Genomic DNA, 56,932 nt, shown 5'->3' on the forward strand with positions numbered 1-56,932 from the left:
CCAGGACTCGGGCTACTTCTTCCTCCAGCCCACCGTCGACGCCCTCACCTACGCGGGGAACGTCGGCGTCGACGTGGTCAACATGAGCTACTACGTCGACCCGTGGCTGTTCAACTGCGCGGACAACCCGGCCGACAGCCCCGAGGAGCAGGCCCAGCAGCGGCTGTACGTCGCCGCCACCCAGCGGGCGATCGACTACGCCCACGCACGCGGCGTGACGGTCGTCAGCGCGGCCGGCAACGAGGCGATCGACTACACGAAGACGAACGTCGACAGCGGCAGCCCCGACTTCGCCGGTTTCCCCGGCCAGGCCCCCAGGTCCCGGACCGTCCCCGCGGCCTGCGTTTCACTCCCGAGTGAGGCCGAGCACGTGATCTCGGTCTCCGCCACCGGCGTCAGCAAGCGCAAGGCGTACTACTCCAGCTACGGCAACGGCTACGTCGACGTGGCCTCGCCCGGCGGCGACGTCTACGACACTCCCGGCAACACCAGGGACGTCACCAAGGCCACGCTCTCGGCCTACCCCAAGGCGCTCGCCGTCGCCAACGGCGAGATCGACGCGAACGGCGACCCGACCGTCGACTACGTCGTGAAGGACTGCAAGGGCTCCGTCTGCGGCTACTACCAGTACCTGCAGGGCACCTCGATGGCCTCGCCCCGTGCCGCCGGGGTCGCGGCGCTGATCGTCAGCAAGTACGGCAAGCGCGACCGCGCCCACGGCGGCCTGACCCTGGACCCCGACAAGGTGGAGGCAGTCCTCAAGGGCACGGCCGCCAGGACGGCGTGCCCGAACCCGCCCACGTTCACCTACACCCGCAACCTGCCGACCGGTTCCACCGTGACCGCGACGCACACCTGTGAGGGCGGCCCGTCGGACAACGGCTTCTACGGCAGCGGCATCGTCGACGCCCTGCGCGCCGTCGGCCACTGAGTCGAGCTGACCGCAGGCGCACCCGTGCGCTTGCCCCCTTCTCAATCAGCGCAGGCTCAATCAGCGCAGGCCGGTGGCGCACTCCCGTGCGGCGGTGCGCCACCGGCCCACCCGGCTGCGGCGAACCGCCGACGGCAGGACGTACGTGGTGACCGCGCTCACGAGCGACCCGAGCAACGCGCTGGACGAGGCCGCGCCCGAACTGCCGGCCCTCGTCCGGGGCTCGTTCGCGATGCCGGCCCGCGTCCGATTCCCCGGGCCGCGTCAGGAGCTGAAGTCGCCCGCGGCGACGCGCAGGGTCCTGAGCAGGCCGAACATCTCGTCCAGCTCGGCGTCGTCGTACATGCCCATGCAGAAACCCGCGTTCATCAGGTCGGCCGTGGCCCGCCGCACGATGTCCCGGCCTTCGCCGGTGATCTCGGCGAGCACGCCGCGGCCGTCCCGCGGGTTGCGCATGCGGCGGACCAGGCCGGCCCGTTCGAGGCGGTCCACGGTGTTGGTCACGCTCGTCGGGTGCACCATCAGCCGCTCACCGATCTTCGACAGCGGCAGCGACCCGGCCCGGCTGAACGTGAGCAGCACGAGCGCCTCATAACGGGCGAAGGTCAGGTCGTACGGCTTGAGCAGCGTGTCCAGTTGCGCCAGCAGGATCTGATGGGCTCTCATGATCGAAGTGACGGCCGCCATGGCGGACGACGGCCCGAACGTCGAACGCCACGTCTCGGCCGCCCGCTCGATCGGGTCGAACGGGAGCTTGAGCGGCCGGGGGCCACCCGTGGGCGAGGGCTCTGAGCTGGGCGGAACGGACACAGCGTTATACGGTAGCGCGACGCCGGCCAAGATCGACCAGTGCACCGAGCGTAACCGGATTCATTCCTTGACCCCAGAACTCCCCCCGTACGGGTCACGCTCCGTTATGGTTGCCACGTCGAAAGGTGAGGCGGCGGCAAACCCGGCGGCACGGGGAACCCCGTCTGCTAGAGGACGTCTCGCGGACGGGGGTCCGCGGGGAGACGCGTCCGACGGCGGGCGAGGCGAGGCCGGCCGAACGAACCAGCGCCACGGGGAACGGCGTGGGTTCGCGCGCACCGCTCACACAGACACGGGGGAGATTCTCAATGGACAGCATCGCTGTCCCGGCGCCGCATGCGCGCCGGACTTCTGCGGCGTGGCCAGGGGCCGCGCCCTGCTGTGGGTGAGCATAGGGGCGGTTCACGCGGAGAGCTGAGACACGGCGCGCTGGTCGCGGCGACCGTGCTGTTCGTGCTCGCGCTCGTCGCCGCGTGGAGCGTCCTCATTCCCGGTTTCATGGACTGGGACGACATAGTGGCGGCCGTCATCGGCTCGCTGCGCCTGACGGGGCCGCTCGGAGCCGCGTTCGCGGCCTGGGTCGCGTTCCGCAGGCGCCGCGCGGAGAAGGGCCGTGTCCTGACGCCGTGGCGGGCCGCCAGGGCGCCGCTGTCGATCATCGCGGTCGTCACCGGCTCCTTCGGGGCCACCGTGCTGCTGCTCGGGCTGCGCGCCGCGCTCACCGGGCAGGGCGGGCCGCCGCTGCCCGGCGGTCTCGCGATGTCCGTCGCCGGTCTGGGACTGTACGTCGTGATCGGCTGGATCCTCGGCTGGCTCGTGCCGGTCGTCGTTGTCCCGCTGATCGCGGGAGCCGGCACGTTCGGGCTGTTCACGTGGCTGGCCACCGGGCCCAACTGGGCCGACCGGCTCACGCCCGCCACCAGGGAGCCGTACGACCTGCTCTCCGGCGTCAGCGAGACCGCCTACGCGGACCAGACGCTCTGGCTGCTGGGACTCAGCACCGCGCTGTTCCTCGGATGGGTGGCCCTGGTGACCCGGCGGACGCTGGCGCTGGCCGCCGCGGTGATCGCCGTGCTGGCCGCCGGGACCGGCGCCGCCCGGCTCGTCACCGTGCCGCAGACGATGACGGTGAGCGAACGCCTCGTCTGCCAGGAATGGCCGATCAGCGTCTGCGTGCATCCGTCGCTGCGCGGTGGCCTGGCCGAGCTCGCCACCGTGTTCACCACGCTCGCGATAAAGCTGGACGGCACGCCGGCCGCCTTCAAGCGGGTCGAGCAACGGGAGTACGGCGAGGACGACTCCGCGGGGCCGGGAGTGGTCGTCGTGCACATCGACGGCCTCGGGTCCGGGTACGCCCAGCGGGCGGCCGCCGAGTTCCTCGACCGTCTGGCCCACCCGTGCCCGGGAACCCTGGCCGCGGGCTACCGGGCCATCGTCATCGCCTGGCTGCGGGACGTCTCGCTGCCCGGGGGACCCTTGCGCGAGCACCGCGAGGCGGCCCTCTGGTTCTCCGAGCTGAGCAACGCCCAGCGGCACGACTGGCTGCGCATGTTCTACTCCGACTTCGTCTCCTGCGGCCTGCAGGCGAAGCACTTCGGCGGCGGCACCCATCCCGCCGTCCCCGTCGCGTCGGGTTATCCGGTGAACCCCACCCCCGGGTACGCGCCGGGCTATCCGGTGGAGCCGTCTCCTTCGGGTATGGCCATCGCCACCGGCATGCCGACCGGCCCCGGCACCGGCTGGGAGCCGGGCTCGGACCCGCGCGGCGGCGAGATCGGTCCGGGGTGGATCAGCCCGAGTCCGGCCGCCCCCGTGTGGCCGTCTCCCGCCACGAGTCCCGCGGGCCAGGGCACCGTTGGTCAAGGCCCGGCCGGGCAGGGCCCGACGGGTCAGGGCCCGACGGGTCAGAGTCCGACGGGTCAGAGTCCGACGGGTCAGGGTCCGACGGGTCAGGGCCCGATGGGCCGCCCGGGTTATCCGGGTCGGTGGGACATGCCGAACCGCGAAGGCTCCCGGAGAGGCCGTCCCTGGGCCCCGGTCCCCGGGCGGTCGCCGCACCCCTGGCGGCCGGGAAGGGCCGGCAGGCCCGGTGACCCCGCATTCCCTGACCGGCCGGGCACGCAGGAAAGGCCCGGTGCCGGCGCTCCCGGTGCTTCCGGTGCTTCCGGTGCTTCCGGTGCTTCCGGTGCTTCCGGTGCGCAGGCACGCCCGGGCGGCGTCGGCGCGAGCCCTTCACCCGCCCAGGACCGCGCCGGCCGCTCGGGTCCCGGCACGCAGGCACGGCCCGGCGCGAGCCCCTCGGCCGTCCAGGACCACCGGCCAGGCCGCCGTCGGTCCGGCGGCACGGTTCCCGGCCGGGACGGGCACGACGGGCGCTCCGGACGCACCGCGCAATCTGGGGGGCCTGACAGCGGTCGAGCCGGCGGTCACGCGGACTCTGCCCCGCCTGCCACTGGCGACGGCGACGCCCGCGACGCGAGCTCCGAGGACGACCCCGGCGTTATGGGCGTACCCGGCACGCTCCTGGCGCCCGCCGCATAGTGCCCGCACCTGGAGAGCGAGGACGAGCAGCCGCCCCGCCCGCATGGTCCCGCCCCCCCCCCCGCGCGGGGCCAGAACCGGGCCGGCGCGACAGGCCGCAGGACCTGCGGGCGATCCCGCGCCCGGGCACCGGGCCGGGCGTGCGTGTGGCGGCGGAAATCCGCTGGCGCGGCTTAAGCGGGGCGGCGTGAACGCGAGGCGGCGTGAACGTGGAGCGGGCGCTCGCTCGGACACCGCCGCGGGCGTGAACGTGGGACGGCGTGAATGTGGGGCGGGCGCCCGCTCGGGCACCGGGGCGGGCGTGCGTGTGGCGGCGGAAACCCGGCCGTCACCAATCGGGGCGTGAGCGCTGCGGCGGAGGCCCGTCCGGCCATCGGTCCGTATAAAAGGCAGGTTTGGGATGTCCGAAGCATGCTCTGCGGACAGAAATGATCTTGTCGTGCGTGAGATCCCGGGAATACCGGGAAGATTCCCCCCGTGGACCGTCAGACCCGTCCCTCGTTCGCGCCGGCCGACTCCGGCGCCGCCGCCACCGACGCCACGGCGAGCGCCGGGGCCCCCGCCCCCCGCTCCCGGCGCGGGTGGCGGGTGCTCGCCGGCCTGCTGTTCGTGGTCCTGCTGCTCGTGGTCGGCGCCCGGCTGACCTTGTCCTGGCTCAATCCGCTGGGCGAGCAGACCATCGACCGCAGCGGGCCCGCACTGCTCCGTTCGGTGCAGAACCTGAGCCGCTTCGAGGCCGCGACAGGCGACTTCCAGGTCATCGTCGACCTGGAGAAGGACGCCAAGTTCCTCCCGGACGCGATCAAGGGCTCCCGCACGCTCTTCGTGGGCGCCGGCACCGTGGACGCCTACGTGGACTTCTCCACGCTGCCCAAGGACGCCTTCACGGTCTCCCCCGACCGCACGGCGGTGACGGTGCGGCTGCCGCACGCCGAGCTGGAGAAACCCAACCTCGACAACAAGCGGTCGTACGTCTTCGCCCAGGAGCGGGGCATCTTCGACCGGATCTCCGATTTCCTGTCGTCGTCTCCCCAGAACCAGCAGGAGCTCTACGTGCTGGCCGAACGCAAGATCGCCGATGCGGCCGCCGCCAGCGACCTGCGTTCCCGGGCCGACCAGAACTCCAAGGCCATGCTGGAGGGCATGCTGAAGTCCCTCGGCTTCACGAGGGTCACGGTCGAATACACCGGTGAGCCCTGACCCGTCGGCCGCCGCGACGCGAGAGCCGTACGGGCCGGGCTCGGCCCGGCACCGTAGCGGCCCGACGCCTCAGCGCAGACCGGCGCCTCTGCACGGCCCGGTGCCTCAGCGCAGGGTCGCAACTCAGCGCAGGGCGGCAACTCAGCGCAGGGCGGCGATGAGGTCGTCGGCGGCGGCGTAGGGGTCGGTCTCCGCGCCGAGCAGCCGCTCGGCGAGCGCGTCGAGGCGGTCACCGTGGAGCACGGCGAAGCGCGACCGGAGCTGGGCCAGCGCGATGGCCTCGATCTCGTCGCGTGCCCTGGCCAGCCGCCGCCTGCGGGCCTCGCCGGACTCCTCCAGGTATGCCTGGTGCTTGTCCAGCGCGGCCAGCAGGTGGTCCGCGCCCTCGCCCTTGGAGGCGACGGTCGTGACGATCGGGGGCCGCCAGGGCGCCTCCACGAGGCCCGTCATGTTCCGCAGCTCCCGCACGGTCGTCTGGACGCCGTCGCGGTCGGCCTTGTTCACCACCAGGACGTCGGCGACCTCGAGGATGCCCGCCTTGGCGGCCTGCACGCCGTCGCCCATGCCCGGCGCGAGGATGACGACGGTCGTGTCGGCCAGGCGGGCGATCTCCACCTCGGCCTGCCCGACGCCGACCGTCTCGACGAGGATCACGTCGCACCCGGCGGCCTCCAGCACGCGCAGCGCCTGCGGCGTGGCCCACGCGAGCCCGCCCAGGTGTCCCCGGCTCGACATGCTGCGAATGAAGACGCCGGGGTCGGTCGCGTGGTCCTGCATGCGTACGCGGTCGCCGAGCAGGGCGCCGCCGGTGAACGGGCTGGACGGATCGACCGCCAGCACCCCCACCGTGCTGCCGCGCCTGCGGAACGCCCGGATGAGCATGCCGGTCGAGGTCGACTTGCCGACGCCGGGAGAGCCGGTCAGGCCGATGACCCTGGCGGGGCGCGGCCGGGCGCCGCCGGTGGCGAGCTCGGCCATCGCCTCGCGCAGCGCACGGCTCGCCGCCGCCGACGCCGCCCGGTCTCCCCCGGCGGAAACACCGGCCTGCCCGGCCTGCGCGGTCTGCGCGGCGTTTTCGGCGTTTTCAACGGCGTTCTCCACCAGCGAGATCAGCCGCGCCACCGCGCGCGGCCGACCCTGCCGCGCCTGGCCGACAAGCTCACGGACGTCCACCTGCGGCTCCGATCAAACGCCGGACGCGGGAACCCGGATGATCAGCGCGTCGCCCTGGCCGCCGCCGCCGCACAGGCCGGCCGCACCGAGGCCGCCGCCGCGCCTCTTCAGCTCGTGAGCCAGCGTCAGCACGATCCGGGCGCCGGACGCGCCGATCGGGTGACCGAGCGCGATGCCGCCGCCGTTGACGTTGACCTTGTCGAGCGGAACGCCGAGCTCCTTCACCGACTGCAGCACGACCTGGGCGAACGCCTCGTTGATCTCCAGCAGGTCCAGCTCGCCGGCGGTCAGCCCCTGCTTGGCCAGCGCCTGCTTGATGGCGTTGGCGGGCTGGGACTGCAGCGAGTTGTCGGGCCCGGCCACGTTGCCGTGCGCGCCGATCTCGGCCAGCCATTCGAGGCCCAGCTCCTCGGCCTTGGCCTTCGACATCACGACCACGGCGACGGCGCCGTCGGAGATCTGGGAGGCCGACCCGGCCGTGATGGTGCCGTCCTTGGTGAACGCCGGCCGCAGCTTCGCCAGGGCCTCGGCCGTTGTGTCCTTGCGGATGCCCTCGTCGGCGGAGAACAGCACGGGATCACCCTTGCGCTGCGGCAGCGGCACCGGGACGATCTCGTCGTCGAACAGGCCCTTCTCCGTCGCCTCGGCGGCGCGCTGGTGCGACCGCGCGGAGAACTCGTCCTGCTCCTCCCGGGTCAGGCCGAGCCTGGCGTTGTGCCGCTCGGTCGACTCCCCCATCGCGATCTGGTCGAACGCGTCGGTGAGCCCGTCGTAGGCCATCGCGTCCAGGATCCCGGCGCTGCCGTACTTCACGCCCTTGCGCAGACCGGGCAGCAGGTGCGGCGCGTTGGTCATCGACTCCATGCCGCCCGCGACGACGACGTCGAACTCCCCCGCCCGGATGAGCTGGTCGGCCAGCGCGATCGCGTCGAGGCCCGACAGGCAGACCTTGTTGATGGTGAGGGAGGGCACGGTCATGGGGATGCCGGCCTTGACCGCCGCCTGGCGCGAGGGGATCTGGCCGGCCCCGGCCTGGAGCACCTGTCCCATGATCACGTACTGGACCTGGTCGGGGGAGACACCCGCGCGCTCCAGCGCCGCCTTGATCGCGATCCCACCCAGTTCGGCGGCGGACAAGTCGGAGAGCGAGCCGAGGAGCCGTCCGATCGGTGTGCGTGCTCCGGCGACGATGACGGAACCAGACATTGAGACCCTCCACTACGAGATCGGGGCGACGGTGTCACCATACCCATGAGTAGGACGGCCGCCCGGGAGCGGGCGGCGGCACGCTGACGGCGAAGGGAGACGGCGATGCTGCTGCGGATCGATCACGTGGGCGTGGCCTGCCACAACCTGGAAGAAAAGATCGAGTTCTACGAGTCCGTCTTCGGCCTGACCGTCGTCAGCCGGGAGGTGAACGAGGAACAGGGCGTCCGCGAGGCCATGCTGCACGTCGCCGACGGCGACCAGGGCGCGTCGTATGTCCAGCTTCTCGAACCCCTGCACCCCGACACAGCGGTGGGCAAGTTCCTCGCCAAGCGGGGCGAGGGCGTGCATCATATCGGGTACGGCGTGGCGGACGTCACCAAGGCCTTGGAGGAGATCGGGGCGAAGGGCGTGCGCCTGATCGACGAGCGGCCCAGGCACGGGTCGATGGGAGCCTCGATCGCGTTCCTGCATCCTAAGGACGTGGGAGGGGTTCTCACCGAGCTCGTCGAGACGTCCAGGCGCTAGGCAAACGCAAGAAACGTTCATACGTAACAAGTCGCGCAGAAAGTCGGAGGGGGCCTCCAAGGCGGCAGTACCGGAGTACGCTGGCGTACCACCGGACGTGGACGCCAAACCGGCTTCCCCGCCTCGGAACCGACCCCCCGTCCGGCCCCTGTAGCCGTCTCGACAACCAGGATCGAGCCTCATGCAGTCCGACATCGACGCCCAGCTCAACAACTTCTTCGAGGACGCCCCATCTCGCGAATTCGACGTGGTGCTCCGGGGTTATGACCGGCACCAGGTCCACGACCACCTGAAGACCCTCGACACCGAACTGCGTCAGGCCAAGGAACAGGTCGGCGCCCTTCAGCGGGAGCTGTCCGACTCGCAGCGCCAGCTCCAGGAGCAGGAGCGGCCGACGTACTCGGGTCTGGGCGCGCGCATCGAGCAGTTGCTCAGGCTCGCGGAGGAGCAGGCCACCGAGCTCGTCCAGGCGGCCCGGTCGGAGGCGAACGAGATTCGCGCCGCCGCCAAGGTGGACGCCGCCGACCTGCGGGCGGCTGCGGAGAACGAGGCGGCGGAGAAGCGGGCGCTGGCGGCGCGCGAGGCCGAGGAGATGCGCAGCACCGCCGAGCGCGACGCCGAGGAGATCCGGTCGACGGCCAGGCGTGAGTCCGACGAGCTGACCGCCACCACCGAGCGCGAGGTCGCCAAGATCCGCGCCACCGCCGACCACGAGGTCGCGGAGAAGCGGGCCGACGCCGAGCGCGAGATCGCCAAGCTGCGCACCACGACCGAGCGCGAGGTGGCCCAGCTGCGGGCCTCCACCAAGCGCGAGCGCGACGAGGTGCTCACGACCGCCAAGCGTCAGGCGGACGAGATGCGGGCTCAGGCACAGCGGATCCTGGAGGAGTCGGAGGCCAAGCGCGCCCAGGACGAGGCGGAGTTCGAGATCCAGCTCGCCGCCCGCCGCGAGGACGCCGAGCGCCAGGAGGCCGAGCGGCACGCCACCGCCCAGGCCAACACCCAGAAGCTGGTCGCCGAGGCCGAGCAGCGCGCCGCCACCGCCGAGCAGCGGGCCGCCAAGGCCACGCAGCAGGCCGAGCAGACCCGCCGCGAGGCCGACACCCACGCCAAGCAGCTGCTGGCCAACGCCCGCAAGAACGCCGACCAGCTTGTGGCCGACGCCAAGACCAGCGCCGACACGATCGTGACCGAGGCCAAGAACGAGGCCGAGCGCACCCGTACGTCGATGCAGCGCCAGGTGGACGAGCTCACCCGCCAGCGCGACAGCATCACGAGCCACCTCGCCCAGCTCCGCCAGCTGCTCGGCGGCGCCCCGCTGCCGGGCATGGACCCGGAGCCGGCGCCCGTCACCGCGGCCCCGCCGAAGCCGGCCCTGTCGGCTCCGCCGGTCGTGGAGAAGCCGTCCGTGCCCGCCACCCCGGCCGTCGAGCCGATCAGCTCCACCAAGAGCGACGACGACGCGGAGTGGTGGCAGGAGTAGTCACTGGCGCAATCGGGGAGTCTGACGGCTGAACGAACGGGGCCCGGCACCGCCGGGCCCCGTTCTCATGTCCGCACTCCGCCCCCGGCTCGACCGGGGACCTCCAGCTAGTCGAGGGACTTGACGAACTCAGCGACGACGCGGTTGAACGACTCGGGCTGCTCGATGGCGGACAGGTGACCCGCCTTCTCGATGACGGCGAGCCGCGCCTGCGGGATGGCCTCCGCCATGGCCTGGGCGTCCGGCAGCGGCGACAGCTCGTCCTCGTCGCCCACCACGACCAGCGCCGGCACGGCCAGGGACCGCAACGTGCCGAACGCGTCGGGCCGCGCGGCCATCGCCCGCTGGGCCCACGCGACGGCCGCGGGCGGCGCCGCCTGGACGAGCCCGCGGACGCGCCCGAGCACCATCCCCCTGCGCTCCTTGGTGGTCGCGCCGAGCATCGGGGGCAGCGACTCGGTCACGAGGACGCCCGTGCCGCTCTCCAGGACCGCCGCGGCGATCCGCTCCCTGTTCGCCCTGGCCGGCTCGGGGTCGGCCTGGGCCTTGGTGTCGGCGAGGATCAGGCCGCGTACGCGGTCCGGGTGGCGGCGGCACAGCGCCATCGCCACATAGCCGCCCATGGACAGGCCGCCGACCACGGCACGGTCGACACCTTCCTGGTCGAGCAGGTGCGCCACGTCGTCGGCCATGAGGTCGACCGAGGGCTCGTCGTCACCGAGCATCGTGCCACCGAAGCCGCGCAGGTCCGGGGTGATCACCCGGCAGACCGGCGCGAGGCCCTCGCGCTGGGCGAGCCACATCGCGGAGGACAGGGGGAACGCGTGGAGCAGGACGACTGGCAGGCCGCTCCCGGCGGAACGCGAGTAGAGCTGCATCAGGTCACGGTAACGCGCCGCGCGCCCGCCGCCGCCGTTCGTCACCGATTCGCGACCCCAGCGGCCCGCCCGTCGCGCTCAGACCGTGGTCGGCAGCGGCGCGGCGGGCGGGTTCACGCGCTTGACGATCTCGTTCAGCACGATCCGCACGTACGGCTCGCCGACCCACAGGTGCTTGGCCCCCTCCACGCCGACGACCTCCGCCTGCGGCGCCGCCGCGAACCGGCGTGCGGCCTCCTCCGGCTGCAGGTAGTCGTCGTGCTCCGGCACCAGGGCCACCAGAGGGCGGCCGAACTCACCCCAGGCGACGAGGTCCTTCTCACCGGCCCGCTTCAGCGGCGGCGACAGCAGGATCGCGCCCCGCACGATCGGGTCGCGGCCCCACTTCAGCGCCAGCTCCGTGCCGAACGACCAGCCGACGAGCCAGGGATTCGGCAGATCGTGGAAGTCGGCGTACTCCAGGGCGGCGGCGACGTCCCACCGCTCCGCCTCGCCGCCGTCGAAGGACCCCTGGGAGGTGCCCCGGTCGGAGGTCGTGCCGCGGGTGTTGAAGCGCAGCACCGCGATGTCGGCGAGCGCGGGCAGCCGGTAGGAGGCCTTGCGCAGCACGTGGCTGTCCATCATCCCGCCGTGGGTGGGCAGGGGATGCAGGCAGACCAGCGTCGCCACCGGTGGCCGGCTCTCCGGCACGGCCACCTCTCCGACGAGGGTCAGCCCGTCGGCCGTCTGCAGCTCGATGTCCTCGCGCCGGGCAGGCAGCACCGTGGACGCCCTGATGTCCATTCCCACTCCGAAAGCTCGTGTCAGTAACGGCTGCGGCCCGGACCACGGTTGGCCCGGTTGCGCCAGCACGTGGTGTGCCAGTGCCGCCGCTCGTCCTCTCCCCCGGACCAGGCCGGCCAACTCACCACGTGCGGCAGCCCGGGCCTGATCTCCTGCTCGCACCCCGGGCACCGGTACGCCTTGCCCTGGGCGGCCCCGGAGACGTTGCGGACGACCCACTCGCCGTCGTGCGCGCTCTCCACGCGGTCCACCCCGGCCACCTGGGGGCCCACCGGCCGTACGGCACTGCCGTCCGGACGTTCGAACGGGCCGCGGCGGCGGGCACGGCGGGGACTCACGGCAGGCATCCTTCCGGGGGGTTCATGTCAGGCAGAACGGGAGATGACGGCCCATTCTTCCAGCACCGGCTCGGGCGGCGTACGCGCGGATGCCCCGGCACGCGGGCCGTGACGAGCCCCCGGGCCCGGCGGCTCCGAGCGCCTTCGACGTCCGCGCCATGCCGGACAGTGTCCCAGAACGCCGCCGGACCTCCGTAACCCCGGTAGGGTTGGCGCACATGCGGCTGGTCATCGCGCGGTGCAGCGTGGATTATGTGGGACGGCTCACCGCCCATCTCCCCATGGCCCCCCGGCTCATCCTGATGAAGGCGGACGGCTCGGTCTCCATTCATGCGGACGACCGGGCGTTCAAACCCCTGAACTGGATGAACCCTCCCTGCAAGGTCCGCGAGGAGACGATCGACGGCGTGCTCACCTGGTCGGTCGTGCACGGCAAGACCGGTGAGAAGCTCGTGCTGACGATCGAGGAGGTCCTGCACGACTCCAGCCACGAGCTGGGCGTCGATCCGGGCCTGCGCAAGGACGGCGTCGAGGCGCACCTGCAGGAGCTGCTCGCCGAGCACATCACCACGCTCGGGGACGGCTGGACGCTGGTGCGCAGGGAGTACATGACCGCCATCGGCCCCGTGGACATCCTCTGCCGCGACCACCTGGGCAGCGCGGTCGCCGTGGAGATCAAGCGGCGCGGCGACATCGACGGCGTGGAGCAGCTCACCCGCTACCTCGAACTGCTCAACCGCGACCCGCGCCTGGCCCCGGTCAAGGGGATATTCGCGGCGCAGGAGATCAAGCCGCAGGCCCGCGTGCTCGCCGCCGACCGCGGCATCGACTGCGTGACGCTCGACTACGACGCCCTGCGCGGCATCGAGCCGGAGAACCCGACCCTGTTCTGATCCCGGCCCGTGCCCCCCGCCGGTTGTCCTCCGAAAGGAGGACAACCGGGTCCACCGGCCGTTGGTGTTCCACGAGCCATACGGACGCGAATCTTGAGTCATGACGACAGCGGTGAGAGTGCGCGGGCTGGCCAAGCGCTACGGCGACGTGCAGGCGGTCGGCGGCATCGACCTCGACATCCGGGCGGGCGAGGTGTTCGCGATCCTCGGCCCCAACGGAGCCGGGAAGTCCACCACGGTGGAGATCCTGGAGGGCTACCGGCGCCGGGACGCCGGTGAGGTGAGCGTTCTGGGCACCGACCCGGGCCGGCCGACGCGCGAGTGGCGGTCCCGGATCGGCGTGGTGCTCCAGACGGCCAACGACGTGGCCGAGGCGACCGTGCGGGAGACGATCCGGCACTTCGCGGGCTACTACCCGAACCCGGCGGACCCGGACGAGGTGATCGAGCGGGTCGGCCTGACCGACAAAGCGGGCAAGCGGATCAGGCAGTTGTCCGGCGGCCAGCGGCGCCGGATGGACGTGGCTCTGGGCGTGATCGGCAACCCGGAGCTGTTGTTCCTGGACGAGCCGACCACAGGCTTCGACCCGGAGGCGCGCCGACGGTTCTGGGAGCTGATCCAGGACCTGGCCCACCAGGGGACCACGATCGTGCTGACCACCCACTACCTGGACGAGGCCGAGGCGCTGGCCAACCGGGTGGCGGTGGTGGCCCGCGGCCGGATCGTCGCAGAAGGCACGCCCGCGACCCTGGGCGGACGGGCCACCGCCAAGGCCACGGTCCACTGGGCCGGCGGTTCGGAGGAGACCGACACTCCGACGAAGACCGTGCTGGAGCTGAGCCGCCGCTTCGACGGCGAGATCCCCGAGCTGGCCGTGATCCGGCCCTCTCTGGAGGACATCTACCTCCGCCTCATCGAGGGCTGAGTCGCCGCCGGGCACAGCCGCCCGCCCGGCGGCGACTCCTCCCGGCTCACCCGAGGTATGCGTACTCCCGCGTAGGACGGGCCCCTTCTTCCCTCCTGCCGGTGGTGAACCCCCACCGGCCACCCCATACACCGAGGACTGCTGACTGCCATGACCGAAATCGCCGCACCGAGGGCCGCGACGGCCGCCCCCGCCCGAATGCCTTCCACTCTCCGCGTGGGGCTGTCCCGGGCGGCCCTGGAGACGAGGATGTTCTTCCGGGAGAAGGACGCGGTCCTGTTCACCTTCTCGTTCCCGATCATCCTGCTGGTGATCTTCGGGTCGATCTTCTCCGACCAGATGGAGGGAACCGGGCTGAGCGTCTCCCAGCTCTACGTGGCCGGACTCATCGGCTCGGCCACCATGACCGGTTTCCAGAACCTCGGCATCGGCATCGCCATGGACCGGGAGGACGGCACGCTCAAGCGGCTGGCCGGGACGCCGATGCCGCCCGCGGCGTACTTCATCGGAAAGGCGCTGAACACGCTGCTCGTGTCCTTCCTCCAGGTGGCCATCCTGCTGGCCATAGGGGTGGCGATGTTCGACCTGGAGCTGCCCTCCGCCGCATCGAGCTGGCTGACCTTCGCCTGGGTGTTCGTGCTCGGAGTGCTGGGGTCGTCGCTGCTCGGCGTCGCGGTCAGCAGCCTGCCCAGATCCGGCAAGAGCGCGGCCGCGGTGATCACGATGCCGTTCGTGGTGCTGCAGTTCATCTCAGGGGTGTTCATCCCGCTCAGCCAGCTTCCCGACACGCTGGCGCGGATCGCCTCGTTTTTCCCGCTCAAGTGGATGTGCCAGGGTTTCCGATCGGTCTTCCTCGGTGACGCCGGTGCCACACTGGAGCTCGCCAAATCGTACGAACTTGGCCGGGTCGCCCTCATCCTGGGCGCCTGGTTCGTTGGAGGGCTGGTGCTGTGCCTGACGACCTTCCGCTGGAAGGGGCGGCGCGACGGTTGAGCGGACCGGCGGATGGGCCGCACCGCCGCGCGCGGCCCATCCGCCTGTTCACCCGTAAGAGCCGGGACCCGGCCGGGCCGCATGTATGGCAGCGGCGGCTCGGCTGGGAGCTGCTGCTCGCCGCCTCGACCTTGCTCCCGGCCGTGTTCATCGCGGTGGAGGACCTCCCCCCGTGGCAGCGGATCCTCGCCGCCGGGTCGCTGGCCGCGATCCCCCTGCTCTACGTGTTGTTCGGCCGGCCCTCGATCAGGAACGGCGACCGGCGCCGGGGCGTCGTCTACATCGTCCTGCTCGTCGCGTTGTTCACCCCGGCCGTGCTCATCGAGCCATCGGCGTCGATAGCGCTCTTCGGGCTCTGCTCGCAGTGCTTCATGGTGCTGCGGGCGCGCTGGGCGATCGTCGGCCTGATCGCGCTGAACCTGCCCCTGGCCGTGCGCTACGTGGTGCAGGAAGACCAGCGGAGCTCGTTCAACTTCCTGACCATCATCATCACTGTGATCTTCTTTTCTTCGCTCTTCGGCATCTGGATGGAGCGGATCATGGAGCAGAGCGAGGAGCGGGCCGCGCTCATCCAGGAACTGGAGGCCCAGCGGGCCGAGGTGGCCCGGCTCTCGGCCGAGCACGGAGCCATGGCCGAGCGGGAGCGCCTGGCCGGGGAGATCCATGACACCCTGGCTCAAGGGTTCACCAGCATCATCATGCTGCTCCAGGCGGCCGAGGCGCAGCCGGACCCGTCCCGCCACCTGGCGCTGGCCGTACGGACCGCGCGGGAGAACCTGGCCGAGGCCCGAGCCCTGATCAGTGCACTCAGCCCGGCCCCGCTCGACGGACCCAGCCTGGACGAGGCGTTGCTCCGGCTGACCGACCGGCTCGGCGAGGAGACCGGGATCGTCACAGGCTTCTCTGTCACCGGCGAGCCGCGGCCGCTACCCCGCCCGGCGGAGGTCGTGCTGCTCCGGGCGACCCAGGAGGCACTGGCCAACGTACGCAGGCACGCGGAGGCGGGCCGGGCCGAGGTCACGGTGGCCTACCGGCCCGAGTCGGTCGCCCTGGGGGTCCGCGACGACGGACGCGGCTTCGACACCGCGGCCACCCCCGGGTACGGCCTGCGCGGGATGCGCGCTCGCGTCGAGCAGGCCGGCGGTTCCGTGACGGTGACGAGCTCGCCCGGCGCGGGCACCCTCCTGGAGGTCGTCCTGCCGAGCGGCCCGGCCCGTCCCGGCGCCACTCTCCCCGGCGCCACTCTCCCCGGCGCCACTCTTCTCGGGGCCACTCTTCCCGGGCCGACGGCGACCGCGGCGGCAGCCGCCGCGGGACCGGCCTCCGTCCCTCCCGCCCGTACGCCGCCTGCCGCGGTAACAGCCGACGCCCACCCCACCGAGCCCGGAGTGTGACCCGATGCTGCGCCTGATGATCGTCGACGACCACCCCGTTGTGCGCGAAGGACTGCGCGGCATGCTGGAGTCCGACCCCGGGGTCACCGTGGTGGGCGAGGCGGCCTCGGGAGACGAGGCGGTGGCCCGGGCCCGGGAGCTCACACCCGACGTGATCCTGATGGACCTGCGGATGCCGGGCGGCGACGGGGTGAGCGCGACCACCCGCATCCTGGCGGACCGGCCGGAGAGCCGGGTGATCGTGCTGACCACCTACGAGGCCGACCAGGACATCGTGCGCGCGGTTGAGGCCGGGGCAGCCGGCTACCTGCTGAAAGACACCTCCCGGGCGGATCTGCTGGCCGCGATCGTCTCGGCGACGCGGGGCGAGACGGTGCTGTCGCCGTCCGTGGCGACCCGGCTGGTGACCCGGATGCGGGCGCCGGTGACCGAGACGCTGTCCCGGCGTGAAACGGAGGTGCTGGCCCTGGTCGCGCGGGGGCTGACCAACGCCGAGATCGGCAAGGCGTTGTTCATCAGTGAGACCACGGTCAAGACGCATCTGCTGCGGGTCTTCACGAAACTCGGCGTCTCCGACCGCACCGCCGCGGTGACGACCGCCCTGGCGCGCGGGCTGCTGTAATTGCCGATGCAATTGCAGCGCGATCGATGTATCCCAATTGGTAAGCGTGCTGACCCCTTGACGGCCATGTCAAGCTAATGAGCGTCTTTGGCATAGCCCCAAAGTGCTTATTTCTCAGCACTTCCACAAAAAGGATCTTGCGTTCATAATGGGGACTTCTGGGGGGACCATGACAGGGTGAGGTGAAAAGTGGCGGGACGGGACTATCGGGGGATGTCGGCTGCCGAAAGGCTTGCAGACAGGAGGGAAAGGCTCATATCGGCCGCATACACCCTGTTCGCCCAACCCGGCTTCCACGCCACCACCATCGAGAGGCTGTGCGCGACCGCGCGCATCTCCAATCGCGCCTTCTACGAATGCTTCTCCAGCCGTGAGGATCTGATGCGCGCGGTTTACGAGCGATGCATCGAGGAGACGCTGAGGTCGGTCAGCGAGGCCATCGACATGGCCCCGCCCACTCTCGACGACCGAATCGTCGCCGGCATCGCCGAATACATCCGCTTCGTCACCAAGGACGTGCGGCGCGCCCGTCTCATGCACCTGGAGGTCCGGCGCGCGGGCAACGTGCTCAGCGGCGCCCGTCAGCAGGCGGTGGCGTCGTTCACCAAGGTCATCGAGTCCTCGGCGCGGGGCGCGGCCCGCACGCCTCCCCTCGACCTTCACCTGCTGGCGCTCGGCCTCATCGGCGCGATCACCGAGTTACTCATCGAGTGGGTGATGACCGAACCGTCCCCGCCCACGGAGCAGCTGATCGAGACCGCCGTGTACATCTTCCGCCGCACCTTCTCCTCCGGCGGTCCCCTGGCGGGCTCCGCCCGGTGACCTGGCGGGCTCCGCCCGGTGAAGCGGAGCGCGGCGACTACGCTGAGCCGCATGACGCGAGCCGACAACGACACGCCGGTCGTCCTGTCCAAGATCTACACGAAGACGGGCGACGACGGCACGACCGCACTGGGCGACATGAGCCGCACCCGCAAGACCGATCCCCGCCTGGCCGCCTACGCGGACGTGGAGGAGGCCAACGCCGCCATCGGCGTCGCGCTCGCCACGGGCGGCCTGTCCGAGGACGTCACGGCCGTCCTGAGCCGGGTGCAGAACGAGTTGTTCGACGTCGGCGCCGACCTGTGCACCCCGGTCGTCGAAAAGTTGGAATTTCCGCCGCTGCGGGTCGAGGAGCCGTACGTCGCCTGGCTGGAGGAGCAGTGTGACCGGTTCAACGCGGAGCTGAAGCCGTTGCGCAGCTTCATCCTGCCCGGGGGCGCACCCGCCACGGCCTTCCTCCACGTCGCCCGCACGGTCGTACGGCGGGCCGAGCGGTCGGCCTGGGCGGCGCTGGAGGCGCACGACGACGTGAACCCGCTGACGGCCAAGTACCTGAACCGCCTGTCCGACCTGATGTTCATCCTCTGCCGCGTGGCCTCCGCGGGCGACGAGATCCTCTGGAAGCCCGGCGCCACCCGCTAACCCCCCACCCCACGGGCGTGATCTTGTAGTTTGTCGCAGCGACCCCGCGTGACCTGCGGCGGGACCGCTCGTGATCAAGCAGAAAGGTCGCCACTAGGCCGGCAACCTGCATCAAAGCACTTCGTGATCTTGCAATTGCGTGATCACGAAGCGCATAAGTGCAGGTCGGACTGCTTTCTGTACGTCCGTGTGCATGATCACGGAGCGAACAACACCCGTTCAGAGGGCACGCCTGCGACAAACTACAAGATCACGGCCCGAGGGAGGGGGTCAGGCGGCGTCGAGGTGGGCGCTGGGCGGGGCGGATTCGAGCCAGGCGAGAAAGCCGGTGAGGGCGTCCTCGCTCATCGCGAGGGACAGCGGGCCTCGCTCGGCGGAGCAAACGACGGTCCAGTAGCCGGCGGGGCCCTCACCCGTGTCGAGCATCCTCCGGCTGGAAACGGTGAGGCCGCGCCTCGCGATAGCGTGGCGCGGCCTCAGGCCGAATCCCAGGAACGGGATCCAGTGGAGCTCTCCCCCTACGTAGCGGGCGACCCCGCTCTTCCAGCCCCCCTGGCCGTCCCGCAGCCGGCAGACGATCGTGCCTCGGGCCCGGGCCAGGGCGAACCCCCGTAGGACGAGGAGCGCGGCCACGGCGAAGACGCCCGCGAGTATCTCAAGCGCCGCCAATGCCGCCCTCCTCTTCTTGTCAGACCTCTTCGCCGGCCGCCCGCAACCGGGCTGCCGCACGCTTGGCCTGCAGTCGTGCGTCCGCGTCCTCCTGGTCGGCCTCGATCGAGGCCTGAGCACGCTGCAGCGCGTCCTTGGCCCGCGCGACGTCGACCTCGGAGCCGAGCTCGGCCGCCTCCGCCAGGATCGACACGTCGTTGTCGGCGACGGAGATGAATCCGCCGTGCACCGCGGCCACGAGGTCGCCTTCGTTGCCGCGCTTGACGCGCAGCACTCCGCCCTCGACGAGGACACCGAGAACGGGAGCGTGGTTCGGCATAATACCGATCTCGCCGTCCACGGTCTTGGCAATGACCATGTCGGCCTCGCCCGTCCAGATCTCACGTTCCGGCGACACGACGCCCACGCGAAGCTTTGCCACTTCTCAGCTCCCTTTCGACGGACGCCTGTACGGCGCGGCCGCGGCCGTGCCGTACAGGCGTCGAAGGCGTCCTAGCGCTCGAGTTCCTTCGCCTTGGCGATGGCCTGCTCGATGCCACCCACCATGAAGAAGGCCTGCTCGGGCAGGTGGTCGTACTCGCCGGCGCACAGGCCCTTGAACGACGCGATGGTCTCGTCCAGCGGCACGAACTCACCCGGCTGGCCGGTGAACGCCTCGGCGGCGTACATCGGGTGGGACAGGAACCGCTCGATGCGGCGCGCCCGCTGAACGGTGACCTTGTCCTCTTCGGAGAGCTCGTCGATGCCCAGGATGGCGATGATGTCCTGCAGTTCCTTGTACTTCTGCAGGATTCGCTTGGTCTCCTGGGCGACCGCGTAGTGCTCCTCACCGATGATCTGCGGGTCGAGGATCCGCGAGGAGGAGTCGAGCGGGTCCACCGCGGGGTAGATGCCCTTCTCCGAGATCGGCCGGGACAGAACGGTCTGCGCGTCGAGATGCGCGAACGCGTTGTGCGGCGCCGGGTCGGTGATGTCGTCCGCGGGCACGTAGATCGCCTGCATGGAGGTGATCGAGTGACCGCGGGTGGAGGTGATGCGCTCCTGGAGCACGCCCATCTCGTCGGCGAGGGTCGGCTGGTAACCCACGGCGGACGGCATGCGGCCGAGCAGCGTGGACACCTCAGAACCCGCCTGGGTGAAGCGGAAGATGTTGTCGATGAACAGCAGCACGTCCTGCTTCTGCACGTCGCGGAAGTACTCCGCCATGGTCAGAGCGGACAGCGCCACCCGCAGACGGGTGCCCGGGGGCTCGTCCATCTGGCCGAAGACGAGCGCGGTGTCCTTGAGGACGTCCGCCTCCTCCATCTCCAGCCACAGGTCGTTGCCCTCACGGGTGCGCTCGCCGACGCCCGCGAACACCGAGGTGCCCGAGAACTTCAGCGCGACGCGGCGGATCATCTCCTGGATCAGAACGGTCTTGCCGACGCCCGCGCCGCCGAACAGACCGATCTTGCCGCCCTTCACGTACGGCGTGAGCAGGTCGATGACCTTGATGCCGGTGGGCAGCATCTCCGTACGGGCCTCGAGCTGGTCGAAGGCCGGGGCCGGGCGGTGGATCGGCCAGCGCTCGTTGACTTGGATGGAGGCCTTGTCGGCGTCGAGCGGCTCGCCGAGGGCGTTCCACACGTGGCCCTTGACGGAGTCGCCGACGGGCACCGAGATCGCCGCACCGGTGTCGGAGACGGCGGCGCCGCGCACGAGGCCGTCGGTCGGCTGCATGGAGATGGCCCGGACGATGTTGTCGCCGAGGTGCTGGGCGACCTCAAGGGTCAGGGTCTTGGTCTCGCCGCCGAGCACGACGTCGACGGTGAGCGCGTTGTAGATGTCCGGCATGGCCTCGACGGGGAACTCCACGTCGACGACCGGACCGGTGACGCGGGCGACACGGCCCACGGTGGTCTCAACAGTCTGTGCGGTCATTTCACTCTTTCCCCGCTGCGGCGTCAGCCAGCGCGTTCGCGCCACCGACGATCTCGCTGATTTCCTGGGTGATCTCGGCCTGACGCGCCTGGTTCATCTGCTGGGTGAACACGCGGATGAGCTCGTTGGCGTTGTCGGTGGCCGACTTCATCGCGCGGCGCCGGGCGGCGTGCTCGGAGGCGGCCGACTGGAGCAGCGCGTTGTAGATGCGCGACTCGATGTAGCGCGGCAGCAGCGAGTCGAGCACGTCACCCGCCGTCGGCTCGAACTCGTAGTAGGGCGGGATGCCCTCCGGGGGCGTCTCCGCCTCCTCGACCTCGAGCGGCAGGATCCGCTTGACGATCACGTTCTGCGTCAGCATCGAGACGAACCCGGTGTAGACGACGTGGATCTCGTCGATCCCGTCCTCCGCCTTGAACGCCGTGATGAGCGCGTCGGCGATCTCCTTGGCGTTGGCGTACGACGGGTTGTCGGAGAAGCCGTCCCACTCGCCGAACATCTCCCGGCTGCGGAAGCGGTGCCAGGTGAGGCCCTTGCGGCCCACGACGTACGGCCTCACGGCCAGGCCGCGTCCGGTCAGGTGGCCCTTCAACGCCTCGGCCTCACGGAGGATGTTGGCGTTGTAGCCGCCGGCGAAGCCGCGGTCGCTGGTGACGATCAGGACGCCGGCCGTGGCCGGCTGCTCCTTGGCCACCGTGAGCGGGTGGTCGACGTTCGTCGTGTTCGACAGGACCGCCGACACCGCGTGGGTGATCTCCCGCTCGTACGGCACGGCCGCCTGCATCCGCTGCTGCGCCTTGACGATCCGTGACGAGGCGATCAGCTCCTGCGCGCGGGTGATCTTCGCGGTGGACTTGACCGACTTGATCCGCCGCCGCAGCTGTCGAAGCTGGGCACCCATGGGTTACTTCGCCTCAACCTTGCGAACGTGCTTGACGACCTTCTCCTGGCCGACCTCGCTGGCGTCCAGCGCATCCACCGGCTCGTCGTTGACGAGCAGCTCACCGCTGGAGGTGGTGAAGCCCTTCTTGAACTCCGTGATGGCGTCCTTGAGGGCGGTCACCGTGTCGTCCGTCAGCTCCTTGGTCTCGCGGATGCTGTCGAAGACACCCTTCTGGGCGGTGCCGAGGTAGTCGAGGAACTCCGCCTCGAAGCGGCGGATGTCCTCGACCGGCACGTCGTCCAGCTCGCCGGTGGTGCCGGCCCACACCGAGACGACCTGCTTCTCGACCGGGAACGGGCTGTACTGCGGCTGCTTCAGCAGCTCGACCAGGCGGGCGCCGCGCTCCAGCTGGGCGCGGGAGGCCGCGTCCAGGTCGGAGGCGAAGGCCGCGAAGGCCTCCAGGTCGCGGTACTGGGACAGCGACAGACGGAGCGTGCCGGCCACCTTGCGCATGGCCTTGACCTGGGCGGAACCGCCGACTCGGGAGACCGAGACACCGACGTTGATCGCCGGGCGGACACCGGCGTTGAACAGGTCGGTCTCCAGGAAGCACTGGCCGTCGGTGATGGAGATGACGTTGGTCGGAATGAACGCCGACACGTCGTTGCCCTTGGTCTCGATGATCGGCAGGCCGGTCATCGAACCGCCGCCCATGTCGGCCGAGAGCTTGGCGCAGCGCTCCAGCAGACGCGAGTGGAGGTAGAAGACGTCGCCGGGGAACGCCTCACGGCCCGGCGGACGACGCAGCAGCAGCGACACGGCGCGGTAGGCGTCGGCCTGCTTGGTCAGGTCGTCGAAGACGATCAGCACGTGCTTGCCCTGGTACATCCAGTGCTGGCCGATGGCAGAACCGGTGTACGGGGCGATGTACTTGTAACCCGCGGGGTCGGAGGCCGGAGCGGCGACGATGGTGGTGTACTCCAGCGCGCCCGCCTCCTCGAGGCGGCCACGGACCTGGGCGATCGTCGAGCCCTTCTGGCCGACGGCGACGTAGATGCAGCGAACCTGGCGGCTCGGGTCGCCGGAGAGCCAGTTCTCCTTCTGGTTGAGGATGGTGTCGACCGCGATCGCGGTCTTGCCGGTGCCGCGGTCGCCGATGATCAGCTGACGCTGGCCGCGGCCGATCGGCGTCATGGCGTCGATCGCCTTGAGGCCGGTCTGCAGCGGCTCCTTCACCGGCTGACGCTGAACCACCGAGGGGGCCTGCAGCTCGAGGGCGCGGCGGCCCTCGGCGGCGATCGGGCCCTTGCCGTCGAGCGGGTTGCCCAGGGGGTCGACCACGCGGCCGAGGAAGTCGTCGCCGACCGGCACCGACAGGACCTCGCCGGTGCGGCGGACCTGCTGGCCCTCCTCGATGCCGCTGAAGTCGCCCAGGACGACCGCGCCGATCTCGCGGACGTCGAGGTTCAGCGCCAGACCGCGGGTGCCGTTCTCGAACTCGAGCAGCTCGTTCGCCATCGCCGAGGGAAGGCCGGAGACATGGGCGATGCCGTCCCCGGCGTCGACGACGGTCCCGATCTCCTCGCGCGCGGCACCTTCCGGCTCGTACGCCTGGACGAAGCGCTCAAGGGCGTCCCGGATCTCGTCCGGCCGGATCGTAAGCTCCGCCATCTCTTTCTTGTCTCCCTATTCGCCTCAGCCGGCCAACCGGCGGCGGACTTCTTCGATACGTCCGGCGATCGTGGTGTCGATGTAGTCGTCTCCGACTCTGACGGAGAACCCACCGAGCACCTCCGGGTCCACCTCGACGTTCAGGTGGACGTCTCGCCCGTAGGTGGTTCGCAGCCAGGCCGCGAGCCGCTGCTTCTGCTGCTGTGAGAGCGGCACCGCGCTGCGGACCACACCCACCAGGCGCTCGCGCGCCCGCGCGACGATCCAGCCGAACTCCTCCAGCGCCGTCTCCAGGCTACGTCCCCGCGGGTGCACAACAGCCTGCGTGACGAGCCGCACGGTGGAGGGGGCGGCCTTCCCGCCGAGCAGCGTGGCGAGCAGGTCGCGCTTGCGCTCGGCCGGGACGGCCGGGTCGCTGAGCGCGCGGCGCAGCTCCGGGTTGGCGGCGAGGATGCGGCCGAAGCGGAACAGCTCGTCCTCGACGTCGTCGAGGCGGCGCTCCGACTCGGCCTCGGCGGCCGCGGACATGACGCCGACGCGCTCCAGGGCGTCCGGCAGGTCGGCGGCCTTGGACCACTTGGCCTTGACCGCGGCGACCGCGATCTCCAGCGCGGCGTCGCCGACCTTGCCCTGCAGCAGGGAGCGCAGGACGCTCTCCTTCTGCTCAGCCGGGCGCGAGGGGTCGGAAAGACCCCGCCGCAGCCCGTGCTCGCGGTCGAAGAGGTCGGCGACGGCGTACAGCTCCTCGGCGAGGGCACCGAGGTCGGCGGTCGCGGCGGCGGTGTTGAACCGCTCCTCGACCTCCGTCAGGGCGGTCCTGCTGAGGCCGCGCATCAGCGGACCGTCTCCGGCCGGCCCTCGAGCTCTTCGAGGAACCGGTCCACGATGCGGCGCTGGCGGGCCTCGTCCTCGAGCGACTCGCCGACGATGCGGCTCGCCAGCTCGGTGGACAGGCGCCCGATCTCACCGCGCAGCTGCGTGAACGCCTGCTGACGGTCGGCCTCGATCTGGGCGTGGGCCGCCTCGATGATGCGCCGCGCCTCGGCCTGGGCCTCCTCGCGGAGCTCGGCCTTGATCGCGGCGCCCTGCTCCCGGGCCTCCTCGCGGAGACGGGCCGCCTCCTGGCGGGCCTCCGCGAGCTGCGCCCGATACTGCTCCAGAGTGCGCTGGGCTTCGGCCTGGGCGTCCTCGGCCTTCTTGATGCCGCCCTCGATAGCCTCGGTCCGCTCGGCCAGCGTCTTCTGGATGCGCGGGGTGAGGATCTTTCCGACGACGAGGAAGACGACGAGGAAGGCGAAGCTGCCGACGACCAGCTCGTAAGCGTGCGGAAAGAGGGGGCTCTCGCCCTCCGCCGCGAGGAACGTAGCTGCCAGTGTCATAGGTGCAGCCTTCCTTCAGAGTGGGTACGTCAGTAGATGAAGGGCGCGACGAGGCCGATCAGGGCCAGCGCCTCGGTGAGAACGAAGCCGAGCAGCATGTTCTGGCGGATGAGGCCGTACGCCTCGGGCTGACGGGCGATGGCCTGCACGCCCTGACCGAAGATGATGCCCACGCCGATGCCGGGGCCGATGGCGGCGAGGCCGTAACCGACAGCGCCAAGGTTGCCGGCGACTTCAGCGAGAACGCTCATTGCTGTTCTTCCTTTACTGGTCGGCCGGTGAGTGTGGTCTCACCGGTCTGGTCTACGTCGAAAGGTCGGGTCTGGAGGATCCGTCAGTGTTCGGCGTGCAGCGAGTTGCCGATGTACATGGCGGCCAGCATCGTGAACAGGAACGCCTGCAGGAACTCGATGAACATCTCGAAGCCGGTCATCGCGATCGTCATGATCACACCGACGACGCCGAGGCCCGCGCCGAGGGGAGTCGGCTTCTCGAAGAGGAACCAGAAGCCGACCATGCTGAAGAAGGCCAGGATGAGGTGGCCGGCGAACATGTTCGCGAAGAGTCGGACTGCGTGCGTGAACGGAGCGATGATCAGGTTCGACAGGAACTCGATCGGCGCGAGCAGCACGTAGATCGGCTTGGGCAGCCCGGGCGGGAACATCATGTTCTTGAAGTAGCCGCCGAGGCCCTGGTGCTTGATGCCCAGATAGATCTTGATCACGTAGATGGTGATCGCGAAGACGATGGGGAACGCGATGTGCGACGCGACCGGGATCTGGATCACTGGGATGACGCCGAAGAAGTTCCACAGCAGGATCAGGAAGAACAAGCTGAGGAGCAGCGGCATCCACCGCTCGGCGTCCTTGCCCAGGAACGGCCGGGCGACCTGGTCGCGGACGAACTGGTAACCCATCTCGCCGAGGTTCTGCATTCCCCGCGGAACCAGCTTGGGGTTGGCGAAGGCACTCCACCCGACGGCGCACACCACAAGGGCGCCGAAGAGCGCCATCAGCACCGGCTTGGTCAGCCAGTACGGCGCGCCGTCGAAAAGCGGGGGAAAGTCGAAGATCGACGGTCCCGGCGCCTTGAAGTCGTCGGCGACGAGCATGAGGGGGGTCACCTGGCCACCTCGCCTACCTGCTCGGGGCCGAATGCCCGAAGCATGTGCTTGTTCGTCCGTTCGCTACGCTCGCGCACGGGCGTTCCCTTCAACGATTGGATCAACAGAAGAGCGTGGAAGCGGGCCGGCTGTCAGCGGCCGTACTTCAGATAGACGAGGTAGGCAGCCAGCCCGACCCCGAGAATGACGCCTATGGGGATGAACGCATGCACGCCGGTCCACCGGCTCAGCAACCAGCCGAGGCCGCCCCATATCAGGATCCCGGACAGCAGATAGCTCGGGACCGACCAGGCGGCGTCGGCGAAGTCGCGGCCGTCGGTCTCGGGCCTGCGCTCCTGTTCGCTCATCGCGGCACGACGATAGCAGGAGCCATGCGGACTAGTCATATCGGGCTGCCCCGTACGCATGGTCATCCGTGCCCCTGCCCGGGAGCCTTCGCCTCAGGCTCCACGTAGAGCATCTTCAGCTTCATGAATCCGCGCATCTCACCGACGGTCCAGGCGAGCGTGCAACCGATGACGCTCAGCGCGAACACGCGGGAGTCGAACGCGGTGGTGTCTTCGAAGGCTTTGAGCATCGCCATGATCGCCAGGACCTTGACCACATAGCCCAGCACGGCGGCCGCCATCATCGCCATGGGCGAGACCCGGCCCGCCCAGGAGACGACGATCAGACCGATGGTGAAGAAGGCCGCGACAAGGACGAGACCGATGCCGGCGCCCAACGCACCCTTGGCCCCGGTCGTGAACACCGCGATGAGCGCGGCGAGGAGACCGACAACCAAGGTCGGCACGGCGGCGCCCTTGAGAACGCGCACGTCGTTGGCCTGCAATGGGACTCCAGAATCGGTTGTCAAACGAGCGATTGCTACCTGCTGGGGCGTCGTTGGTCTCGCCCCTTGCTAGTGAAAGCTATCACAAGCCCCGGAGTGCCACCTTTACCTGGCGTTTCGGGTCGTCGTCGACCTGCGGGGACGGCTCAGCGGAAGGTCCCGGTGTCGGCCCGGGACGTGGTGGGAGGGACGCCCGGGGAACTGGGGGCGCTCTGTCCCGGGTAGGGGTTGCGGCCCTGCGCCGGGAGCCTGCCGGGAACCGCCTGACCGGGGGCGGCGTGACCGGGAGTGACGGGAGGGGCGGGCGGGGGGACGACGGGGTAGACGAGCGTGTCGTGTTCGGGGATCCCGCGCCTGGCGGAGCCGGGGCCGGACGAGCGGCTCCCGGCCGGATGCGCTCCGGTCCTCTGGTCGCCCTTGTCGTCCTGCGTCGCGGTACGGCGCGATCGCCACCGCGGCAAGCCCATGATCACCAGCACCGCCACCGCGAGCACGATCGTCAGAGGGAACACGATGAGCGGCACGCGGCCGATCGACAGGCCCACGATCGCGAAGGCGAACAGGAACGTCCACGCGTACATGATCAGGACGCTGCGCCGGTGGGAGTGGCCGATGTCGAGCATCCGGTGGTGCAGGTGGCCACGGTCGGGGGCGAACGGGGACATCCCCGCCGACGTACGCCGGACGACCGCCATGATCAAATCGGCCAGCGGCAGCACCACGACCGCGATCGGCAGCACCAGGGGCAGGATCACCGGGAACCGGTTGAGCTTGCCGACCACCGCGTCCGGCTCGACCGACGACAGGCTCGTGATCAGCGAGGTGGCGAGCAGCAGGCCGAGCAGCATGGCGCCGGTGTCGCCCATGAAGATCTTGGCGGGGTTGAAGTTGTGCGGCAGGAAGCCCACGCACATCCCGATGAGGATCGCCGCGATGGCGGCCGTCCCGTTGATCCGCGAACCGCTCGCGGTCTGCTGCAGCACGATCGAGTAGGCGAAGGTCGCCATCGCCGCGATGGCGACGATGCCCGCGGCCAGGCCGTCCAGCCCGTCGACGAAGTTCACCGCGTTGATCACAACGACGACGATCATGATGGTGAGGATCGTGTGCAGGGTGTCGTCGAGGGCCTGCGAGCCGCCCATCGACTGCGGCAGCGGAAGGAACTGCAGGTACACGCCGAAATTGACGAGCAGCCCGCCCGCGGCGATCTGACCGCCCAGCTTGACGAGCGCGTCCATGCCGAGCCAGTCGTCCAGGAACCCGGTGATGACGATCAGACTGCCGGCCGCGAGGAGGGCGGTCACCGTCTGTCCCGTCTGGCCGCTGTCGAACGCACCGCCCACGTAAGGCAGGTTGCTCGCCACCAGAAGGGCCGCCGCCATCCCGCCGAACATCGCGAGCCCGCCCAGGCGCGGGGTGGGCACCGTGTGCACGTCCCGCTCTCGCACCTCGGGGGCCGCGCCGATGCGCAGCGCGAACACCCTGACCGGCGGCACCAGCAGGTAGGTCACCGCAGCCGCCACGAGCGCCAAGAGGAGATATTCGCGCACGGACCTAGTTTCCTGGATAGGCGGATCAGTTGTGACGGGCAAAAGACATAGATCGCCCTATCCCTAACGGGGATATGCCGGATGCGTCGCGGTCAGCCCCTTTACCCGTTCGAGGACCGACGTTATCGCACCCGGCCGCCGGATGGCCCGGACGATGAGAGACGCGATCTCCCTCATTTCCGCCACGCTCCGTGCTCCGGGTGGTCGTGCGGACCTTCCCGGCCCTGATCGCGAAGGCCGCGGGCGCCAGGACCGCGCCCCTCCCCCGCGGGCCGCAGAAGGGCCGCGTACGCCGCCAGGACGGCCCTGGTGCCGCTGCGGGGCCGCGCGTTGACACGGGCGGCGCCAGCCCCGGACGATCGCTTGGCCCGTGCGGGTGATCAGGAGTTGCCGGAGGGTGCGCAGAAAGGTGGTCGGAGGGTGTCAGGAGGTGAAGGCGTGCGGCGCGCCGGTCTTGGCCGGAATCCAGCGTGGCGTGTCCGCCGCCTGGTCGCTGATCGCCGTCAGCACCGCCTGGCGATACATCCCGAGCCGGTTGCGCCATTCCGTCAGGTCCTGGACGTACCGCTCGGCGACCGGAGCGTCCCACACGTCCCTGCTCCGCGCCCTCTCGTACGGCTTGTCCAGGGACTTGGTGAGCTGGTCCATCAGCGGCACCACCTGCAGCCACAGGTCGACGAGCTTCTGGTACTCCGGGTTGAACACCCAACCCGTCGGCTGCCCGCCTGGCGACAGCAGGTCGGTGCTCGACGGCGCCGGCGGGGTCTCCCCCGGCTGCAGCGGAGTCGGCGCCGGCGGGTCGACATAACTCACGATCGCGCCTCCTGTGCGAAGCCGGCCAGCATGCCGGCGTTGGTCATCGCCTGCCCTGCCCCGGACACCCCGGCGGGCCGCCGCCCGGCTCCGCCCGTCCGGTCGCCCCGCCTCACACCGTCGACCGGCTGCCGCGCGGCGCTGCCGACATGCCTCACCTGCCCGATCACGGCCGGTCCGGCTGCCTCTGGGCTTCGCAAGGTCCCGGTACGGGACCGATCACGCCCAAGCGGGAACGTCGCTCGCACGCCTCACTTCTCCGGCTTCTGGATGACGACCTCGACGGCTTCGACATGGCCGGCGGGCCCGTCGGGCTGGACCTTCCTGGCCACCCAGTCGCCCTTGCCCCACTCCCCTTCTGGGACGTCGACGTCCGGCATGTCCACGGGCTCGATGTCCCGATGGTGGTCCACCGGCATGCGCGGCACGGCCTCATCGTCCGAGTGGCGAGCGGGATACCCGAGCACATCCCCGGGCTGGGCGGCGGCAAGCGATCGGGCGTCGGGAGCCGGGGCCCGGCCGGCGCCCGGAGTCCCCGTCGTGGCGTCGGTCTCCGCGCTGTTCGCCCCCATGTTGTGCGTCGCCGCGTCGTGCGGGCCATGACCATGCGTTCCCGCGCCGTGCATGCCATGGTGATGCGGTGCCGCACCCTGGGTGGGAGCACCATGCGGGGCAGTGCCGTGCGAGGCCGCGCCGTAGGTACCTGGGGCGTGCGTCGCCGCACCGCCCCCGGCCGCCCCGGTCGCGCCCGCGGCGGCATCGTTGTCGCACGCTCGCCCGCTCGAACCGGGCGCGCCGTCGGTCCTGTCACTCACACCGGTCGTCCCGGTGTGGCCCGTCGCGCCGTCGCCACCGGCACCCGCCACGCCCGCGGCCGCCGCCGTCCCGGCAGCGTGGCCGTCTCCGGCCGCCGCCCCCACGGCGGGCAGGCCGCCGGTGGCCGTGCCGGTCGTGCCCGCCGCATGCTCGGCGCCGGGAGTGGTCACCGCCTGCAGACTGCCGGTCACCGCACCCGTCGCGCCGGATGCCGCAGACGAGGGTGGGGGCGCCGCGTCGGCCGTACCCGCGGCACCTGCCGTTCCGGCCGCGTGAGCCGCGCCGTTCGCCGCGTTCGTCCCCACCGGCGCCGCGTTCGTCCCGTTCGTCCCCGCAGCCGCTGCGTTCGTCCCCGCGGGTGCCGCGTCGGCCGTTGTGCCGGCCGGATGAGCGGGTGCGGGCGTTCCGGTCGGCGCAGGGGTCGCATCGGCCGGGTGAGCGGGTGCGACCGTTCCGGGTGGCGCAGGGGTCGCATCGGCCGCACCGGCCGGGTGAGCGGTCACGGTCGGCACAGGCGCAGGGGTCGCGTTGGCCGTACCCGTGGCACCCGCCGCAGTCGCCGCATGCGAGGGTCCGGGCACCGTGCCGGCCGTACCCGCTGGTTGTGCCGCACCGGCCGTACCCGCCGTCTGTGCGGTGCCGGCCGTTCCGACCGGCTGTGACGGACCGGCTGTGTCTGCCGCCTGCGCCGTGCCACTGGTGCCGCCCGCGCCGGCGGCGTCCACCGGCTGAGAGGTCCCGGCCGCCGTGCCGCCTGCGGCCGAGTCGCCCGTGTACGCATGACCGCCTGCGCTCGTCGCCACCGCAGCGTGGCCGGTGGAAGTCCCCTGAACCGCGTCAGACGCACTGGCCGCGAGCGGATCACCGGAGAGATTGTCGGCGGGCGTGCCGACGTATGCGCCCATGGGATCGCCGGGCGCGAGGCCGGGTTGCGGAGGCCGGTTCGCCGCCGGGTTGGTCGGCTCGGCGGGCGGCACCAACCCGGGCGGCCCGTCGGGGTGTGCACCGGCGGCGCTCGCCGTCTGCGCGTCCGCGCCGGGCAGGCCGATCGGCTGGACGCCCTGCGGTTGCTCGGCGCCGGACTGGTTCAACGGAGTGCTGACGACCTTGACACCGTCGACGACGGTCACCTGCCGGCCGGCGGGGTCGATGTCGTCGGGGTGGTCCTTGCCGGGGGTGTCGTAGATTGCGGAGTCGCTTCCGCCCGTGGAGAGCTGCTCCCCCGCCGCTTTCGACTCGACCGGCGTCCCCTGCCCCGGGTTCTGGCCCTGCCCCTGGGCGACGGGCTGCTGCGGGCCACCGTCGGACTGGCCCTGAGCGGCGCCCTGACTGTCGCCTACGGTCTGGTCGCCGACGGTCTGGACGTGGTGGCCCGTGCCCTGATCCTGGCCGACGATCTGATCGCCGCCGACGGGCTGACCCGGGCCGGCAGGCCGGTCCTGGCCCACGCCCTGACCCACGCTCTGGCTGTCCCCGGTCGGCTGTGTCTGCCCCGCGCTCTGGCCCACCCCCTGGCTGTCGCCGGTCGGCTGCCCCGGGCCGGTGGGCTGGTGGACCTGGCCGGAGTCGCCAACGGTCGCGCCCGCGTCGCCGGTGCCGGGCACGCCCGCCTGGCCCGCGCCGGAGCCCGTCGGCGTGCCGGAGCCGGTCGGCGTGCCGGAGCCGGTCGCTGCGCCGGTGTCGCCACTCGCGCCGGCAGCGGGAGGTGTCCCTGCGCCCGAACCTGCGCCCGAACCTGCGCCCGAACCTGCGCCGGTGCTCGCACCTGCCCCCGTGCTCACACCGGAGCCTGAGCCCGTGCCCGTGCCCGTGCCCGTGCCCGTGCCTGTGGCCGTACCGGCGCCTGCGGCCGTGCCGGTGGCGTCGGCGGGGTGGGCCGGACCGTGCGTCGAGGAGGGCATCTGCGCGAGGGAACCCTCGACGGTGCCGTGAGAGGGCTTGTCCGCGAGCCTCTCTTCGGCCGCGCCGCGGCCTCCACCGTCGCCGTTCGCGCGGGTGGCGCCGTCGGCCGCGCCGTGTGCCCGGTGGGACGCCTCGCCCTTCGCCGCCGTGCCGGAATCGCCCGAACCATGCGACGACGTCCGGGGGGCGTCCTGCGTGTCGCGGACCGCCTTGCCGTCGCCCTTGGCATCCGGCTTCGCGTCGGCCTTGTGATCGGACTTGCCGTTTTCCTTGTGCTCGTCCGTCTTCGCGTCGGACTTGCCGTCGGCCTTGTGATCCGACTTGGCGTCCGCCTTGTGGTCGGATTTGGCGTCCGCCTTGTGATCGGGTTTGGCGTCGCCCTTGTCGCCCTGCGCGGGGGACGGGGCCGGGTCGTCCGCCGGCGCGGTGGTGTCCCTCTCCTCCGTGAAGGAGGCCCCGTGGGTCGTGGGGACCTTGCCCGTGCTCTGCTGTTTCTCCTTCTTCTCCAGCAGGGTCACGCGATTGGTGACGTCCTTGACCATCGTCGAGCACGCGTCCGCCACCTGTGACGGCCGGTGGGTCACGTGCACGGAGACGCCGGCCGTACGCGTCAACTGGGTGACCCGGGCCTCGATGCCGTCCATCTGCTTCGCAGCGTGCTGAACCTCCGACAGCAACTCACGGACGAGCTTCGGATCCATCCCGTCGAGCTTGGCCATGGGCGCGCCTCCACAGAGATATCGGCGCACTTCACGGTAGCCGGGGTGGCATCGGTAAAGAAGCCCGATAGCCAGACGGCATCGATCGCCCTGATCAGAACCGTGACGACGTCTCGCGATGTGAGACGTACGCCCGGATCGCGGTCACTCCTCGGTCGCGAGGTATCCCACGAGGCCGCGGATCTTGTCCACGGGAATTGCGCCCTTGCGCAGCACCCGGGGCACGGCGGTGGTCAGGTCGACGATCGTGGACGGCACGGTGTCGTCGCAGGGGCCGCCGTCGAGGTAGACGTCCACCGCCTCGCCGAGCTGCTCCTCGGCCTCGTCCACCGTGGTGGGCGCCGGGTTGCCGGACCGGTTGGCGCTGGAGACCGCCATGGGGCCGGTCTCCTTGAGGAGGTCCAGCGCGACCGGGTGCAGCGGCATGCGGACGGCGACCGTCCCCTTGGTGTCGCCGAGGTCCCACGACAGCGACCGGTTAGCCCTGAGGATGAGCGTGAGCGGCCCGGGCCAGAAGGCGTCCACCAGGTCCTGCCCGTACGTCCCGAGGCTCTCCACGAGGGCGTTGGCGGCCCGTACGGTGCCCACGAGGACGGGCACGGGAATGTCCCTGCCCCGGCCCTTCGCCTCCAGCAGGGCGTTGACGGCGGAAGGGGTGAAGGCGTCGGCGCCGATCCCGTAGACGGTGTCGGTGGGAAGCACCACGAGCTCACCCCGCCGAATCGCCGAGATCGCCTCGGCCAATCCGGTCATCCGCTCCGTCTGGTCGGCACAGTCAAACCGTCGGCTCACGAAGCCATCCTTCCACGTGTCCCGCCCGAGCCGGCCGCCGCGTGGCGGCCGCCCCCGGGGCCGTTCGCGTCAGTCCTGGGTCAGCCGGGCCGTGACGAACCTGTCCCGGCCGGTCAGGTCCTGGCGCAACCGCACGTCGCGCCAGCCGTTCTCCTCGGCGAACAGCCAATAGACGGCGTTGCCCTGCTGGTCGGCGTGCTCGACCACGGCGAGCCCGCCGGGCCGCAGCAGCCGCCGCGCGGTGCGCTCGACGGCTCTCACCTCGTCCAGTCCGTCCTCCCCCGACCCGTAGAGGGCTCGCGAGGGATCGTAGTCGCGCACCTCGGGATCGCGCGGGATCGCTCCGGGCGGGATGTACGGCGGATTGGAGATGACCAGGTCCACCTGGCCGTTCAGTTCCGGCAGGCAGTCGGCCAGATCCTCGGGATGCAGGGTGGTGCGGCCCTGGCCGTGTTCGAGGATGTTGCGCTTGGCCCAGCCGTACGCCACGGGGTCGATCTCGACGGCGTGCACCTGCGCCAGCGCGACCTCCTGCGCGATCGACAGCGCGATGGCCGCGGAACCGGTGCCGAGGTCGACCACGACGGGAGAGGCGACGTCCATCTCGCGCAGCCGGTCGATCGCCCAGCCGGCCACGACCTCGGTCTCCGGCCTGGGCACGAACACGCCGGGGCCCACCTCCAGAGAGAGGTAGCGGAAGTACGCCCGGCCGGTGATGTGCTGCAGCGGCTCGCGCGCCTCGCGCCGCGCGACGCCCTCCCAGAACCGTGCGTCGAAGTCGGCGTCCTTGATCGTGTGCAGCATGCCGCGCGGGACGCCGTGTACGAATGCCGCGATCTCCTCGGCGTCCGTCCGCGGTGACGGCACTCCCGCCTCGGCGAGCCGGGCGGTGGCGAGGGCGATTTCGTCGAGCAGGAAGGTCATGGTCTCTTACAGCACGGTCCTCGCGGGGTGGCCCGGAAGCCGTCGGTTTTGGGCAGACGAGCCGCCGGGACGGCCCACCGTCATTCGACGACCCACGTCCATCACCGCTTCTCCCATCGTCACCTCATCAGGCTCGTCGCGGGCTCACGAATGAGCGGCAAGCTTCTCCGCGAGTTCGGCGTCGAGCAAAGCCTGTATCACCGCGTCGAGATCCCCGTCCAGGACTTGGTCCAGGTTGTAGGCCTTGAAGCCCACACGGTGATCCGAGATGCGGTTCTCCGGGAAGTTGTAGGTGCGGATGCGCTCGGAGCGGTCGACGGTGCGCACCTGCGACTTGCGCTCGGCCATCGCCGCCGCATCGGCCTCCTCCTGCGCCATCACGAGCAGCCGGGCGCGCAGGATGCGCAGCGCCGACTCCTTGTTCTGGAGCTGGCTCTTCTCGTTCTGGCAGGAGACGACGACGCCGGTCGGCAGGTGGGTGATCCGCACGGCCGAGTCGGTCGTGTTGACGCTCTGGCCGCCGGGACCGCTGGAGCGGAACACGTCGATGCGCAGGTCGTTCGGGTCGATCTGGACGTCGACCTCCTCGGCCTCGGGGTAGACGAGCACACCGGCGGCCGAGGTGTGGATGCGGCCCTGCGACTCGGTCACCGGCACCCGCTGAACGCGGTGCACGCCGCCCTCGAACTTGAGCCGCGACCAGACGCCCTCTCTGCCCTTGATGGCGACGGTGACGTCCTTGTAGCCGCCGAGGTCGGAGTGCTGCGCGTCGATGATCTCGGTCTTGTAGCCGATCCGCTCGGCGTATCTGAGGTACATCCGCAGGAGGTCTCCGGCGAACAGGGCCGACTCCTGGCCGCCCTCGCCCGCCTTGATCTCCATGATGACGTCCTTGTCGTCGTTGGGATCGCGCGGGACCAGGAGACGGGTGAGCTTCTCCTCCAGCACCGGGATGCGGCCCTCGAGCTCGGCCGCCTCCTCCGCGAACGCCGGGTCCTCCGCCGCCAGCTCGCGCGCGGCCGCGAGGTCCTGCCGTACGCCTTCGAGCTCCCGGTATGTCGCGACGATCGGCGTGAGCTCCGCGTAACGCTTGCCGTACGTCCGCGCCTTGCTCTGGTCGGCGTGCACGGCGGGGTCGGCGAGCCGCAGTTCCAGATCCGCGTACTCACTCATGATCTCGTCGAGGTTCACCGCACGCTCCTTTGCTCAAGCTCCTCGGTAAAGGCCGTAATCACCAAGAACGCCGACCCGGAGACGCCCCAAGAGAGGGGCGCTCCCGAGCCGGCGTCCTGGAGGAGCTACTTGCTCTGGGCCTTCTTGCCGAAGCGCGCCTCGAAGCGCGCCACCCGGCCACCGGTGTCGAGGATCTTCTGCTTGCCCGTGTAGAAGGGGTGGCAGGCGGAGCAGACGTCGGCGTGGATCACGCCGTTCTTGGCGGTGCTACGCGTGGTGAAGGTGTTCCCGCAGGTGCAGGTCACCTCAGTGACCACGTAGTCCGGGTGGATGTCGGGCTTCATGTCATAGTCCTAACGCTAGGCGCGGTCGCCGGGTCGCTTCGCCTGTCACGGCCTGCGCGCATCGGCACACCTGTGATGCGCGGCTGCGGGAACCGGTACCGCTGCGGTTCGGTTTACCAGTGTGCCAGATCCTGCAACCATCCCAGGCCATGGGCTATTCCTGGGCAGGCCACCGTGGTGACCGGGGCGGCGGATCGGCGGATCGCGCCGACGCCCCGGTCGGCGCGGCCGTCCGGGGCGTCGGTCGGAAGGGCGTCAGTCGCGGTCGTTGCTGACCGTGGTCTTCTGCACCTGGAGCAGGAACTCGGCGTTGGACTTGGTCTCCTTCATCTTCTCGAGAAGGAGCTCCAGCGCCTGCTGCATGTCGAGGGCGTGGAGGACGCGGCGGAGCTTCCAGACGATGGAGAGCTCGTCCTTGGCCATGAGGATCTCTTCCTTACGGGTGCCGGACGCGTCCACGTCCACCGCCGGGAAGATGCGCTTGTCCGCCAGCGACCGGTTGAGCTTGAGCTCCATGTTGCCGGTGCCCTTGAACTCCTCGAAGATGACCTCGTCCATCTTGGAGCCGGTCTCGACGAGCGCCGTGGCGAGGATCGTCAGCGAGCCGCCGTTCTCGATGTTGCGGGCGGCGCCGAAGAACCGCTTCGGCGGGTAGAGCGCGGTCGAGTCGACACCACCGGACAGGATGCGGCCGCTCGCGGGCGCCGCGAGGTTGTACGCGCGTCCGAGACGGGTGATCGAGTCGAGCAGGACGACGACGTCGTGGCCCAGCTCCACCAGGCGCTTGGCCCGCTCGATGGCGAGCTCGGCGACGGTGGTGTGGTCCTCGGCCGGGCGGTCGAAGGTCGAGTGGATGACCTCGCCCTTGACCGACCGCTGCATGTCGGTGACCTCTTCCGGACGCTCGTCCACGAGGACGACCATCAGGTGGCACTCGGGGTTGTTGCGCGTGATCGCGTTGGCGATCGCCTGGAGCACCATGGTCTTGCCGGCCTTGGGCGGCGACACGATCAGGCCGCGCTGGCCCTTGCCGATCGGCGAGACGAGGTCGATGATCCGCGTGGTCAGGACGTTCGGCTCGGTCTCCAGGCGCAGGCGCTCCTGCGGGTAGAGCGGCGTGAGCTTGTTGAAGTCGGGCCGCTGACGGGCCTGCTCCGGGTCCATGCCGTTGACGGTGTCGAGGCGGACGAGCGCGTTGAACTTCTCGCGCCGCTCGCCGTCCCTCGGCTGCCGGACGGCGCCGGTGATGACGTCGCCCTTGCGCAGGCCGTTGCGGCGGATCTGGGCGAGCGAGACGTAGACGTCGTTCGCGCCCGGAAGGTAGCCGCTGGTCCGCACGAAGGCGTAGTTGTCGAGGATGTCCAGGATGCCGGCGATCGGGATCAGGACGTCGTCCTCGCCGATGACCGGCTCGTTGCTCTCGAAGCGGTCGCGCCCGCGGCGTCCGCGCTCCCGGAAGCGGCCACGGCGCCCGCGGGTGTCATCGCCCTGGTCGCCCTTGCCGTCGGCGCGGCCGTCCGTACGGCTGTCGCCGCGCCCGTCACGCCCGTCACGGCTGTCACGGCCGTCGGCCCGGTTGTCACCGCGGTTGTCGCCACGGTTGTCTCCACGGCCCTGCTGGTCACGACGGCCCTGGCCGCCGTCTCCCGCGTCGGCGGCGCGCTGGTCACCGCGCTGGTCACCGCGGCCGTCGCGCTCGCGGCCGCGCTCGCCACGCTCACCTCGTTCACCGCGCGAACGGCGCTCGCGACGGTCGCCGCGCTCGGGCCGCTCGGCGCGGGTCTCCGGCTGGGCGGCCTCGGCCTGCTGCTCGGCGACGGCGGCGACGCCGTTCTGCGCGGCCTCGGCGGTCACGACCGGCGCGGCCTCGACCACGGGACGCTCCTCACGAGCCGCGACGGCGGGCTCGGCGGCGGGCGTGGCGGCGGGCGCTGCCTCGGGTGCGGGCGCCGCGGCGGCGCGGGAACGTTCCCGGCGGCCACGGGCGGGGCGCTCGGCGACTGCGGGCGCTTCTGCGGCGGCCTTCGGCTCGGCCGCGGTCTCTCCCGATCCGCCCTGCTTCTCCTGGATGGCCGCGATGAGCTGGCTCTTGCGCATCCGTCCGGTCCCCGTGATGCCGAGGCTGGTCGCCAGGGCCTGAAGCTCGGGGAGCACCATGCCAGCCAGGCCGGTGCCGGAGCGACGTCGCGGACGGGCCGGGGCGGAAGTGGGGGTGTCGCCGGCGGCCTGGCCGTCGGAGAGGAGTTCGGTGGTGTCGCTCAACTAAGGGTCCTTCCCAGGGGTCGGGCGCCGGAATCATGCGTCCAGGCGTCCCGGTGATGCGACCCGGCGGGACAGACCGGGTCGGGCTTCGCGAATCTCATGTGTCGATGACCCTCGGGATCCGCGAGCGGTAGGTGCCCGGGGGCGATCCCCCGGATTGCCGCCACCGACCAGATGTCTTGGTGGTTCGAACGCGCATGTCTCCGAGAACGCCGCCCCCGGCCACGCCACCCGAAGGTGTGCCGACTGGAGGAAACGGTTTCGGGGAAATCGCCCTGCCCGCGTCGAAGGACGCGAGGCGAAGTGCAGCGATGTGCGAATGACAAGCACGCACCCAACACGGGGGCACCTGGTGCGGCTATCAGCCTAACATCACCAGCGCGCACAGCTATTCCCTGAAGGTCGAAGAAGCATCAGCGTGTCTCGGGAAACCGAACGTACGCACCAAGCGGGTCGACGTTCATTGGCTGGATGTGCCAGTCATTACCCACTTCTGGCGCGATCAAATCCTCGGTGTCCCGTGTCGTCAACGCGAGAACCGTCGGACCGGCCCCCGAGACGACGGCGGGCACCCCGGCCTCGCGGAGCCGTCGCACCAGTTCAGCGGTGCGGGGCATCGCGGGCTCGCGGTACCTCTGGTGCAGGCGGTCCTCGGTGGCGGCGAGCAGGAGATCCGGTTCCGGTCTCTGTGTGAGCGCCGCGACGAGCAGAGCCGCCCGCCCCGCGTTGGCCGCCGCGTCGGAATGCGGTACGTCCTTCGGCAGCAGCCCCCGAGCCTCCTCCGTGGACAACCGGAAATCCGGGATCAACACCACCGGCCGGACGTCCTCGTGCGGACTCAGTTTCACCATACTCGCCACCCCCGACTGGTCCGTCCAGGCGATGGTGAGTCCGCCCGCCAGGCACGGCGCCACGTTGTCGGGATGCCCCTCCAGCTCCGTGGCCAGCGCGAACACCTCGGCGTCCGGCAGATCCCCCGCACCCCGCCCGCGCGCGAGGGCGCGGGCCGCGAGGATGCCGGCGCAGATCGCCGCCGACGACGAGCCGAGCCCCCGCGCGTGCGGAATGCGGTTGCGGCAGCGCAGCGCGACGCCGTCCGGCTGGGCGAACCCCATGCGGTCGAACGTCGCGCGCATCGTCCTGACGATGAGGTGGCCCTCGTCCTCGTCCAGCTCACCGGCGCCCTGGCCCTCCACGGCGATCCGCACGCCGGGCGAGCCGGAGATCTCGGCCTCCACCTCGTCGTACAGATCGAGGGCGAGGCCGAGGCTGTCGAAACCGGGGCCGAGGTTGGCGCTCGTCGCCGGCACGCGGACGACGACGCCGTGACTGTCCGTCAATTCGTCACCTGAACCCTTTGATGGGCGGAAATGAGAGGGCTGGTCAGGCAAGTCCGAGCGCGGCCGCGGCGGCGTAGGCGTCGATCGGGATCGTCACGGGCGCCGGGGCGCCGGAGATGGCCCAGTCGGGATCCTTGAGGCCGTTGCCGGTCACGGTGCACACGACCCGCTGGCCGGGCGTGAGCAGGCCCTGCTCGTGCGCCTGGAGCAGGCCGGCGACGCTCGCGGCGGAGGCGAGCTCGACGAACACGCCCTCCTCCTGCGCGAGCAGCTTGTACGCCGCGGCGATCTGGCGGTCGGTCACGGCCTGGATGTCGCCGCCGGACTCGTCGCGCGCGGACTCGGCGAGCCGCCACGAGGCCGGGTTGCCGATCCTGATCGCCGTGGCGATCGTCTGCGGGTGGGTCACGGGGCTGCCGCCGACCAGCGGCGCCGCGCCGCTCGCCTGGAATCCCAGCATGCGCGGCCTCTTGGTGGCCACGCCGTCGTCGGCGTACTCCTTGTAGCCCATCCAGTAGGCCGAGATGTTGCCGGCGTTGCCGACCGGGATGCAGTGGACGTCGGGCGCGTCGCCGAGCGCGTCGACGATCTCGAAGGCCGCCGTCTTCTGGCCCTGCAGGCGGTGCGGGTTGACGGAGTTCACCAGCGCGATCGGGTAGGTCTCCGCGAGCTTCCTGGTCATCTCCAGGCAGTCGTCGAACGAGCCCTCGACCTGGAGCAGCCTGGCGCCGTGCACCAGCGCCTGGGCGAGCTTGCCCATCGCGATCTTCCCGCGCGGCACGAGGACGGCGCAGGTCAGCCCGGCCCGTACGGCGTAGGCGGCGGCCGAGGCGCTGGTGTTTCCGGTGGACGCGCAGATGACGGCCTGGGCGCCCTCCTCCACGGCCTTGCTGATCGCCACGGTCATGCCGCGGTCCTTGAAGCTGCCGGTCGGGTTGAGGCCCTCGACCTTGAGGTGGACGTCACAGCCCGTGATCTGGGACACCCGCCTGGCCGGGACGAGCGGCGTGCCGCCCTCGAGCAGGGTCACCACGGGCGTCGTCGTGGAGACCGGCAGACGGTCGCGGTACTCCTCGATCAGGCCACGCCAAGCCCTGAACATTGATCGCTCCTCCCACGCGCGCGTACGCGTGTTACCAGGGGTATCGGTCACCGAGTCTACGGCCAACCGTTTGACGTGCGGACTCCGTTGTCCACCAAATGGACATATTGGGCGTCACCTTAGGGAACCGTCGGCCGCTTTCGCTAGGGTGGAGCAACCTTTTGACCATCGCTGTGAAGGACGAGGATTGGCCCACCTGACAGGCGTGGAGCCCCGGCCGAGAATTCGCCACAACGACTACTCTCCGCTCACGCCGCCGCCCCTCGGCGGCTGGACGCCCACGCTCAGCGCGAGTGTCGTCATTCCCGCGCACGGCGGGCAGCACCGCCTCGACCTGACGCTGGCCGCGCTGGCCGCGCAGACCTATCCCGCGCACCTCACCGAGGTGATCGTGGTGGACGACCGCAGCGACCCTCCGCTGCGCCTGCCCGATCTGCGGCCCGACAACACCCGCGTCGTGGTCGTGCCGCCCGGCGGATGGGGCGCGGGGCACGCGATGAACGCCGGCATCGCGGCGGCCGAGGGCGAGATCGTGCAGCGCCTCGACGCCGACATGGTGATCTCGCGGGAGCACCTGGAGGCGCTGTTCCGCTGGCACCACCTCACCGACTATCTCGTCACCATCGGCGGCAAGAAGTTCGCCGAGGAGCCCGCTCTCACTCCGGCGCAGGTGCACGAGGCCGTACGGCACGGCTCACCTGAGGACCTGTTCGACCCGTCGGCGCTGGTGTCCAGCTCGACCGAGGACACCATCCGCCGTCTCGACGGCCTGCGGGCCAGCAAGAACCCCTACCAGGTGTGCACCGGTCCGACGGTCTCCCTGCGGCGGGCCCTGCTCGACGAGGTGCGGGGCTTCGATCCCGAGGTGGTGCGCGGCCAGGACACCGAGTTCGCCTACCGGCTCGCCCAGGCGGGGGCGGTGTTCGTCCCCGACATGGCGGCCCGCGCCGTGCATCTCGGCCTGCCGGCCCAGCGCGGTGAGCACGGCAAGTCGATCGTCCGGCTCGTCGAGGCCCATCTGGCACACCGGGTCCCACTCCGCCGTGATCTGCGCAAGGAACCCGGCCGGCGCTGGCTCGTGCCGTACGTCGAGGTCGTCTTCGACGTGACCGGGGCGGACGAGCGGCGGATCGTCGCCGCTGTCGACGCGGTGCTGCGCGGCACGCTCACCGACGTCGTGGTGACGCTGACCGGCCCCTGGTCGTCGCTCGAAGGCGGACGCAGGTGGGCGCCGGGGACCGAAGCGTTCGACCTCGCCCTGGTCAGGGCGGCGTTCGGGCACGACGCGCGGGTCCGGTTCGCGGACCGGGCGGCGCCGACCGCCGCGCCCGTCCCCTTCCGCTACACCGCGCCCGTCGACGCCCCTCCGGCTCCGGCGCTGCTGGAGCGGGCGGTCAAGGCGATGCTGGAGGAGCGCATCGGCCTGCTGGTCCTCGACCTGCCCGGCGGGGGCACGGCCGTCCTGGAGCGGACCGAGGCCGTCGCGCGCGCCCGCCGGCTCGCCGCGCCGGGCGAGGACCCGGCCGACGTGATCGCCCAGACCCACGGGGTGCGGCACGCCGCGGCGAGCGAGTTCGAAAAGCTTCCCACGACCGCGGCGAAACCGGCCGCGCCCGCCGCATCGCAGGCCACGCCCAAGGAGACGCCGCAGGCGGCCCCGGAACCGGCCGCGAAACCGGCGGCGGCTCACGCCCCGCAGCCGGAGTCTGCGCCCCAGCGTCGCCGCGGTCTGTTCCGCCGCTCCTGACCCGTCCGATGGCCGGGCCGGGCGGTCAGGTCTTCTTGAACGTGAAGGGCCGGCGGAGACCCCGGGCGATGCCACGCAGGCCCCGGGCGCGGTTCAGCACCGCGACCTGCCCGCGCAGCGCCGAGACCTGCCGCCTCAGGGTGCCGATCTCCCGGCGGAACTCGACGGCGGACTGGCGCCACCGCGCCGCCTCGCCGCGCCATTTCGTCACCTGTCCCCGCAGCCGCTCGACCTCCTTGGTCAGCCGCTCGACCTCGGCCTGCGCCTGCACCCGCGCGCGATAGGCGGCGCGCGCGCTCACATGGGCCGGGGCCTCCGCGGCCGTCCGGAAGCCGAAGGTCTCGCCGTCGACCCAGTAGACGCCGAACATCTCGTCAACGGCGTCGTCGAGGTCCTCGCCCTCCTCGGCGACGAGGGCCGCGCGGGAGAACGCCTCGGTGCGCTCCAGGCGGGCGACGGTGACGCCTTCGGGGTCCTCGGCCAGGAGCACGCTCACCAGTCCGCGTTCCCGCCCGCGCAGCACGTCGAGCAGCCGGCCGACGCCGTCCTCCTCGGGCACCCAGCCGGGCGGCATGCGCAGGCGGTACGGCGACTGGGTGTCGGACACCGTGGTGGCCAGCCGCACCCGGCCCTCGTGGGTGTAGTGGGCCCGCAGCAGCACGAGATCGAGGCGCGGGTCCTTGAGCGGCGCGCGCTGCTCGGGCGCGAGCTCGTCCCACGGGCCGGTCAGCACCACGGCGAGGTCGGTCACCGTGCCGGCCAGCACGCCGTCCACGGTGGCCCTGACGTCGTCGTACGACCCGGCGGTGGCGTCCACGAGGACCTCCACCTGCGGGACCTTCCACTGGCGGGAGGGATGGGTGCGCAGCCAGCGATAACCGGGCACCCGGTCGGTGACCAGGGCGTGGCTGACCCGGCTGATCGGCGCGCTGTCGCGCATGCGCATCGACGGGCCGAGGTGGTAGGCCCGGGCCTGCGGGTCGGGGATGAAGACCGCCCCCGCCTGCGCGAGCCGGTAGCCCATCTCGGTGTCCTGACCGAGGATCATCTCCGGGTCCATCGGCCCGGCCCGCTCGAACAGCCGGGCGGAGACCGACGACGCGCCGCCGATGTGGATGCTGAACGGCCGCGGCGAGTGGACCAGCCCGTCCGACCGCTGCACCAGGTCCTCGATCCAGGCGTGCGGCTCGGCCGGCTCGAAGAGCTTCGCCAGGTCGTCCGTCCGCGCGACGTCCGCGGGACCGGGCAGCGGGACGGTGGTGAAGCGCAGGTAGGACGTGACCGACAGATAGGGCGCGAGGTGGTGCCAGCGCATGTGCGCCTCCACCTCCTCCGGTTCGGGGACGACGTCGGAGTCCATCCAGTGGATGACGTCGCCCGTCGCGGCGGCCAGACCGGTGTTGCGGGCCCTGGCCCGGCCCGGCGCCGCGCAGACCAGCAGCCGCGTGTCGCGGGGCCGGATCTCCGGAAGGCGCAGCGGCGGCTCGCTGCCGTTGTCGACCACGATCACTTCGAGCAGGTCGGCCGGGTACGTCTGCCTGGCCAGCCCGGCGAGCGTGAGATCGAGTTTGACCTGATCGGCGTAGGCGGGGATCACCACGCTGACCCGCAGGCGGGGCGTCCACGAGGAACCGAGGGCGGGCGGCCGGAGGACGGTGTAGTCGTTTCCCCTGATTCGTGGCGTCATGGTGCTTCCAACATCACACTCGGGCGAAAGCCGCGCCACTGGTTCGCGGCGACTCGCAGGAAGTGGGCAAGAGGAAGGTTCCAGGTGTGGTCGGCGGCGACCGATCGCCGAAGTACGTAGCCCAGACCGTGGGTGCGGTAGACGCGGCCGCCGGCCGCCTCGACCGCCCGCAGGAGGTGCGCGTCCTCCCCGCGGTCCAGCGGCCCGAAGCCGCCGGCCTGCTCGAAGATCTCGCGGCCGAGCAGGATCGTGCCGCCCGCGACGTGGTCGGCCCACACCTCACTGCTGTAGTCGACGCGGCGGATCGTCGCGTGGAGGGGCTGGAGGTAGAAGAACTCCGGCGCGGTCCCGACCAGCTCCGCCCCGGAATAGGCCATGGCCAGCAGCAGGTCGGCCAGGTGCTCGGGGCCGTACCAGTCGTCGTCGTCCCATTTGGCGATGATGCCGGTGGACGCCCGTGCCGCCGCCATGTTGAGCACGGCCCCGAGCGGCGCGTCCGGGCCGGCCTCGACGACCGTTATCGGATGGGGGAACTCCGCGACCGCCTCGCGTATCCGAGCGGCCGGGAACCCGTGCAGGGCGACGACCGCCTCCAGGCCGACGCCGCGCTGGCGGGCGAGCTGACGCAGCGCGTGGCCGACGTAGTGGGGCCGTCGCGTGGCCATGACGACGGTCACCGGGGCGAGGCCGGTGCCGACGCCCCCGGACCGCAGCGCGTGCCTGCGCAGGCGCACGCTGTGCTCTTCCCTGCGCAGGTCGGCGACCGAATCGGGCCTGCCGTCGTCGGCCTCGGGGGTCCAGGCCGCGATCAGGCCGGCGAGCCCGGGATCGGCATCACGCACCCACCCCGGCGGGTCCTGGCAGGTGAGCGGCACCCCCGCGGCGGCCAGGCCGGCGACCGCGTCCAGTGCCTCGGCGACGGGCCGCTCCGGCCACTCCAGCACGAGCCCGCGCAACGGCCGGAGCCCGGCGACGTCCGCGGCCTGCGGGGGGACGGCCAACGGGCGGCCTCCCACCTCCCACCGGCCGTCGCTCCAGGACAGCGTCGCGGTCTCCTCGGCCGGGCTGCGCGTGAAGCCGTACGGCGAGCACATGCCGGTCGTCACCGTCACGGCGTCCCTCCCGCGGGTCCGTTTTACAGCTGGTGAACTTTTATCAGCCGAACCTTGTGAATTCCTGTGACCGTCGCGGTCAACCTGACCACTCGCTGTGACTCGGCACGACAGGCGGGATCACGGGACGGGCGACACGCTCCCGCCGACCACGTCGCCCAGCGTCCTCACGACGATCTTCTTGGCTTTCCGCTGCTGGGCCACCCAGTCGATGAAGGCGGCGAACTCCTTGGGAGCCGTCGCGTATTGGTCCCGCGGCGCGTTCTTGATCTCGTGGAAGACGAAGGTCACCACGCCGGGGTCGCTCTCCTGCTGGGCGCGGGTGACGAACTCGCGCAGCGTGCGGGCCGTACGCGGCAGGCGGGTCTGGCTCGTGGCGCGTACGGCCGCGAGGTCCGCGGGCGGGATCGTCTCGGTGACCGGGCAGGCCTGGCAGCTGTCCGGCCGGTACAGGCCGTTGATGTCGCGCGCGCTGTTGTAGCCGCAGCCCATCGTGATCCGCTTGCCCGACTCGTCCAGGGCGCCGAACGGATAGGCGAACGAGCGCACGGCGAAGCCCATCTTCAGCAGCGCCCGCCTGTCGTCGCAGATCTCCGTCTGCTGCGCGGCGTCGAACATCTCCGGCAGATGCGGATGGTGGAGGGTGTGGCCGCCGATCTCGTGGCCTTCCTTCGCGATGGCCCGCAGCGCGGCCACGCTCAGGTAGCCGCGCTTGCCGAGGCGGCCGCTGTTGACGTAGAAGGTGCCCTTGAGGCCGCGCCTGCTCAGCATTCTGGCGACGGCGAGGTGGTCGGCCGTCCCGTCGTCGAAGGTGAGGACCACGGTCGGCACCCCGGCCGCCCGTGCCGCCTGTTGTTTCACGAGCGTGGGGGCGGCTGAACCGGCCGCCGCGGCCGGGTGCTGGAGTCCCGCGATCGACGCCGCGGTTAGGAGACAGGCCGGAAGAAGTCTCTTCACCGTAAGTCGCATGGGGAGCAACTTTACTCACACTTGCCAATTACTCTTGCACGTGATGTCCAACCGTAATGAAACGGTCCACAACCCTCAGCTCTTGCCATTCTTGCTGCGGGCGCGCTCGAACAGTGCGACGGTCAGGCCCGGCAGCTCCGCGGAATGCCAGGCCGTGGAGAGACGATATCCGGCCGCGCGCACGGAGGCCACCCTGGGGATCTTCTTCCCCGTCAGCCCGGCCTGCTTCGTCCCCCGCCAGACCACCCAGACCCTGCGGTGCCCGGCCAGGGCCTCGGCGAGGTCGTCCCGCTCCGCGTACTCGAAGGCGGGGCCCTGCCCCCTGAGGAGCACGTCCTCGGGCAGGCCCTCCCGGCCGTAGTAGACGAAGCCGGTGCGCAGCCGGCTCTGACCGTAGACGATGGCGTCGCCGGGGCGCTCCCGCGTCCGGATCACGCCGAGCGCGCCGGGGAAGTCGTCGTAGTGGCCGTTGCGCTGCCGATAGTCGGCCTGCGCGGGCAGCCCCAGCAGCGCGACCGCCAGGACGACGGGCACGCCGACCAGCGCGAAGGGAACGGGGGCCAGGCGGACCGAGGCCAGGGCCACGCCTCCCGCCAGGGCCAGGGCGGGCGCCGCGACGAACACGTAACGGTCCACGTAGGCCGGGGTCACCAGCGCGTCGATCGCGAGCAGCAGCACGGGCGGGAGGACGAGCCAGCCGCCGGCGAGGACGCCCCAGGGGACCGACCTGCGCAGCAGGATCACCACACCCACGACGGCGAGGGCGAACAGCGGCGGCCCCGCGAGGTCGGAGCCCGCCGCGTGCTTGGGGAACTTCAGCAGCACGTCGGGCCCGTGCGGCTGGATCCAGCTGATCGCGTGGCGCTCGCCCCAGCCCACCAGTGCGAGGACCGCGAGGGGGACGCACCCCACCGCCGTCGCGGGGACGATCCTGGTCAGGAACGCACGACGGGGCAGGACGAGCAGGGCGGCCAGGAACTGGGCCGGGAGCACCAGGACCGAGAACAGGTGCGTGCAGCCGAGCAGCGCCACCGACGCGGCATACCAGCGGATCCGGGTGTTCGTGGGCGACTCGGCCACCCGGTGCAGCGTCCAGGCGGAGATCACGGCCGCCGCCGCCGCGAACGCGTACGGCCGGGCGTTCGCGCCGTGATAGGACACCGACGGCAGTACGGCGAACAGCGCCGCGGCCAGCACGCCCGCCCGGGGACCGGCCAGCCGGCGGCCGAGGTCGGCCAGGAAACCCGCCGCCACGCCGGCCGCGAGGGCCGAGGGCAGGCGCAGCCACCACTCGGCCTCCCCCAGCCACGACCAGACATGGATGAGCAGGTAGTAGGGCAGGAAGTGGCCGTCGATCTGCTGGACGAGCCCCCACAGCCCGCTCAGCGGCCGGGCCACCGCGGCGCTGTAGGTCGCCACCTCGTCGGCCGACAGCGACGCCGTGGTGCCGGAGATCGCGACACAGGTGGTCAGCAGGCCCGCGAGCAGCGGGGTCCAGCGGGGCCAGTCCTTCGCTTCCGCCTCCGTCCTCCGGCCGGACGTCCGGACCGCCTCGCCCGCAACCACGCTTCCCCCCACAGAACTGATCATTTCGGCGACTTCAAGGACATCGAACACGCACGGCCGCGCGGATCGGCGGGCCGTTACCCGATCGAGTCGTTGCCCGCGATCGCCCTGCCTTCCGGACATGCCGGGCTCCACCGTACGAGATCTCAGCGGGAACTCCTCACGGAACTGTTTGATTGTTATAGTGACATGCAAACAGTTTGGGAGGTGGCTCGTGTACGACTCCCCCCAGCACGTCGGCCCCCAGCAGGACGCCGGGCGACCCGGCCGGCCGCGCCGCCTGGTGCTGACCGTCCTGCCACCGCTTCTCGCCCTCCTCTTTCTCCTGCTGCTCTTCGCCGTCTTCCGGGACCGCCTGCCCGGCCGGGCCTACGTCTGGGGTGGGGAGCCGCGGTACGCGCCTGGATGGGGTGAGTGGCTGAGGTCGCTCGCCCTCTCCGTGGGAGGCTTCGAGGTGGTGTTCCTCGCCGGGTTCACGCACTATTGGCGCTGGCCCGGCTTGCAGCGCTGGCTGGTCGTGTGTTCCGTCGCCACGAGCGTCTCGATGGCGGCGGGGGACGGTGTCGCGGTGGCCGCACTGATCGACTCCCCGGGGCCTACGGCCCTGCCGGCGTGGCAGGTTCCGGCCGAAATCGCCCTCACCCTTCTCGGAGGGGTCGCGGGCTGGTGGCTGGCGGGTCCCCTGCCGCCCGCCCCCGGCGCGCGCACCGCGCCACCCCCGGGAGTGCCTCTGCTGCCGCTCGCGCCGGCGCAGCGGGCCGTCTACGCCGCGTCCGCCTGGTATCCGCGCTCGCTCCTGCAGGGGGCGGCGATGCTCGCCTTCGGCTGGTTCGGGCTCTTCAACCTCTCCCGCTCCTGGCAGGGGGCGACGCTGATGGCGCTGATGGGGCTCGCCGCGATCCTCTCGGCGCGCACCCGGCTCCGCATCGACGGCAGCGGCGTCGAGGTCAGCCTGCCGGGGCTCGGGGGCCTGCGGCGGGTCGTGCCGTACGACACGGTGCTCTTCGCGTCGGTGCGGCCGGAGGCGTCCGGCAGGGGGCTCGGCATGATCGGCGGCAGCAGAGGGTGGGGATACGTGAGCGGTCGCGGGCCCGTGCTGGCGCTGCGGCTCACCGACGGGCGGGAGTTCCTGTACTCGGCCCGGGACGCCGAGACGGCCGCCGCGCTGGTGAACGCGTCACTGACCCGTGCCCGGGGAGCCGCCGGGTGCTGATCGTCGTCGATCCGTCCTCCGCTCAGCCCCTGGCCGACCAGGTGGCTGCCTCGGTGCGCGCGGCGGTGGCCAGGGGCGCGGCGGTTCCCGGGGACAAACTGCCGTCGGCGCGGGCCGTCGCCGCCGCGCTGGGCATCAACCTGCACACCGTGCTGCGCGGCTACCAGCAACTGCGCGACGAGGGCCTGGTCGAGCTGCGCCGGGGCCGCGCGGCGATGATCACCGACCTCGCGGCCGAGGGCGGCCGGCTGCGCCTGCGCGAGGCAGCCGAGGAGTTCGCCGGCGCGGTGCGGCACCTCGGGGCCTCCGAGGAGGAGGCCCTCGACGCGGTCCGCAGAGCTCTGGCGGAGCGCTGACCCGCCCCTCGCCGATTCACGCCGATTCACGCCGACGGCGTCCGCGTCAAAGGGACGATCAGGCGCTCTCGTCGCCGGGCAGGTCGGGCGGCTTCCCCGCCGCGCCGATCAGGCCGGGCAGGTCAGGCGGCTTCGCGGTCCAGGGGCCGGCGGCGGAACCGGCACAGGTTCACGATCAACAGGACCACGGCCGCGGCGGCCACGGCGCCGCAGGCGGCGAGGACCGGCACGCTGGGATCACCCTTCGCCTCCGCCCGTTCCCCGGCCGCGGGAAAGGTGATCGTCCCGGTGGCCGTATGGCTGACGCGGCCGCTGCGCAGGGTGAACCGGAACCTCCATGGCCCGGCGGGCAGGTCCCCGCCCAGCAGCACGGTCACCTGACCGTGTCCGCCGGGAGCCAGGGTGGTGACGCCCGTGCTCCGGAACGGCCCGGCGCTGAGCGCGCTCGGCCCCTCCGAAAGCCGCACCTCTCCCTCCAGGTCGACGGCGCGCTCCCCCTCGTTGCCGACCTCGGCCACCAGCCGCGGCCGCCCGTCTTCGCTGCGCGCGGCGGTCACCTCGCCGATCCGGAACCGCGTCGGCGGTTCGCCGCCCGGGCCCACGTCCAGGTAGGTGCGGACGCCGATCCGGTTGACGAGCGCGACGTTGCCCGATGGGCCGGGCGAGGCCGAGGAGATCTCCGCCCAGATGACGGCGTACCGCTCGCCCTTGGAAGCCGTGGGCGGCACCGCGACGGTGGCCGTCACCGGGGCGTGACCGTGCGGCGGCAGGTCCACCGCCGTCCGGTCGAGTGTGATCCAGGAGGTCAGCTCGTTGCCGGTATGCGCGGGGGCGAACGTGAAGCCCGCGTCGCCGACCCGGGCCGCGGCGGCGTACACGTTCACGTGCTGCCGTCGCGACGAGGTGCTGAAGACCTCGAGACGCCGGGTGAAGGTGGTGCCGGGATTCACGTGGTCGACGATGAACGCGTGCGAGCGGGGGTCGTCCAGCCGGTTCTCCGGAATCTCCAGCAGCCGGATGCCGAACCGCCCCTGCCGGCGTGCCTCATCATCGGCCGCCGCCGGTGCGACGGCCGCGGCGTACGACACGATCGCGAGCAGGGTGGCGGCGACGATCCTGCGGGCTGAGCGGTCAGGCAACGGAGTGGTTCACCGTGCCGGTGTACAGGCCCGCCACCGCCTGCGCGGGCACGTTGACGACGACGGTCGGGTTCCACTCGGCGGTGTTGACGCCGGAGCCGCTCGTCTTGCTGAACGCGGTGCGCGTCTCGTCGAGCGACTGGGCGGCCGCCGCGTCGGCCTGCCCCGGCACGAACGTGCCCGTGCCGGTGGTGGCCGTCGCCGGGCCGGACCAGTAGAGGACCGCGGTGTTGGGGACGGTCTCCGCCGGAGTGCCGCCGCCGGTGGTGAAGGCGGTGGCCGACACCGTGGCCGCCCACGTCGCGGTGAGCGCGGCACGCTGGTCGCTCACCGCGATCGGGCCGAGCTGGCCGCTGATCTGGCCCGATGGCACGCCGCTGCCGACGCTGACAGGACCGTCGGGAACAGTGGTCGTCAGCCCGCCCGGATTGGTGACGGTGAAGGTGACGGTCGTGGGGCAGGTCGTGGAGGCCGGGCAGGAGGCCGCTCCGGCGGGCGACGCCGTGGACGCGACCGTGACTGCCGCGACCAGCGCCAGTCCTGCGACAGCCGCCGACGGCGCGGCGACACTCCTCTTGCCCATCTGCCGATTCCTCCATCCGTGCGGTGCCCCGTTAGGGCCGCGGTCGGTGACATCCTGGCTGGTCCGAGGCGTGCGACACGGTTCTTCTGCCGGTGTCTGGAAACCCTTTGTGATCAGATGATGACCGGCGGAGACGCGCGGTCCGTTGTCCACGGTTACGGCTGGCTCCGGCGTGGCAACGGCCGGGCGCCCGCTCGGTGCCCTAGCCTGCCGTGCGTCGTTCACGGGCGAGATCGGCGGCGTGGCGGCGGAACGGTGACGAGGAAGGCAGCACATGCGGCAGGTCGGTGCGATCGTGACGGCGGCGCTGGCCGCGTCGATCGCTCCATCGATCGCTCCGTCGGCCGCGCTGCCCGCCGCGCCGGCCGTCTTCCTACGCCTCGCGGGGGCCGGGACGGCCCTGGCCGCCGAGACCGGGGGATACGGAGCCGGCGAGGGAAGGACACTGGTCCCGCTGCGGGCCGATCCGCTGACAATCACCCTGCCCGGATCGGTGAACCTGGGCAGCGGCGCCCGCGGCGGCACGCTCAGCGCCTCGATGGGCACGGTGACGGTCGTCGATTCCCGAGGTGGACTGCCTCCCTGGACGGCGACCGTGTCCGCCACGAACTTCACCACCGGCAGCGGCACCCCCACGCAGACGATCACGGCCGCGAACGTCGCCTACTGGTCGGGCCCGGTCACCACGTCGTCCGGCCCGGGCACCCGCAACCCCGGTCAGGCCACCGCGGCCGGCCGGGTGACCCTCACCTCGGCGGTCGTCGCGTTCAGCGCGCGCAAGCAGGCGGTGCCGATGTCGACGAGCTGGCAGCCCACCTTGGTCATCACCATCCCCTCCAACGCCGCCGCCGGGGTCTACACCGGGACCATCACGCACTCGATCGCCTGACCGTCCCGCCCCCTACAGGAGTTGGGGGTCTCCTGACCCGCCACGGACGCGGCGGATCGGCCGCCGGTCGGGCAGGTCGGCGATAGTGAGCCCCGCCGGGCCGGGGCGCGGCTTCCGATCCGGCGTCTCATGCCGCTCCTCAGCCGAAGGGTTGCCATGCCCCGCTTCTCACGACACCTCCGCCGCCCACTCGCGGCGATGGCGCTGGCCCTGGCGACGGCCGCGCCTCTGTTCACCGGCCTGCCCGCCGGCGCCGCCGCCGGGCCGGGCGAGCGTCCGAAACCGCCGCCGCCATGGGTGCGGATCTGCCAGAAGCTGAAGCGGATGCCGGAGCACCGGCACATCCGGTGTCCCGCCCACCGGCCGCGCCCGCTCGGCCGGCCGTACGGCTCCGGCGACGCGAAGCGGTTCCCCACGGTCTCGGAGATGGACACCCCGACCCACACGTCAGGACCAGTGGGCATCACCTCCGGTCCCGACGGCGCCCTGTGGTTCACCGAGAACTACGCCGGCAACATCGGACGCGTCACCACCGACGGCGACTTCACCGAATATGCCGTGCCGACCACCGACCCCGAGCCGGGGCACATCACCACCGGGCCGGACGGCGCGCTGTGGTTCACCGAGGCGACCGGCGACAAGATCGGGCGGATCACCACGTCCGGCGTCATCACGGAGTACGCCCTGCCCACCGCGGGGTCCTACCCCTGGGGCATCACCGCCGGTCCCGACGGCGCCCTGTGGTTCGTGGAAACCATGGGCAACAAGATCGGCCGGATCACCACCTCGGGAACCATCACCGAGTACGCCCTGCCGACCGCCGACGCCTACCCGATGCGGATCACGGCCGGTCCAGACGGCAACCTGTGGTTCACCGAGTCATTCACCGGCTCGATCGGCCAGATCACCCCGGACGGGGACATCACCGAGTTCGCCATCCCCTCCACGGGGGCGATACCCATAGGGATCACGACCGGGCCGGACGGCAACCTGTGGTACGCCGACGCCAACGGGAAGGTCGGCACCGTCACCACGGACGGCGACTTCACCGAGTATTCGCTGGACGACCCCGACGCCTTCCCGTGGGGCATCACCAGCGGCTCGGACGGCAGGCTGTGGGTGTCCGAGCAACTCGGCAACGCGGCGGCCAGCGTCACCACCTCGGGAATCATCATCGAGTACAACATGCCGACCACCCTCGCCGGGCCCTTCGACATCACCAGCGGGCCCGACGACAACGTCTGGCTCACCGAGAACTACGTCGACCAGATCGCGAAGATCGCCCTTTAGCCCGGCCGGCACAGCTGCGGGGACTCCCAGGTGGAGCACCCGGGAGTCCCCGCAGGCAGAGTGCCCTCGGCGTCAGGGTGTGTCGTCGCCCTCGACCCGCATGACGCTCGCGACCGCGCGGACGATGTTGAGGTCGCGCAGGTCCTTTATCGTGCCCGACAGGGCCGCGTCGCTGGCCCGGTGGGTCACCAGCACGAGCTGGGCGTCGTCGCCGCGCCCCTCCTGCCGCACCGTCTGGATCGACACGTCGTGACTCGCGAAGATCTCGGCCACCCGGGCGAGCACACCGGGCTTGTCCGCCACGTCCAGCGACACGTGGTAGCGGGTGACGCTGTCGCCCATCGGGTGGACCTTGAGGTCGGCGTACGTCGACTCCTCCGGCCCGCGGGTGCCGGCGATGCGGTTGCGCGCCACGGCGACGATGTCGCCCAGCACGGCGCTGGCGGTCGGCGCGCCGCCCGCGCCCGCGCCGTAGAACATGAGCCGCCCGGCCGACTCGGCCTCCACGAAGACGGCGTTGTACGCCTCGCGCACCCCGGCCAGGGGGTGCGACCTCGGAATCATGGCGGGGTGCACCCGGACGCCGACCGACCTGCCGTCGTCGGAGCGGGCGCAGATGGCCAGCAGCTTGATGACGTACCCCATGCCCTTGGCCGAGGCGACGTCGGCCGCGGTGATCTCCGTGATGCCCTCGCGGTGCACGTCGGCGGCCGTCACCCGGCTGTGGAAGGCGATGCCGGCCAGGATCGCCGCCTTGGCGGCGGCGTCGAAGCCCTCGACGTCGGCCGTGGGGTCGGCCTCGGCGTACCCGAGCGCCTGGGCCTCCTCCAGGGCGTCGTTGAACGAGGCGCCGGTGGAGTCCATCTTGTCGAGGATGTAGTTGGTGGTGCCGTTGACGATGCCCAGCACGCGGCGCACCCGATCGCCGGCCAGCGACTCGCGCAGCGGGCGCAGCAGCGGGATCGCCCCGGCGACGCTCGCCTCGAAGTACAGGTCGGCGCCGTTCTCGCGGGCGGCCCGGTGAATCGTCGCGCCGTCCTCGGCCAGCAGCGCCTTGTTGGCGCTCACCACGGACTTGCCGTGCGCCATGGCGGCGAGGATCAGCGACCTGGCCGGTTCGATGCCGCCGATCACCTCGACGACGATGTCCACGTCGTCGCGGGTGACCAGGGCCTCCGCGTCGGTCGTGAGCAGGGCGGGGTCCACGTCGGCGTCCCGCTTGCGCCCCAGCCTGCGCACGGCGACGCCGGCCAGCTCCAGTGGGGCCCCGACGCGGGCGGCCAGGTCGTCGGCCTGCTCGCGGAGCAGACGCACGACCTGCGACCCGACGACGCCGCAGCCCAGCAGCGCGACCCTGAGCGCCGGTTTGGCCTTACTCACGATGCCTCCTCGCTTCGCCGCCAGACTGCCCGGAGCGGCCGGTCACAGCTGCCCCCTGAGCAGGTCGTCCTCGGTCTCTCTGCGGATGATGACCCGCGCCTGGCCGTTGGACACCGCGACGACGGCGGGCTTGGGCAGATAGTTGTAGTTGTTGGCCAGCGACCGGCAGTAGGCTCCGGTGCCGGCGACGGCGATCAGGTCGCCGGGGGCCAGGTCGCCCGGCAGGTACAGGTCGCGCACGACCATGTCGCCGCTCTCGCAGTGCTTGCCGACCAGGCGCGACAGCATCGGCGCCGCCTGGCTCACGCGGGAGGCGAGCACGGCCGTGTATTCGGCGCCGTAGAGGGCGGTGCGGATGTTGTCGCTCATGCCGCCGTCGACGCTCACGTACGTGCGCAGGCCCTCCACGTCCTTGACCGTACCGGCCTCGTAGAGGGTGACACCGGACACTCCGGCGATCGACCGGCCCGGCTCGACTGTGAGCCGGGGCACGGGCAGCCCTGCCGATTCGCACACCTTCGTGACGATCTCCCGCAGGCCGTCCGCGATGACCTTGACGTCCAGGGACTCGTCGCCCACCACGTACGGAATGCCGTATCCGCCGCCGAGGTCCAGCTCCGGGAGCACGACGTCGTGCTCCTCCTTGATCTCCACCAGCAGCCTCGCCAGGCGGCGGGCCGCGACCTCGAAACCGCCGGTGTCGGTGATCTGCGACCCGATGTGCGAGTGCAGGCCGACCAGTTCGAGCTGCGGCAGCGCGAGGATGCGCCGCACCGCCTCGGCGGCGGCGCCGCTGCTCAGCGACAGGCCGAACTTCTGGTCGTCGTGGGCGGTCGCGATGAACTCGTGGGTGTGCGCCTCGACGCCCACGGTCACCCGGATCATCACCTTCGGCCGCACGCCGTGCTTGTCCGCGAGGAAGCCGAGGCGGGCGATCTCCTCGTACGAGTCGACCACGATGTGGCCCACGCCGACCTGGACGGCCTTCTCCAACTCGGCGAGCGACTTGTTGTTGCCGTGCATCGTGATCCGCTCGGGCGGGAAGTTCACGCTGAGCGCGACGGCGAGCTCACCGGCGCTGCACACGTCGAGGCCGAGGCCCTCCTGGTCGATCCAGCGGGCGACCTCGCGGCACAGGAACGCCTTGGCGGCGTAGTGGACCTCGCCGTCGTGGAAGGCGGATCGGTACTCGCGGCAGCGTGAGCGGAAGTCCTCCTCGTCGATGACGTACAGAGGCGTGCCGAACTCCTTCGCCAGGTCGCGCACGTCGATTCCGCCGATGGTGACGGCGCCGTCGGCCCGGCCGGACGTTCGCGGCCAGATGGCCGGTTCGAGCGCGTTGAGGTCGGCCGGCACGTGCTGCTGCGGACGCTCCTCGGGCAGTCCGGCGGTCACGGCGACGATCGATGAAGCGGCGTGCAGGTCGCCGGCAGGGTGGGCGAATCGACTCACCCGAACGAGGCTAGCCGACCCTGCTATTCACTCGCGCCCGCTGTTCACCCTGCGAGACGGCCCCGACGGAAGATATTCAGATCCGCAGGTCATCGACGACAGCACTTTCAGCCAATCACCGGTTTTGTTCAGATTTTGCCGGGCGGGGCGACACCGAGCTCCACCAGCCCCTCGCCGAGCACCCGGCGCACCGCCTCCCCCATCCGCACCCGGGCCGCGTGGAGCTCCGACGGCGGCTCGTCGCCCCTGGGGATCGGGGCCGCGCGCTCGACGGCGGTGTGGTAGCCCTCGGCCAGGCGTTCGAGGTACGCCGCCCATCCCGGATCGCGGCTCTCCCTCCTGCTCGGCAACTCGGCCAGCACCCGCAGCACGGCCCGGTCGAACGGGCCGTCGAGCAGCTCGGGCCGCGCCGCCGCGCCGGTCCGCACGCCCAGGTCGCGCGCCCACCGCCGTACGGCTCCCGCCCGCACGTACGCGTACCGCACGGCGAAACCGGGGTTGTCCCACGTGCGCGGGAAGTCCGGCCACGGCGCCGCGGAGACCCCCGGCGGCGGGGGCACGGCGACCGGGGCGGCCAGCACGTCCTCGACGATCTCTCCGGGGGTGGCGACGCCGATGACGAGGAAGCCGTTGGGCCGGACGTCCACCCGCCGGATCCCGGGCACCGCGCGCAGCCGTGCCGCGAGCCGCTCCGCCACCTCAGCCGGAGCCTCCCCCGTTCCCCGAGGCGTCGCACCCGCAGCCTCCGCCGTTCCCCGCAGCGCCGCCGTGGAGACGAACCACGCGTCCCGCTCCCACGACCCCTGCGGCACCGGCGGCGCGCCAAGGACGCCACACAACGCCTCCATAATCACCCCACACCCCCTCACCGCCGTGATCTTGTAGTTTGTCGCACGCATCCCCGCCGAGCTGGGCCTTCACTTTTCACGATCTTGCAGAATTGGCACTACCAGAGGGCCCATCAGCGGAAACACAAACCGCGATCTTGCAACTGCAAGATCGCGGCGGTGATAACGCCAGGTCACGAAGCATATCGGCGCGCACTTGCATGATCATCAAAGGGATCGGCGCAGGTGACGGCCCATCCATGCGACAAACTACAAGATCACGAGGGGTGGGGCGGGGGTCTAGAGCAGGGCGAGGGGCTCGGCTGGGACGTATCCCTCCATACGC

General features: G+C 71.3%; 55 protein-coding genes (2 of these 55 running past the window's edge). 17 read left to right on the top strand and 38 right to left on the bottom strand.

The genetic code is table 11. The features are described 5' to 3' along the window. Positions 1-931: the 3' portion of a S8 family serine peptidase gene (locus tag ACIBK1_RS18085; protein ID WP_396736230.1), read on the top strand. The gene continues 800 nt to the left of window position 1, outside the view; only the last 931 of its 1,731 coding nucleotides appear in the window; its start codon lies off the left edge, out of view; it ends in the stop codon at positions 929-931. Positions 932-1,195: 264 nt separating this feature from the next. Here the strand turns inward: ACIBK1_RS18085 and ACIBK1_RS18090 are convergent, their stop codons facing one another. Next, positions 1,196-1,741 (bottom strand): MarR family winged helix-turn-helix transcriptional regulator, encoded by a 546-nt coding sequence (locus ACIBK1_RS18090; protein ID WP_051762351.1) that lies wholly within the window; start codon positions 1,739-1,741, stop codon positions 1,196-1,198. Between the two features lie 381 nt (positions 1,742-2,122). Between ACIBK1_RS18090 and ACIBK1_RS18095 the strand changes: the two genes are divergently transcribed. Together ACIBK1_RS18095 and ACIBK1_RS18100 are read left to right on the top strand one after the other, a co-directional pair. Beyond that, the gene (locus ACIBK1_RS18095) at positions 2,123-4,282 is read left to right on the top strand and encodes a hypothetical protein (RefSeq protein WP_396736233.1); all 2,160 of its coding nucleotides are present in this window, start codon (positions 2,123-2,125) and stop codon (positions 4,280-4,282) included. A gap of 477 nt (positions 4,283-4,759) precedes the next feature. Continuing rightward, on the top strand, positions 4,760-5,482 hold the full coding sequence (locus tag ACIBK1_RS18100) for a DUF4230 domain-containing protein (RefSeq protein WP_197042803.1): 723 nt from the start codon (positions 4,760-4,762) through the stop codon (positions 5,480-5,482). Positions 5,483-5,623: 141 nt separating this feature from the next. Here ACIBK1_RS18100 and meaB read toward each other — a convergent pair whose 3' ends face one another. Together meaB and ACIBK1_RS18110 are read right to left on the bottom strand one after the other, a co-directional pair. Further along, positions 5,624-6,655 (bottom strand): methylmalonyl Co-A mutase-associated GTPase MeaB, encoded by a 1,032-nt coding sequence (gene meaB, locus ACIBK1_RS18105; protein ID WP_030510469.1) that lies wholly within the window; start codon positions 6,653-6,655, stop codon positions 5,624-5,626. 12 nt (positions 6,656-6,667) lie between these two features. After that, complete coding sequence (locus ACIBK1_RS18110; protein ID WP_030510470.1) at positions 6,668-7,861, bottom strand: acetyl-CoA C-acetyltransferase; 1,194 nt, start codon at positions 7,859-7,861, stop codon at positions 6,668-6,670. 105 nt (positions 7,862-7,966) lie between these two features. On the opposite strand from ACIBK1_RS18110, the gene mce reads away from it, so the two are divergent. Beyond that, on the top strand, positions 7,967-8,389 hold the full coding sequence (gene mce, locus ACIBK1_RS18115) for a methylmalonyl-CoA epimerase (RefSeq protein WP_030510471.1): 423 nt from the start codon (positions 7,967-7,969) through the stop codon (positions 8,387-8,389). 181 nt (positions 8,390-8,570) lie between these two features. After that, a complete protein-coding gene (locus ACIBK1_RS18120; RefSeq protein ID WP_030510472.1) occupies positions 8,571-9,872 on the top strand; it encodes a DivIVA domain-containing protein in 1,302 nt (433 codons plus the stop codon). 107 nt (positions 9,873-9,979) lie between these two features. Here the strand turns inward: ACIBK1_RS18120 and ACIBK1_RS18125 are convergent, their stop codons facing one another. From ACIBK1_RS18125 to ACIBK1_RS18135, 3 genes are all read right to left on the bottom strand, one after another. After that, a complete protein-coding gene (locus ACIBK1_RS18125) occupies positions 9,980-10,750 on the bottom strand; it encodes an alpha/beta fold hydrolase (RefSeq protein ID WP_030510473.1) in 771 nt (256 codons plus the stop codon). Positions 10,751-10,828: 78 nt separating this feature from the next. Next, positions 10,829-11,533 (bottom strand): alpha/beta hydrolase, encoded by a 705-nt coding sequence (locus ACIBK1_RS18130; protein WP_030510474.1) that lies wholly within the window; start codon positions 11,531-11,533, stop codon positions 10,829-10,831. 20 nt (positions 11,534-11,553) lie between these two features. Then, positions 11,554-11,880: an ATP/GTP-binding protein gene (locus ACIBK1_RS18135; protein ID WP_363535207.1), complete on the bottom strand. Its 327-nt coding sequence runs from the start codon at positions 11,878-11,880 to the stop codon at positions 11,554-11,556. A gap of 209 nt (positions 11,881-12,089) precedes the next feature. Here ACIBK1_RS18135 and nucS point away from each other — a divergent pair, with 209 nt between their 5' ends. The 7 genes from nucS (at position 12,090) to ACIBK1_RS18170 (ending at position 18,162) form a co-directional block, all read left to right on the top strand. Beyond that, positions 12,090-12,764, top strand: coding sequence for an endonuclease NucS (gene nucS, locus ACIBK1_RS18140; RefSeq protein WP_357316865.1), 675 nt, complete (start codon positions 12,090-12,092; stop codon positions 12,762-12,764). 100 nt (positions 12,765-12,864) lie between these two features. After that, positions 12,865-13,689, top strand: coding sequence for an ABC transporter ATP-binding protein (locus tag ACIBK1_RS18145; RefSeq protein WP_030510477.1), 825 nt, complete (start codon positions 12,865-12,867; stop codon positions 13,687-13,689). Positions 13,690-13,839: 150 nt separating this feature from the next. Next, entirely contained in the window at positions 13,840-14,682 is an 843-nt protein-coding gene (locus tag ACIBK1_RS18150) for an ABC transporter permease (protein ID WP_030510646.1), read from the top strand. Then, positions 14,640-16,076 (top strand): sensor histidine kinase, encoded by a 1,437-nt coding sequence (locus ACIBK1_RS18155; protein WP_396736241.1) that lies wholly within the window; start codon positions 14,640-14,642, stop codon positions 16,074-16,076. Before ACIBK1_RS18150 ends, ACIBK1_RS18155 begins: the two co-directional genes overlap by 43 nt. A 4-nt stretch (positions 16,077-16,080) precedes the next feature. Continuing rightward, positions 16,081-16,698, top strand: a complete 618-nt coding sequence (locus ACIBK1_RS18160; RefSeq protein WP_030510479.1) for a response regulator — start codon at positions 16,081-16,083, stop codon at positions 16,696-16,698. Between the two features lie 213 nt (positions 16,699-16,911). Beyond that, positions 16,912-17,520: a TetR/AcrR family transcriptional regulator gene (locus tag ACIBK1_RS18165; protein ID WP_030510480.1), complete on the top strand. Its 609-nt coding sequence runs from the start codon at positions 16,912-16,914 to the stop codon at positions 17,518-17,520. A 51-nt stretch (positions 17,521-17,571) separates the two neighbouring features. Next, positions 17,572-18,162, top strand: coding sequence for a cob(I)yrinic acid a,c-diamide adenosyltransferase (locus ACIBK1_RS18170; protein ID WP_030510481.1), 591 nt, complete (start codon positions 17,572-17,574; stop codon positions 18,160-18,162). A gap of 270 nt (positions 18,163-18,432) precedes the next feature. Here ACIBK1_RS18170 and ACIBK1_RS18175 read toward each other — a convergent pair whose 3' ends face one another. The 22 genes from ACIBK1_RS18175 to thrC form a co-directional block, all read right to left on the bottom strand. Beyond that, positions 18,433-18,831 carry a DUF2550 domain-containing protein gene (locus ACIBK1_RS18175; RefSeq protein ID WP_030510482.1) on the bottom strand — a complete coding sequence of 133 codons (399 nt, stop codon included), beginning with the start codon at positions 18,829-18,831 and terminating at the stop codon, positions 18,433-18,435. A 19-nt stretch (positions 18,832-18,850) separates the two neighbouring features. Then, positions 18,851-19,252 (bottom strand): F0F1 ATP synthase subunit epsilon, encoded by a 402-nt coding sequence (locus ACIBK1_RS18180; RefSeq protein WP_030510483.1) that lies wholly within the window; start codon positions 19,250-19,252, stop codon positions 18,851-18,853. 71 nt (positions 19,253-19,323) lie between these two features. Next, entirely contained in the window at positions 19,324-20,751 is a 1,428-nt protein-coding gene (atpD, locus tag ACIBK1_RS18185) for a F0F1 ATP synthase subunit beta (protein WP_396736245.1), read from the bottom strand. Position 20,752: 1 nt separating this feature from the next. Further along, a complete protein-coding gene (locus ACIBK1_RS18190) occupies positions 20,753-21,652 on the bottom strand; it encodes a F0F1 ATP synthase subunit gamma (protein ID WP_030510485.1) in 900 nt (299 codons plus the stop codon). Between the two features lie 3 nt (positions 21,653-21,655). Then, entirely contained in the window at positions 21,656-23,305 is a 1,650-nt protein-coding gene (gene atpA / locus ACIBK1_RS18195) for a F0F1 ATP synthase subunit alpha (RefSeq protein WP_030510486.1), read from the bottom strand. 24 nt (positions 23,306-23,329) lie between these two features. Next, positions 23,330-24,139 (bottom strand): F0F1 ATP synthase subunit delta, encoded by an 810-nt coding sequence (locus tag ACIBK1_RS18200; RefSeq protein WP_030510487.1) that lies wholly within the window; start codon positions 24,137-24,139, stop codon positions 23,330-23,332. Continuing rightward, a complete protein-coding gene (locus ACIBK1_RS18205; protein ID WP_030510488.1) occupies positions 24,139-24,684 on the bottom strand; it encodes a F0F1 ATP synthase subunit B in 546 nt (181 codons plus the stop codon). Before ACIBK1_RS18205 ends, ACIBK1_RS18200 begins: the two co-directional genes overlap by 1 nt. A 29-nt stretch (positions 24,685-24,713) precedes the next feature. Then, complete coding sequence (atpE, locus tag ACIBK1_RS18210) at positions 24,714-24,935, bottom strand: ATP synthase F0 subunit C (RefSeq protein ID WP_030510489.1); 222 nt, start codon at positions 24,933-24,935, stop codon at positions 24,714-24,716. Between the two features lie 83 nt (positions 24,936-25,018). After that, on the bottom strand, positions 25,019-25,807 hold the full coding sequence (gene atpB / locus ACIBK1_RS18215; RefSeq protein WP_081903832.1) for a F0F1 ATP synthase subunit A: 789 nt from the start codon (positions 25,805-25,807) through the stop codon (positions 25,019-25,021). 131 nt (positions 25,808-25,938) lie between these two features. Further along, positions 25,939-26,154, bottom strand: a complete 216-nt coding sequence (locus ACIBK1_RS18220) for a hypothetical protein (protein WP_030510491.1) — start codon at positions 26,152-26,154, stop codon at positions 25,939-25,941. 62 nt (positions 26,155-26,216) lie between these two features. Then, positions 26,217-26,639, bottom strand: a complete 423-nt coding sequence (locus ACIBK1_RS18225) for a hypothetical protein (RefSeq protein ID WP_030510492.1) — start codon at positions 26,637-26,639, stop codon at positions 26,217-26,219. A 146-nt stretch (positions 26,640-26,785) separates the two neighbouring features. Beyond that, the gene (locus tag ACIBK1_RS18230) at positions 26,786-28,189 is read right to left on the bottom strand and encodes an MraY family glycosyltransferase (protein WP_063754677.1); all 1,404 of its coding nucleotides are present in this window, start codon (positions 28,187-28,189) and stop codon (positions 26,786-26,788) included. Between the two features lie 423 nt (positions 28,190-28,612). Continuing rightward, complete coding sequence (locus ACIBK1_RS18235) at positions 28,613-29,002, bottom strand: hypothetical protein (protein WP_030510494.1); 390 nt, start codon at positions 29,000-29,002, stop codon at positions 28,613-28,615. Further along, positions 28,999-29,160, bottom strand: a complete 162-nt coding sequence (locus tag ACIBK1_RS18240; protein WP_156081095.1) for a hypothetical protein — start codon at positions 29,158-29,160, stop codon at positions 28,999-29,001. Before ACIBK1_RS18240 ends, ACIBK1_RS18235 begins: the two co-directional genes overlap by 4 nt. A 93-nt stretch (positions 29,161-29,253) precedes the next feature. Further along, positions 29,254-32,439 carry a hypothetical protein gene (locus tag ACIBK1_RS18245; protein WP_396736250.1) on the bottom strand — a complete coding sequence of 1,062 codons (3,186 nt, stop codon included), beginning with the start codon at positions 32,437-32,439 and terminating at the stop codon, positions 29,254-29,256. Positions 32,440-32,583: 144 nt separating this feature from the next. Beyond that, a complete protein-coding gene (locus ACIBK1_RS18250) occupies positions 32,584-33,231 on the bottom strand; it encodes an L-threonylcarbamoyladenylate synthase (protein WP_396736253.1) in 648 nt (215 codons plus the stop codon). Positions 33,232-33,300: 69 nt separating this feature from the next. Beyond that, entirely contained in the window at positions 33,301-34,155 is an 855-nt protein-coding gene (prmC, locus tag ACIBK1_RS18255) for a peptide chain release factor N(5)-glutamine methyltransferase (RefSeq protein WP_030510497.1), read from the bottom strand. A gap of 144 nt (positions 34,156-34,299) precedes the next feature. Continuing rightward, positions 34,300-35,346, bottom strand: coding sequence for a peptide chain release factor 1 (gene prfA, locus ACIBK1_RS18260; protein WP_030510498.1), 1,047 nt, complete (start codon positions 35,344-35,346; stop codon positions 34,300-34,302). Between the two features lie 107 nt (positions 35,347-35,453). Beyond that, complete coding sequence (gene rpmE, locus ACIBK1_RS18265) at positions 35,454-35,672, bottom strand: 50S ribosomal protein L31 (protein ID WP_030510499.1); 219 nt, start codon at positions 35,670-35,672, stop codon at positions 35,454-35,456. Positions 35,673-35,927: 255 nt separating this feature from the next. After that, a complete protein-coding gene (gene rho, locus ACIBK1_RS18270) occupies positions 35,928-37,934 on the bottom strand; it encodes a transcription termination factor Rho (protein ID WP_030510500.1) in 2,007 nt (668 codons plus the stop codon). A 413-nt stretch (positions 37,935-38,347) separates the two neighbouring features. Further along, a complete protein-coding gene (thrB, locus tag ACIBK1_RS18275; RefSeq protein ID WP_030510501.1) occupies positions 38,348-39,274 on the bottom strand; it encodes a homoserine kinase in 927 nt (308 codons plus the stop codon). 43 nt (positions 39,275-39,317) lie between these two features. Further along, a complete protein-coding gene (gene thrC, locus ACIBK1_RS18280; RefSeq protein ID WP_030510502.1) occupies positions 39,318-40,376 on the bottom strand; it encodes a threonine synthase in 1,059 nt (352 codons plus the stop codon). A 187-nt stretch (positions 40,377-40,563) separates the two neighbouring features. Between thrC and ACIBK1_RS18285 the strand changes: the two genes are divergently transcribed. Then, positions 40,564-42,123, top strand: coding sequence for a glycosyltransferase (locus ACIBK1_RS18285; protein ID WP_396736257.1), 1,560 nt, complete (start codon positions 40,564-40,566; stop codon positions 42,121-42,123). Positions 42,124-42,148: 25 nt separating this feature from the next. On the opposite strand, the gene ACIBK1_RS18290 is transcribed toward ACIBK1_RS18285, so the two are convergent. From ACIBK1_RS18290 to ACIBK1_RS18305, 4 genes are all read right to left on the bottom strand, one after another. Beyond that, positions 42,149-43,810, bottom strand: coding sequence for a glycosyltransferase (locus ACIBK1_RS18290; RefSeq protein ID WP_396736260.1), 1,662 nt, complete (start codon positions 43,808-43,810; stop codon positions 42,149-42,151). Further along, on the bottom strand, positions 43,807-44,922 hold the full coding sequence (locus ACIBK1_RS18295) for a glycosyltransferase family 2 protein (RefSeq protein ID WP_396736263.1): 1,116 nt from the start codon (positions 44,920-44,922) through the stop codon (positions 43,807-43,809). The genes ACIBK1_RS18290 and ACIBK1_RS18295 overlap by 4 nt, the downstream gene beginning before the upstream one ends. 120 nt (positions 44,923-45,042) lie before the next feature. After that, positions 45,043-45,891: a polysaccharide deacetylase family protein gene (locus tag ACIBK1_RS18300; RefSeq protein WP_081903834.1), complete on the bottom strand. Its 849-nt coding sequence runs from the start codon at positions 45,889-45,891 to the stop codon at positions 45,043-45,045. 75 nt (positions 45,892-45,966) lie between these two features. Next, positions 45,967-47,481 carry a glycosyltransferase family 39 protein gene (locus tag ACIBK1_RS18305; RefSeq protein ID WP_396736266.1) on the bottom strand — a complete coding sequence of 505 codons (1,515 nt, stop codon included), beginning with the start codon at positions 47,479-47,481 and terminating at the stop codon, positions 45,967-45,969. 190 nt (positions 47,482-47,671) lie between these two features. Here ACIBK1_RS18305 and ACIBK1_RS18310 point away from each other — a divergent pair, with 190 nt between their 5' ends. Beyond that, on the top strand, positions 47,672-48,670 hold the full coding sequence (locus tag ACIBK1_RS18310) for a hypothetical protein (RefSeq protein WP_396736269.1): 999 nt from the start codon (positions 47,672-47,674) through the stop codon (positions 48,668-48,670). Next, positions 48,664-49,026: a GntR family transcriptional regulator gene (locus ACIBK1_RS18315; RefSeq protein WP_030510509.1), complete on the top strand. Its 363-nt coding sequence runs from the start codon at positions 48,664-48,666 to the stop codon at positions 49,024-49,026. The genes ACIBK1_RS18310 and ACIBK1_RS18315 overlap by 7 nt, the downstream gene beginning before the upstream one ends. A gap of 122 nt (positions 49,027-49,148) precedes the next feature. Here ACIBK1_RS18315 and ACIBK1_RS18320 read toward each other — a convergent pair whose 3' ends face one another. Next, positions 49,149-50,165: a hypothetical protein gene (locus ACIBK1_RS18320; RefSeq protein ID WP_036408131.1), complete on the bottom strand. Its 1,017-nt coding sequence runs from the start codon at positions 50,163-50,165 to the stop codon at positions 49,149-49,151. Then, a complete protein-coding gene (locus ACIBK1_RS18325; RefSeq protein ID WP_396736273.1) occupies positions 50,158-50,748 on the bottom strand; it encodes a hypothetical protein in 591 nt (196 codons plus the stop codon). Before ACIBK1_RS18325 ends, ACIBK1_RS18320 begins: the two co-directional genes overlap by 8 nt. 274 nt (positions 50,749-51,022) lie before the next feature. Between ACIBK1_RS18325 and ACIBK1_RS18330 the strand changes: the two genes are divergently transcribed. Both ACIBK1_RS18330 and ACIBK1_RS18335 read left to right on the top strand, forming a co-directional pair. Further along, entirely contained in the window at positions 51,023-51,637 is a 615-nt protein-coding gene (locus ACIBK1_RS18330; RefSeq protein WP_396736276.1) for a hypothetical protein, read from the top strand. A 198-nt stretch (positions 51,638-51,835) separates the two neighbouring features. Next, positions 51,836-52,927 carry a Vgb family protein gene (locus ACIBK1_RS18335; RefSeq protein WP_197042804.1) on the top strand — a complete coding sequence of 364 codons (1,092 nt, stop codon included), beginning with the start codon at positions 51,836-51,838 and terminating at the stop codon, positions 52,925-52,927. A 72-nt stretch (positions 52,928-52,999) separates the two neighbouring features. On the opposite strand, the gene ACIBK1_RS18340 is transcribed toward ACIBK1_RS18335, so the two are convergent. The 4 genes from ACIBK1_RS18340 to ACIBK1_RS18355 all read right to left on the bottom strand — a co-directional run. Further along, entirely contained in the window at positions 53,000-54,307 is a 1,308-nt protein-coding gene (locus ACIBK1_RS18340) for a homoserine dehydrogenase (protein ID WP_030510514.1), read from the bottom strand. 42 nt (positions 54,308-54,349) lie between these two features. Beyond that, positions 54,350-55,759, bottom strand: coding sequence for a diaminopimelate decarboxylase (gene lysA, locus ACIBK1_RS18345; protein ID WP_030510515.1), 1,410 nt, complete (start codon positions 55,757-55,759; stop codon positions 54,350-54,352). Between the two features lie 128 nt (positions 55,760-55,887). Beyond that, entirely contained in the window at positions 55,888-56,607 is a 720-nt protein-coding gene (locus ACIBK1_RS18350; protein ID WP_396736279.1) for an anticodon-binding protein, read from the bottom strand. A 279-nt stretch (positions 56,608-56,886) separates the two neighbouring features. Next, positions 56,887-56,932, bottom strand: partial view of a glycosyltransferase gene (locus ACIBK1_RS18355; protein ID WP_396736282.1) — the final stretch only. It continues 1,976 nt past the right edge of the window; the window shows 46 of its 2,022 coding nt (coding positions 1,977-2,022); its start codon lies beyond the right edge, outside the window — the gene reads right to left on this strand; its stop codon occupies positions 56,887-56,889.

Origin of the sequence: Microbispora rosea (genome assembly GCF_044460045.1) — a bacterium.
Classification (GTDB): Bacteria; Actinomycetota; Actinomycetes; order Streptosporangiales; family Streptosporangiaceae; genus Microbispora; species Microbispora rosea.

Bases quoted from the DNA above. Each gene is read 5' to 3' on its own strand.
- ACIBK1_RS18205 (WP_030510488.1), bottom strand. From the start codon at position 24,684: ATGACACTGGCAGCTACGTTCCTCGCGGCGGAGGGCGAGAGCCCCCTC.
- ACIBK1_RS18200 (WP_030510487.1), bottom strand. From the start codon at position 24,139: ATGCGCGGCCTCAGCAGGACCGCCCTGACGGAGGTCGAGGAGCGGTTC.
- atpE (WP_030510489.1), bottom strand. From the start codon at position 24,935: ATGAGCGTTCTCGCTGAAGTCGCCGGCAACCTTGGCGCTGTCGGTTAC.
- atpD (WP_396736245.1), bottom strand. From the start codon at position 20,751: ATGACCGCACAGACTGTTGAGACCACCGTGGGCCGTGTCGCCCGCGTC.
- ACIBK1_RS18165 (WP_030510480.1), top strand. From the start codon at position 16,912: ATGTCGGCTGCCGAAAGGCTTGCAGACAGGAGGGAAAGGCTCATATCG.
- ACIBK1_RS18125 (WP_030510473.1), bottom strand. From the start codon at position 10,750: ATGCAGCTCTACTCGCGTTCCGCCGGGAGCGGCCTGCCAGTCGTCCTG.
- ACIBK1_RS18160 (WP_030510479.1), top strand. From the start codon at position 16,081: ATGCTGCGCCTGATGATCGTCGACGACCACCCCGTTGTGCGCGAAGGA.
- atpA (WP_030510486.1), bottom strand. From the start codon at position 23,305: ATGGCGGAGCTTACGATCCGGCCGGACGAGATCCGGGACGCCCTTGAG.
- ACIBK1_RS18130 (WP_030510474.1), bottom strand. From the start codon at position 11,533: ATGGACATCAGGGCGTCCACGGTGCTGCCTGCCCGGCGCGAGGACATC.
- ACIBK1_RS18135 (WP_363535207.1), bottom strand. From the start codon at position 11,880: ATGCCTGCCGTGAGTCCCCGCCGTGCCCGCCGCCGCGGCCCGTTCGAA.
- nucS (WP_357316865.1), top strand. From the start codon at position 12,090: ATGCGGCTGGTCATCGCGCGGTGCAGCGTGGATTATGTGGGACGGCTC.
- ACIBK1_RS18305 (WP_396736266.1), bottom strand. From the start codon at position 47,481: ATGATCAGTTCTGTGGGGGGAAGCGTGGTTGCGGGCGAGGCGGTCCGG.
- ACIBK1_RS18335 (WP_197042804.1), top strand. From the start codon at position 51,836: ATGGCGCTGGCCCTGGCGACGGCCGCGCCTCTGTTCACCGGCCTGCCC.
- ACIBK1_RS18110 (WP_030510470.1), bottom strand. From the start codon at position 7,861: ATGTCTGGTTCCGTCATCGTCGCCGGAGCACGCACACCGATCGGACGG.
- mce (WP_030510471.1), top strand. From the start codon at position 7,967: ATGCTGCTGCGGATCGATCACGTGGGCGTGGCCTGCCACAACCTGGAA.
- ACIBK1_RS18220 (WP_030510491.1), bottom strand. From the start codon at position 26,154: ATGAGCGAACAGGAGCGCAGGCCCGAGACCGACGGCCGCGACTTCGCC.
- prmC (WP_030510497.1), bottom strand. From the start codon at position 34,155: ATGACCTTCCTGCTCGACGAAATCGCCCTCGCCACCGCCCGGCTCGCC.
- ACIBK1_RS18290 (WP_396736260.1), bottom strand. From the start codon at position 43,810: ATGACGCCACGAATCAGGGGAAACGACTACACCGTCCTCCGGCCGCCC.
- ACIBK1_RS18145 (WP_030510477.1), top strand. From the start codon at position 12,865: ATGACGACAGCGGTGAGAGTGCGCGGGCTGGCCAAGCGCTACGGCGAC.
- ACIBK1_RS18120 (WP_030510472.1), top strand. From the start codon at position 8,571: ATGCAGTCCGACATCGACGCCCAGCTCAACAACTTCTTCGAGGACGCC.
- ACIBK1_RS18325 (WP_396736273.1), bottom strand. From the start codon at position 50,748: ATGGGCAAGAGGAGTGTCGCCGCGCCGTCGGCGGCTGTCGCAGGACTG.
- ACIBK1_RS18190 (WP_030510485.1), bottom strand. From the start codon at position 21,652: ATGGGTGCCCAGCTTCGACAGCTGCGGCGGCGGATCAAGTCGGTCAAG.
- ACIBK1_RS18170 (WP_030510481.1), top strand. From the start codon at position 17,572: ATGACGCGAGCCGACAACGACACGCCGGTCGTCCTGTCCAAGATCTAC.
- rpmE (WP_030510499.1), bottom strand. From the start codon at position 35,672: ATGAAGCCCGACATCCACCCGGACTACGTGGTCACTGAGGTGACCTGC.
- ACIBK1_RS18350 (WP_396736279.1), bottom strand. From the start codon at position 56,607: ATGGAGGCGTTGTGTGGCGTCCTTGGCGCGCCGCCGGTGCCGCAGGGG.
- thrC (WP_030510502.1), bottom strand. From the start codon at position 40,376: ATGTTCAGGGCTTGGCGTGGCCTGATCGAGGAGTACCGCGACCGTCTG.
- ACIBK1_RS18330 (WP_396736276.1), top strand. From the start codon at position 51,023: ATGCGGCAGGTCGGTGCGATCGTGACGGCGGCGCTGGCCGCGTCGATC.
- ACIBK1_RS18300 (WP_081903834.1), bottom strand. From the start codon at position 45,891: ATGCGACTTACGGTGAAGAGACTTCTTCCGGCCTGTCTCCTAACCGCG.
- ACIBK1_RS18150 (WP_030510646.1), top strand. From the start codon at position 13,840: ATGACCGAAATCGCCGCACCGAGGGCCGCGACGGCCGCCCCCGCCCGA.
- ACIBK1_RS18245 (WP_396736250.1), bottom strand. From the start codon at position 32,439: ATGGCCAAGCTCGACGGGATGGATCCGAAGCTCGTCCGTGAGTTGCTG.